This window comes from Pseudomonas sp. MDT1-17 (assembly GCF_054898105.1).
This window is the reverse complement of the sequence record NZ_JBUBVM010000001.1, coordinates 5,891,200-5,948,870: the sequence shown is the minus strand read 5'-3', so window position 1 is coordinate 5,948,870 and position 57,671 is coordinate 5,891,200. Positions and strand designations below refer to the sequence as shown.

48 protein-coding genes and 4 pseudogenes (2 of these 52 only partly in view) are annotated in these 57,671 nt (G+C 59.7%); 29 read left to right on the top strand and 23 right to left on the bottom strand.

Annotated features, from left to right (window positions below):
- Positions 1–525: the beginning of a glycine-betaine demethylase subunit GbcA gene (gene gbcA / locus ACYZTX_RS27480; protein ID WP_462036647.1), read on the bottom strand. It extends 771 nt beyond the left edge of the window; only the first 525 of its 1,296 coding nucleotides appear in the window; it begins with the start codon at positions 523–525; its stop codon lies beyond the left edge, outside the window.
- A 281-nt stretch (positions 526–806) separates the two neighbouring features.
- Between gbcA and gbcB the strand changes: the two genes are divergently transcribed.
- Complete coding sequence (gbcB, locus tag ACYZTX_RS27475; RefSeq protein ID WP_462036646.1) at positions 807–1,907, top strand: glycine-betaine demethylase subunit GbcB; 1,101 nt, start codon at positions 807–809, stop codon at positions 1,905–1,907.
- Between the two features lie 127 nt (positions 1,908–2,034).
- Here the strand turns inward: gbcB and ACYZTX_RS27470 are convergent.
- Together ACYZTX_RS27470 and ACYZTX_RS27465 are read right to left on the bottom strand one after the other, a co-directional pair.
- Positions 2,035–2,858: pseudogene (locus tag ACYZTX_RS27470) on the bottom strand (SDR family oxidoreductase).
- A 31-nt stretch (positions 2,859–2,889) separates the two neighbouring features.
- A complete protein-coding gene (locus tag ACYZTX_RS27465) occupies positions 2,890–3,930 on the bottom strand; it encodes a threonine aldolase family protein (RefSeq protein ID WP_462036645.1) in 1,041 nt (346 codons plus the stop codon).
- 132 nt (positions 3,931–4,062) lie between these two features.
- Here ACYZTX_RS27465 and ACYZTX_RS27460 point away from each other — a divergent pair, with 132 nt between their 5' ends.
- The 8 genes from ACYZTX_RS27460 (at position 4,063) to fdhA (ending at position 14,137) form a co-directional block, all read left to right on the top strand.
- A complete protein-coding gene (locus ACYZTX_RS27460) occupies positions 4,063–4,782 on the top strand; it encodes a TraX family protein (RefSeq protein WP_462036644.1) in 720 nt (239 codons plus the stop codon).
- Positions 4,783–5,065: 283 nt separating this feature from the next.
- The gene (gene glyA / locus ACYZTX_RS27455) at positions 5,066–6,319 is read left to right on the top strand and encodes a serine hydroxymethyltransferase (RefSeq protein ID WP_461966772.1); all 1,254 of its coding nucleotides are present in this window, start codon (positions 5,066–5,068) and stop codon (positions 6,317–6,319) included.
- Positions 6,320–6,342: 23 nt separating this feature from the next.
- Positions 6,343–7,593: a sarcosine oxidase subunit beta gene (locus ACYZTX_RS27450; protein ID WP_038981138.1), complete on the top strand. Its 1,251-nt coding sequence runs from the start codon at positions 6,343–6,345 to the stop codon at positions 7,591–7,593.
- 14 nt (positions 7,594–7,607) lie between these two features.
- A complete protein-coding gene (locus ACYZTX_RS27445; RefSeq protein WP_131060659.1) occupies positions 7,608–7,937 on the top strand; it encodes a sarcosine oxidase subunit delta in 330 nt (109 codons plus the stop codon).
- Entirely contained in the window at positions 7,934–10,951 is a 3,018-nt protein-coding gene (locus tag ACYZTX_RS27440; RefSeq protein WP_462036643.1) for a sarcosine oxidase subunit alpha, read from the top strand. Before ACYZTX_RS27445 ends, ACYZTX_RS27440 begins: the two co-directional genes overlap by 4 nt.
- 95 nt (positions 10,952–11,046) lie before the next feature.
- Entirely contained in the window at positions 11,047–11,679 is a 633-nt protein-coding gene (locus tag ACYZTX_RS27435; protein WP_462036642.1) for a sarcosine oxidase subunit gamma, read from the top strand.
- A gap of 191 nt (positions 11,680–11,870) precedes the next feature.
- Positions 11,871–12,728, top strand: coding sequence for a formyltetrahydrofolate deformylase (gene purU / locus ACYZTX_RS27430; protein WP_462031119.1), 858 nt, complete (start codon positions 11,871–11,873; stop codon positions 12,726–12,728).
- A gap of 209 nt (positions 12,729–12,937) precedes the next feature.
- On the top strand, positions 12,938–14,137 hold the full coding sequence (gene fdhA / locus ACYZTX_RS27425) for a formaldehyde dehydrogenase, glutathione-independent (protein ID WP_282380524.1): 1,200 nt from the start codon (positions 12,938–12,940) through the stop codon (positions 14,135–14,137).
- Between the two features lie 55 nt (positions 14,138–14,192).
- On the opposite strand, the gene ACYZTX_RS27420 is transcribed toward fdhA, so the two are convergent.
- The 3 genes from ACYZTX_RS27420 to ACYZTX_RS27410 are packed head-to-tail and all read right to left on the bottom strand — an operon-like array spanning position 14,193 to position 16,143.
- Positions 14,193–14,867, bottom strand: a complete 675-nt coding sequence (locus ACYZTX_RS27420; protein ID WP_462036641.1) for an anti-sigma factor — start codon at positions 14,865–14,867, stop codon at positions 14,193–14,195.
- Positions 14,864–15,499, bottom strand: a complete 636-nt coding sequence (locus ACYZTX_RS27415; RefSeq protein ID WP_462036640.1) for a sigma-70 family RNA polymerase sigma factor — start codon at positions 15,497–15,499, stop codon at positions 14,864–14,866. The genes ACYZTX_RS27420 and ACYZTX_RS27415 overlap by 4 nt, the downstream gene beginning before the upstream one ends.
- 53 nt (positions 15,500–15,552) lie before the next feature.
- Positions 15,553–16,143, bottom strand: coding sequence for a fasciclin domain-containing protein (locus ACYZTX_RS27410; protein WP_462036639.1), 591 nt, complete (start codon positions 16,141–16,143; stop codon positions 15,553–15,555).
- Positions 16,144–16,358: 215 nt separating this feature from the next.
- Between ACYZTX_RS27410 and ACYZTX_RS27405 the strand changes: the two genes are divergently transcribed.
- The 5 genes from ACYZTX_RS27405 (at position 16,359) to creD (ending at position 21,129) form a co-directional block, all read left to right on the top strand.
- Entirely contained in the window at positions 16,359–16,907 is a 549-nt protein-coding gene (locus tag ACYZTX_RS27405; protein ID WP_462036638.1) for a DUF2780 domain-containing protein, read from the top strand.
- A 98-nt stretch (positions 16,908–17,005) separates the two neighbouring features.
- Positions 17,006–17,512, top strand: coding sequence for a retropepsin-like aspartic peptidase RloA2 (rloA2, locus tag ACYZTX_RS27400; RefSeq protein WP_462036637.1), 507 nt, complete (start codon positions 17,006–17,008; stop codon positions 17,510–17,512).
- Between the two features lie 59 nt (positions 17,513–17,571).
- Positions 17,572–18,252, top strand: a complete 681-nt coding sequence (gene creB, locus ACYZTX_RS27395; protein WP_462036636.1) for a two-component system response regulator CreB — start codon at positions 17,572–17,574, stop codon at positions 18,250–18,252.
- Entirely contained in the window at positions 18,252–19,670 is a 1,419-nt protein-coding gene (gene creC, locus ACYZTX_RS27390; RefSeq protein WP_462036635.1) for a two-component system sensor histidine kinase CreC, read from the top strand. The genes creB and creC overlap by 1 nt, the downstream gene beginning before the upstream one ends.
- 88 nt (positions 19,671–19,758) lie before the next feature.
- A complete protein-coding gene (gene creD / locus ACYZTX_RS27385; protein ID WP_462036634.1) occupies positions 19,759–21,129 on the top strand; it encodes a cell envelope integrity protein CreD in 1,371 nt (456 codons plus the stop codon).
- Between the two features lie 210 nt (positions 21,130–21,339).
- Here creD and ACYZTX_RS27380 read toward each other — a convergent pair whose 3' ends face one another.
- The 8 genes and pseudogenes from ACYZTX_RS27380 to ACYZTX_RS27345 form a co-directional block, all read right to left on the bottom strand.
- Positions 21,340–21,969 carry a glutathione S-transferase gene (locus ACYZTX_RS27380; protein ID WP_462036633.1) on the bottom strand — a complete coding sequence of 210 codons (630 nt, stop codon included), beginning with the start codon at positions 21,967–21,969 and terminating at the stop codon, positions 21,340–21,342.
- 57 nt (positions 21,970–22,026) lie between these two features.
- Positions 22,027–22,206 (bottom strand): hypothetical protein, encoded by a 180-nt coding sequence (locus ACYZTX_RS27375; RefSeq protein WP_462036632.1) that lies wholly within the window; start codon positions 22,204–22,206, stop codon positions 22,027–22,029.
- Entirely contained in the window at positions 22,203–23,333 is a 1,131-nt protein-coding gene (locus ACYZTX_RS27370; RefSeq protein WP_462036631.1) for a PepSY-associated TM helix domain-containing protein, read from the bottom strand. Before ACYZTX_RS27370 ends, ACYZTX_RS27375 begins: the two co-directional genes overlap by 4 nt.
- Positions 23,334–23,405: 72 nt before the next feature.
- Positions 23,406–25,834: pseudogene (locus ACYZTX_RS27365) on the bottom strand (TonB-dependent siderophore receptor).
- A 200-nt stretch (positions 25,835–26,034) separates the two neighbouring features.
- On the bottom strand, positions 26,035–27,006 hold the full coding sequence (locus ACYZTX_RS27360) for a FecR domain-containing protein (RefSeq protein ID WP_462036630.1): 972 nt from the start codon (positions 27,004–27,006) through the stop codon (positions 26,035–26,037).
- The gene (locus tag ACYZTX_RS27355) at positions 27,003–27,521 is read right to left on the bottom strand and encodes an RNA polymerase sigma factor (RefSeq protein ID WP_462036629.1); all 519 of its coding nucleotides are present in this window, start codon (positions 27,519–27,521) and stop codon (positions 27,003–27,005) included. Before ACYZTX_RS27355 ends, ACYZTX_RS27360 begins: the two co-directional genes overlap by 4 nt.
- A gap of 219 nt (positions 27,522–27,740) precedes the next feature.
- On the bottom strand, positions 27,741–28,448 hold the full coding sequence (locus tag ACYZTX_RS27350; RefSeq protein WP_462036628.1) for a 3'-5' exonuclease: 708 nt from the start codon (positions 28,446–28,448) through the stop codon (positions 27,741–27,743).
- Entirely contained in the window at positions 28,445–30,379 is a 1,935-nt protein-coding gene (locus ACYZTX_RS27345) for a putative nucleotidyltransferase substrate binding domain-containing protein (protein WP_462036626.1), read from the bottom strand. Before ACYZTX_RS27345 ends, ACYZTX_RS27350 begins: the two co-directional genes overlap by 4 nt.
- A gap of 254 nt (positions 30,380–30,633) precedes the next feature.
- On the opposite strand from ACYZTX_RS27345, the gene ACYZTX_RS27340 reads away from it, so the two are divergent.
- The gene (locus ACYZTX_RS27340; protein ID WP_462036625.1) at positions 30,634–31,080 is read left to right on the top strand and encodes a response regulator; all 447 of its coding nucleotides are present in this window, start codon (positions 30,634–30,636) and stop codon (positions 31,078–31,080) included.
- Between the two features lie 69 nt (positions 31,081–31,149).
- Here the strand turns inward: ACYZTX_RS27340 and ACYZTX_RS27335 are convergent, their stop codons facing one another.
- Positions 31,150–33,327, bottom strand: coding sequence for a malate synthase G (locus ACYZTX_RS27335; RefSeq protein ID WP_462036623.1), 2,178 nt, complete (start codon positions 33,325–33,327; stop codon positions 31,150–31,152).
- 479 nt (positions 33,328–33,806) lie between these two features.
- Between ACYZTX_RS27335 and ACYZTX_RS27330 the strand changes: the two genes are divergently transcribed.
- Complete coding sequence (locus ACYZTX_RS27330) at positions 33,807–34,325, top strand: glycine cleavage system transcriptional repressor (RefSeq protein ID WP_462036622.1); 519 nt, start codon at positions 33,807–33,809, stop codon at positions 34,323–34,325.
- 215 nt (positions 34,326–34,540) lie between these two features.
- Here the strand turns inward: ACYZTX_RS27330 and rarD are convergent, their stop codons facing one another.
- The 5 genes from rarD to ACYZTX_RS27305 all read right to left on the bottom strand — a co-directional run bounded on the left by rarD (position 34,541) and on the right by ACYZTX_RS27305 (position 40,304).
- Positions 34,541–35,428 (bottom strand): EamA family transporter RarD, encoded by an 888-nt coding sequence (rarD, locus tag ACYZTX_RS27325; RefSeq protein WP_462036621.1) that lies wholly within the window; start codon positions 35,426–35,428, stop codon positions 34,541–34,543.
- Positions 35,429–35,591: 163 nt separating this feature from the next.
- The gene (locus tag ACYZTX_RS27320) at positions 35,592–36,566 is read right to left on the bottom strand and encodes a serine/threonine protein kinase (protein WP_462036620.1); all 975 of its coding nucleotides are present in this window, start codon (positions 36,564–36,566) and stop codon (positions 35,592–35,594) included.
- A gap of 209 nt (positions 36,567–36,775) precedes the next feature.
- Entirely contained in the window at positions 36,776–38,677 is a 1,902-nt protein-coding gene (locus tag ACYZTX_RS27315) for a PhoX family protein (protein ID WP_462036619.1), read from the bottom strand.
- Positions 38,678–38,735: 58 nt separating this feature from the next.
- Complete coding sequence (locus ACYZTX_RS27310; RefSeq protein WP_462036618.1) at positions 38,736–39,500, bottom strand: TOBE domain-containing protein; 765 nt, start codon at positions 39,498–39,500, stop codon at positions 38,736–38,738.
- 63 nt (positions 39,501–39,563) lie between these two features.
- The gene (locus tag ACYZTX_RS27305) at positions 39,564–40,304 is read right to left on the bottom strand and encodes a ComF family protein (RefSeq protein ID WP_462036617.1); all 741 of its coding nucleotides are present in this window, start codon (positions 40,302–40,304) and stop codon (positions 39,564–39,566) included.
- 91 nt (positions 40,305–40,395) lie between these two features.
- Between ACYZTX_RS27305 and bioB the strand changes: the two genes are divergently transcribed.
- The 7 genes from bioB (at position 40,396) to ACYZTX_RS27270 (ending at position 47,456) form a co-directional block, all read left to right on the top strand.
- Positions 40,396–41,451: a biotin synthase BioB gene (gene bioB / locus ACYZTX_RS27300; protein ID WP_462036616.1), complete on the top strand. Its 1,056-nt coding sequence runs from the start codon at positions 40,396–40,398 to the stop codon at positions 41,449–41,451.
- Between the two features lie 133 nt (positions 41,452–41,584).
- A complete protein-coding gene (bioF, locus tag ACYZTX_RS27295; RefSeq protein WP_462036615.1) occupies positions 41,585–42,763 on the top strand; it encodes an 8-amino-7-oxononanoate synthase in 1,179 nt (392 codons plus the stop codon).
- Entirely contained in the window at positions 42,756–43,487 is a 732-nt protein-coding gene (locus ACYZTX_RS27290; RefSeq protein WP_462036614.1) for an alpha/beta fold hydrolase, read from the top strand. Before bioF ends, ACYZTX_RS27290 begins: the two co-directional genes overlap by 8 nt.
- Positions 43,480–44,289 (top strand): malonyl-ACP O-methyltransferase BioC, encoded by an 810-nt coding sequence (bioC, locus tag ACYZTX_RS27285; RefSeq protein WP_462036613.1) that lies wholly within the window; start codon positions 43,480–43,482, stop codon positions 44,287–44,289. The genes ACYZTX_RS27290 and bioC overlap by 8 nt, the downstream gene beginning before the upstream one ends.
- Positions 44,289–44,969 carry a dethiobiotin synthase gene (bioD, locus tag ACYZTX_RS27280; protein WP_462036612.1) on the top strand — a complete coding sequence of 227 codons (681 nt, stop codon included), beginning with the start codon at positions 44,289–44,291 and terminating at the stop codon, positions 44,967–44,969. Before bioC ends, bioD begins: the two co-directional genes overlap by 1 nt.
- A 107-nt stretch (positions 44,970–45,076) precedes the next feature.
- Positions 45,077–45,373 (top strand): pyrroloquinoline quinone biosynthesis protein PqqE, encoded by a 297-nt coding sequence (locus tag ACYZTX_RS27275; protein ID WP_462036611.1) that lies wholly within the window; start codon positions 45,077–45,079, stop codon positions 45,371–45,373.
- 277 nt (positions 45,374–45,650) lie between these two features.
- On the top strand, positions 45,651–47,456 hold the full coding sequence (locus ACYZTX_RS27270; protein WP_462036610.1) for a phenylacyl-CoA dehydrogenase: 1,806 nt from the start codon (positions 45,651–45,653) through the stop codon (positions 47,454–47,456).
- 88 nt (positions 47,457–47,544) lie between these two features.
- Here ACYZTX_RS27270 and ACYZTX_RS27265 read toward each other — a convergent pair whose 3' ends face one another.
- On the bottom strand, positions 47,545–49,131 hold the full coding sequence (locus tag ACYZTX_RS27265) for a hypothetical protein (RefSeq protein ID WP_462036609.1): 1,587 nt from the start codon (positions 49,129–49,131) through the stop codon (positions 47,545–47,547).
- Between the two features lie 347 nt (positions 49,132–49,478).
- Here ACYZTX_RS27265 and ACYZTX_RS27260 point away from each other — a divergent pair, with 347 nt between their 5' ends.
- The 3 genes from ACYZTX_RS27260 (at position 49,479) to ACYZTX_RS27250 (ending at position 54,621) form a co-directional block, all read left to right on the top strand.
- The gene (locus ACYZTX_RS27260; protein ID WP_462036608.1) at positions 49,479–50,768 is read left to right on the top strand and encodes a GGDEF domain-containing protein; all 1,290 of its coding nucleotides are present in this window, start codon (positions 49,479–49,481) and stop codon (positions 50,766–50,768) included.
- Between the two features lie 90 nt (positions 50,769–50,858).
- Positions 50,859–52,655 (top strand): acyl-CoA dehydrogenase C-terminal domain-containing protein, encoded by a 1,797-nt coding sequence (locus ACYZTX_RS27255; RefSeq protein ID WP_462036607.1) that lies wholly within the window; start codon positions 50,859–50,861, stop codon positions 52,653–52,655.
- Positions 52,656–52,842: 187 nt separating this feature from the next.
- The gene (locus ACYZTX_RS27250; protein WP_462036606.1) at positions 52,843–54,621 is read left to right on the top strand and encodes an acyl-CoA dehydrogenase C-terminal domain-containing protein; all 1,779 of its coding nucleotides are present in this window, start codon (positions 52,843–52,845) and stop codon (positions 54,619–54,621) included.
- Positions 54,622–54,847: 226 nt separating this feature from the next.
- Here ACYZTX_RS27250 and ACYZTX_RS27245 read toward each other — a convergent pair.
- Positions 54,848–55,002 (bottom strand): annotated as a pseudogene (locus ACYZTX_RS27245) (LysR family transcriptional regulator); the annotation flags it as partial.
- A gap of 275 nt (positions 55,003–55,277) precedes the next feature.
- Here ACYZTX_RS27245 and ACYZTX_RS27240 point away from each other — a divergent pair.
- From ACYZTX_RS27240 to ACYZTX_RS27230, 3 genes and pseudogenes are all read left to right on the top strand, one after another.
- Positions 55,278–55,634, top strand: a pseudogene (locus ACYZTX_RS27240) (type II toxin-antitoxin system RelE/ParE family toxin).
- Positions 55,627–55,947: a helix-turn-helix domain-containing protein gene (locus ACYZTX_RS27235; protein ID WP_461966706.1), complete on the top strand. Its 321-nt coding sequence runs from the start codon at positions 55,627–55,629 to the stop codon at positions 55,945–55,947. The pseudogene ACYZTX_RS27240 and the gene ACYZTX_RS27235 overlap by 8 nt, the downstream one beginning before the upstream one ends.
- 83 nt (positions 55,948–56,030) lie before the next feature.
- On the top strand, positions 56,031–56,189 hold the full coding sequence (locus tag ACYZTX_RS27230; protein WP_007904205.1) for a YqaE/Pmp3 family membrane protein: 159 nt from the start codon (positions 56,031–56,033) through the stop codon (positions 56,187–56,189).
- Between the two features lie 65 nt (positions 56,190–56,254).
- On the opposite strand, the gene ACYZTX_RS27225 is transcribed toward ACYZTX_RS27230, so the two are convergent.
- Positions 56,255–57,671 carry the 3' portion of a S9 family peptidase gene (locus tag ACYZTX_RS27225; protein ID WP_462036605.1) on the bottom strand. The gene runs 410 nt beyond the window's last position, so the window shows 1,417 of its 1,827 coding nt (coding positions 411–1,827); its start codon lies beyond the right edge, outside the window; the stop codon is at positions 56,255–56,257.

The following is a 57,671-nucleotide window of genomic DNA, read 5'->3' as shown; positions in this document are numbered from 1 at the left end:
GAAGTCATCAATGGCCGGCGGATTCTCCGACAGGCTGATGAAGATGTAACCGCCGGCAGTCTTCACGTTGACCGGCTTGAGGCCGTACTGGTTCATGTCGAAGTCGGCGCCCATCTCGGTGCCGGCGAACAGCAGGCGACCATCCAGTTCGTAGGTCCACTGGTGGTAGTGGCAAACCAGCTTGGCGACCTTGCCTTTTTCGCTGGTGCACAGCCGCGAACCACGGTGGCGGCAGACGTTGTGGAACGCGTGCACCACGCCTTCGGCGCCGCGAATCACGATGATCGGGTTCTTGCCGACTTGCAGGGTCAGGTAGTTGCCCTTGGTCGGGATCTCGCAGGTCATGCCGGCGATCAACCACTCTTTCGAGAAGATTTCCTGCATGTCGATATCAAACAGCCGCTCGTCAGAGTAAAACGGCTGCGGCAGCGAGAAAGTGCGTTCGCGCTCTTGAAGCATCTGCGCGGTGGCCTTGCGTGCGGGTTCCAGCGGATCGCCCAGGCTGATTTTTGTGGTGACGTCCATCGTGTGTTTCCTCAAGGCCATCTGCGTGGCCGCGAAAGTGGCTGATCAGGGTTGCTACGCAAGGTGTAAAGATTGTGTCTTGGTATGGAGCGAGTGTGGGGCCGCTGTTGCTCGGAACCTTATCCATGGGCGACATGGCCCAATCTGTTCCCGACGCGCAACCCCCGGTAGTTAAGGGCTGGTCGCGATAAGTATGTGAATGTCGCAGATAGGTAAATGGGTGGTTCGCGCTATACGCAGAATCGCCAACATAAGGCCGAGCATCGGCGGTGGAGAACAGCATGTCCAACAGCTTCCTGAATCCGGTAACCACCCAGACCTGGGCCAATGGTCGACACATCGTCCGTTGCGTCAAAGTCATCCAGGAAACCTGGGATGTGCGCACCTTCTGCTTTATGGCTGACCAGCCGATTTTGTTCTTCTTCAAACCGGGGCAGTTTGTCACCCTGGAGCTGGAAATCGAAGGCGTGCCGATCATGCGCTCCTACACCATTTCCAGCTCGCCATCGGTGCCGTACAGCTTTTCGGTGACGATCAAGCGCGTACCGGGCGGCAAGGTTTCGAACTGGCTGCACGACACCCTGCATGAAGGCCAGGAGCTGGCCGTGCACGGGCCGGTCGGGTTGTTCAACGCCATGGACTTCACTGCGCCGAAGGTGCTGTACCTCAGCGGTGGCGTCGGTATCACGCCGGTCATGTCGATGGCTCGCTGGTTCTACGACACCAACGGCAACGTCGACATGGTGTTTATCCACAGCGCCCGCTCGCCGAAAGACATCATTTACCACCGCGAGCTGGAACACATGGCGTCGCGGATCGATAACTTCAGCTTGCACCTGATCTGCGAGAAGCATGGTCTGGGCGAGCCGTGGGCCGGGTATCGCGGTTACCTGAACCACAAGATGCTCGAATTGATGGCGCCGGACTTCCTTGAGCGCGAAGTTTTCTGCTGCGGCCCGACGCCGTACATGACCGCGGTCAAGCGCATGCTGGAATCGGTCGGCTTCGACATGTCGCGTTATCACGAGGAATCCTTCGGTGCTACGCCACCGGAAGCCCGTGCCGATGCGGTGGAACAAGCCGAAATCGCAGCAGACGCACCGGACATCGATGTGGCGGACCTGCATCAGGTGGAATTCACTGCGTCCGGCAAGAGCATTCGCGTTGCACCGGGTGAAACCGTGCATGCAGCAGCGGCCAAGCTGGGGCTGTTGATTCCGAAGGCTTGCGGGATGGGGATTTGCGGGACGTGCAAGGTGATGAAGCTGGGTGGCGAGGTCGAAATGGATCACAACGGCGGGATCACCGAAGAAGATGAGGCCGAGGGGTTTATTCTTTCGTGCTGCAGCGTGCCGAAGGGTGATGTGCGGATTGAGTTTTAATGGTCGCACATTGACCCTGTAGGAGCTGTCGAGTGAAACGAGGCTGCGATCTTTTGACTTCAAAGTTCAAGGTCAAAAGATCGCAGCCTCGTTTCACTCGACAGCTGCTACAAAGGTTGTGGATATCTCAATCGATAAACAGGTCCGGCATCAGCTTGTCGCTGCTGTCGGGCTCGAAGCGGTAATGATCGAATTCAGTCACGCCATGCTCCCGCAGAATCTCTTCATCAATCAGCAACCGCCCGGTAATGCTGCGTCCGCTGCTGTCCAGAATGACATGGGCGGCATCCGCCATGATCGCAGGCGTGCGCGCATGCTTGAAGGACTCGCGTGAACCCAGCTGAAACTCGATGGCGGCGGTGGCAATCATCGTCTGCGGCCACAATGAGTTGACGCTGATGCCGTAATTCTTGAATTCCTCACTCATACCCAGTGTCAGCATGCTCATGCCGTATTTGGTCACGGTGTAGAGCTGTATTGCGCGAACCATTTGCTTGCCAGGTTCAGCGGCGGCGACAGGTTGAGGATGTGGCCGCTGGTTTTTTTCAGGTAGGGCAGGGCGGCCTGACTGCACAGCAGCACGGCGCGGGTGTTGATCTGGTGCATCAGGTCGAAGCGCTTGAGTTCGATGTGCTGGACCCCGGTCAACTTGATCGCCCCGGCGTTGTTGATCAGTGCATCAATGGCGCCAAAATGTTCATGGGCCTTGGCCAGTGCCTCACGCACCGCGCCTTCATCACGCACATCCACCTGCAAGGCCAGCGCTTGGCCGCCGACCGCTTCAACTTCCTTCGCCACGCTGAAAATCGTGCCCGGCAGTTTGGGATGAGGCTCGGCGCTTTTGGCGGCAATCACAATGTTGGCCCCATCGCACGCGGCTCGCAGTGCGATCTCGCGACCAATTCCGCGGCTGGCGCCGGTGATGAACAGGGTTTTGCCTTGTAAGGACATGCGTGCGCTCCTGATCAGTGGCTGGCGGGGGTTAGCGGGACATGACCTCGCGAATATCCGCCGCCAATTCCCGTACACGTTCTTCTTCGGTGTCCCACGAGCACATGAAGCGTGCGCCGCCGTTGCCGATGAAGGTGTAGAAGCGCCAGCCCTTGGCCGTCAATGCAGCGATGGCCGGTTCCGACAGTTGCAGGAACACGCCGTTGGCCTGCACCGGGAACATCAGTTCCACGCCTGGAATATCGCTCACCAGCTCAGCCAGCAACTGCGCACAACGGTTGGCGTGTTTGGCGTATTTGAGCCAGGCGTCGTTTTCCAGAATTCCGACCCAGGGTGCCGAGAGGAAGCGCATCTTTGACGCAAGCTGTCCGGCCTGTTTGCAGCGGTAATCGAAGTCTTCGGCCAGTTTGTGGTTGAAGAACAGAATCGCCTCCCCGACGGCCATGCCGTTTTTGGTGCCGCCGAAGCACAACACGTCGACGCCGGCCTTCCACGTCAGATCTGCCGGTGAGCAGCCGAGGAACGCACACGCATTGGAAAACCGCGCGCCGTCCATGTGCAGGTTCAGGCCCAGCTCTTTGCAGGTGGCGCTGATGGCGCGGATTTCTTCCGGGGTGTAGACGCTGCCGACTTCGGTGGCTTGGGTCAGGGTCACGACGCGCGGTTTCGGGTAGTGGATGTCCTGGCGCTTGAGCGCGATTTCGCGGATCGATTCCGGGGTCAGCTTGCCGTTTTCAGTGCGGGCCACGAGCAGCTTGGAACCGTTGGAAAAAAATTCCGGTGCGCCGCATTCGTCGGTTTCGACGTGGGCGGTTTCCGAGCAGATCACGCTGTGGTAACTCTGGCACAGCGACGACAGGGCCAGGGAGTTGGCGGCGGTGCCGTTGAAGGCGAAGAATACTTCGCAGTCGGTTTCGAACAGTTTGCGGAAATCGTCGGACGCGCGTGCGGTCCACTCGTCGTCGCCATAGGCGCGTTGGTGGCCGTGGTTGGCCTGTTCCATGGCAGCCCAGGCTTCAGGGCAGATACCGGAGTAGTTGTCGCTGGCGAATTGTTGGCTCTTGTCGGTCATGGCCGGCTTCCGTGTTCGGGGGCTCTTATGGTGAAGAGTTCCGTGGTCAATGATGGTGCGCACTTTACCGAAGATCGTCCGGGGAGCACACGCGATGATGCTGTCAGAAAAATACAAAGGCGCCGGGCAATTATGCACATGACGCAAAGGGATGGGGCACTGGATCTGCTCAAGTGGCTGGCACTGTTGAGCATGGTGCTTGATCACCTGCGATATGTCGGTTATTCCGTCGATATTCTTTATGTTCCGGGCAGGCTGGCCTTTCCGTGGTTCTGTCTGGCGATGGCCGCAAACCTGGCGCGGGCATGCGCCGTGACGACCGACGGCCAGTGGCGGTATCTGGGCTGGTTGCTGCTGTTTAGTGCCATCAGCGAAATTCCCTACCGGATGTACATTTCTGATCCCAACACCTTGAACGTGCTGCCCACGTTGGTTCTGGGGCTATTGGTAGCGCGTGGTTGGCAGCAGGAAGCGCTGCAATCGCGACTGCTCGCGGTCGGCGCCCTAACGCTGGCGGCGCTGTTCCCGGAGCGACTGATGTTCGGTTTCTTCGGCGTATTGTTGCCGCTGGTGATGTTGCTGGTGATCAAGCGGCCCTGGTACTTCAGTCTGCTGCCCGGACTGGTCTGTCTGGCCGCCAACCAATGGGAGGTGCTGTATGACTCCGCCCGGTTTGGTAACCGTGCGGCCATCTTCGGCATTGCCACTTGTCTGATTGCGCCAATGGTTGGCTTGCTGCTGTTGCGACATGCCGGCCGACTGAAACCGCCACCACCGATGCGTCGCTGGGCGTACGCGCTCTATCCCGCGCATTTCCTGCTGCTGCTGGCCTTGCGCGAAGTTCTCGCATAACCCTGTGGGAGCGGGCTTGCTCGCGAATGCAGTGTGTCATTCAGCATTGTTGTCGACTGGCACACTGCATTCGCGAGCAAGCCCGCTCCCACAGGGTTCTTCGCTGATTAGAGGGCTGTGTCTGAACAGCCATTTCAGCCCATGTCGTAAACGCACCTTTGCGTGGCGTCCATAGGCATTTGACCTGTCTGCGCCGGTCATACCATCGCATTCAAAGGGCACTGCCGAAAGGTATGTGCCTCACCGAGACGAATGGCGCACCGCCGCCGCTGGGAGAGACGCGATGTTCAGCAAGCAAGACCAGATCCAGGGTTACGACGATGCACTGCTGGCGGCGATGAATGCCGAGGAGCAACGCCAGGAAGATCACATCGAGCTGATCGCGTCCGAGAACTACACCAGCAAACGCGTCATGGAAGCGCAAGGCAGCGGCCTGACCAACAAATACGCCGAAGGCTATCCGGGCAAGCGCTACTACGGCGGCTGCGAGCACGTCGACAAGGTTGAAGCGCTGGCCATCGAACGCGCCAAGCAGCTGTTCGGTGCCGACTACGCCAACGTGCAGCCGCACTCCGGCAGCCAGGCCAACGCCGCCGTATTCCTTGCGCTGCTGCAGGCGGGCGACACCGTGCTGGGCATGAGCCTGGCCCACGGCGGTCACCTGACCCACGGCGCCAAAGTCAGCTTCTCCGGCAAGCTCTATAACGCTGTGCAGTACGGCATCGACACCGCCACCGGCCTGATCGATTACGACGAAGTCGAGCGCATGGCGGTCGAGCACAAGCCGAAAATGATCATCGCCGGGTTCTCCGCTTACTCCAAGACCCTGGACTTCCCGCGCTTCCGTCAGATCGCTGACAAAGTCGGCGCTTATCTCTTTGTTGATATGGCTCACGTTGCGGGGCTGGTCGCTGCCGGCCTGTACCCGAACCCGCTGCCGTACGCTGATGTGGTCACCACCACCACCCACAAAACCCTGCGCGGTCCTCGCGGCGGTCTGATCCTGGCCAAGGCCAACGAAGAACTGGAAAAGAAATTCAACGCTGCCGTGTTCCCCGGTGGTCAGGGCGGCCCGCTGATGCACGTGATCGCCGGTAAGGCGGTGTGCTTCAAGGAAGCGTTGGAGCCAGGTTTCAAGGCTTACCAACAACAAGTGATCGACAACGCCCAGGCCATGGCCAGCATCTTTATCAAACGCGGCTACGATGTAGTGTCCGGCGGCACCGATAACCACCTGTTCCTGGTCAGCCTGATCCGTCAGGGCCTCACCGGCAAAGAGGCAGATGCAGCACTCGGTCGCGCCCACATCACCGTGAACAAGAACGCTGTCCCGAACGATCCACAGTCGCCGTTCGTCACCTCCGGCCTGCGCATCGGCACCCCGGCGGTGACCACGCGCGGCTTCAAGGTGACCCAGTGCGTCACGCTGGCCGGCTGGATCTGCGACATCCTCGACAACCTCGGCGACGCCGATGTCGAGGCCAATGTCGCCCAGCAAGTTTCGGCCCTGTGCGCGGACTTCCCGGTTTATCGCTGAGCGCGGTTTTGGAGTAAATGACTATGCAACGCTACTCGGGCTTCGGCCTCTTCAAACACTCCCTCAGCCATCACGAAAACTGGCAGAAAATGTGGCGCACGCCGACCCCTAAAAAGGTCTATGACGTGGTCATCGTCGGCGGTGGCGGGCATGGTCTGGCGACCGCCTATTACCTGGCCAAGGAACACGGCATCACCAACGTGGCCGTGGTCGAGAAAGGCTGGCTGGGCGGCGGTAACACCGCGCGCAACACCACCATCGTCCGCTCTAACTACCTGTGGGACGAGTCGGCGCACCTGTACGAACACGCGATGAAATTGTGGGAAGGCCTGTCCCAGGACCTGAACTACAACGTGATGTTCTCCCAGCGCGGCGTTTACAACCTTTGCCACACCCTGCAGGACATTCGTGATTCCGAGCGTCGGGTCAGCGCCAACCGCCTCAACGGCGTGGACGGCGAACTGCTCGATGCCAAACAAGTGGCCGACGAGATTCCGTACCTCGACTGCTCAAAGAACACCCGCTACCCGGTGATGGGCGCAACCGTCCAGCGTCGCGGCGGCGTGGCCCGTCACGATGCCGTGGCCTGGGGCTTTGCCCGTGCTGCCGACGCCTTGGGCGTGGACTTGATCCAGCAGACCGAAGTGATCGGTTTCCGCAAGGAAAACGGCGTGTGCATCGGCGTTGAAACCAACAAAGGCTTCATCGGCGCCAAACGCGTCGGTGTAGTGACCGCCGGTAACTCCGGGCACATGGCCAAACTTGCCGGTTTCCGTCTGCCGATCGAATCCCATCCGCTGCAAGCGCTGGTGTCCGAGCCGATCAAACCGATTATCGACAGCGTAATAATGTCCAACGCCGTACACGGTTACATCAGCCAGTCCGACAAGGGCGACCTGGTGATCGGTGCCGGCATCGACGGCTACAACGGCTACGGCCAGCGTGGTTCGTACCCGGTGATCGAGCACACCGTCCAGGCCATCGTCGAGATGTTCCCGGTCTTGTCCCGCGTACGCATGAACCGTCAGTGGGGCGGCATCGTCGACACCACGCCGGATGCGTGCCCGATCATTTCGAAAACACCTGTGCCGAACATGTTCTTCAACTGCGGTTGGGGCACCGGTGGCTTCAAGGCAACACCTGGCTCGGGCAACGTGTTTGCCGCGAGTCTGGCCAAGGGTGAAATGCACCCATTGGCTGCACCTTTCTCCATCGACCGTTTCCACAACGGTGCGTTGATCGACGAACACGGCGCTGCTGCGGTTGCCCACTAACAGGAGAAATCCCCATGTTGCATATCTTCTGTCCTCACTGCGGCGAGCTGCGCTCCGAAGAGGAATTCCATGCATCCGGCCAGGCGCACATCCCGCGCCCACTGGACCCGACGACCTGCACCGACGAGGAGTGGGGCGACTACATGTTCTTCCGCGATAACCCTCGCGGTCTGCACCACGAATTGTGGGATCACGTCGCCGGTTGCCGTCAGTACTTCAACGCCACCCGTGACACCGTGACCTACGAGATTCTCGAAACCTACAAGATCGGCGCCAAGCCGCAGTTCACCGACAAGACCGATAGCCCGAAAGCGGCCACGACGGCTCTGGGAGAGAAGGTATGAGCCAGATCAATCGCCTGTCCAACGGCGGACGGATCGACCGCAACAAAGTGCTGAGCTTCACCTTCAACGGCCAGACCTACAAAGGCTTTGAAGGCGATTCGCTGGCCGCCGCCTTGCTGGCCAACGGTGTCGACATCATCGGCCGCAGCTTCAAGTACTCCCGTCCGCGCGGCATCTATGCCGCCGGTGCTGAAGAGCCGAACGCCGTGCTGCAAATCGGCGCGACCGAAGCCACGCAGATCCCGAACGTACGCGCCACACAACAAGCGCTGTATCAAGGTTTGGTCGCCACCAGCACCAACGGCTGGCCGAGCGTGAACAACGACATGATGGGGATTCTCGGCAAGGTCGGCGGCAAGCTGATGCCGCCGGGCTTCTACTACAAAACCTTCATGTACCCGCAATCGTTCTGGATGACTTACGAGAAGTACATTCGTAAGGCAGCAGGTCTTGGCCGTTCGCCGACCGAGAACGATCCGGACACCTACGACTACATGAACCAGCACTGTGACGTGCTGATCGTCGGCGGTGGCCCGGCTGGCCTGGCCGCCGCACTGGCAGCAGCGCGCAGCGGTGCCCGCGTCATCCTCGCCGATGAACAGGAAGAGTTCGGCGGCAGCCTGCTCGATTCCCGCGAAAGCCTCGACGGCAAGCCTGCAACCGAGTGGGTTGCCAGCGTCATCGCCGAACTCAAAGACACCCCGGACGTGCTGCTGTTGCCGCGCGCCACGGTCAACGGTTACCACGACCATAACTTCCTGACCATTCACGAGCGCCTCACCGATCACCTCGGTGACCGCGCACCGATTGGCCAGGTGCGTCAGCGCATCCACCGTGTTCGCGCCAAGCGTGTGGTGCTGGCGACCGGCGCTCACGAGCGTCCACTGGTTTACGGCAACAACGACGTGCCGGGCAACATGCTCGCCGGCGCGGTGTCGACTTACGTGCGTCGTTATGGCGTGGCACCGGGCAAAAAACTCGTGCTGTCGACCAACAACGACCACGCTTACCGCGTTGCTCTGGATTGGCTCGACGCCAGCCTGCAAGTCGTGGCCATCGCCGATGCCCGCAGCAATCCGCGCGGTGCGCTGGTTGAAGAAGCGCGCGCCAAAGGTATCCGCATCCTGACCGGTAGCGCCGTAATCGAAACCCGCGGCAGCAAGCACGTGACCGCTGCTCGCGTTGCCGCGATCGATGTCAAAGCGCACGCCGTGACCAGTCCTGGTGAGTGGCTTGATTGCGACCTGATTGCCAGTTCCGGCGGTTACAGCCCGGTGGTTCACCTGGCGTCGCACTTGGGCGGCAAGCCGATCTGGCGTGAAGACATCCTCGGTTTCGTACCGGGCGAAGCACCGCAGAAGCGCGTGTGCGTCGGTGGCATCAACGGCGTCTACGGGCTCGGTGATTCCCTGGCCGATGGCTTTGAAGGCGGCGCTCGCGCAGCCAGCGAAGCCGGTTTCAGCATGGTCGAAGGCACCTTGCCGAAAGCCCTGAGCCGTCTGGAAGAACCTACTTTGGCGCTGTTCCAGGTGCCGCACGAAAAAGGCACGACACGCGGACCGAAGCAATTCGTCGATCTGCAGAACGACGTCACTGCGGCCGGCATCGAATTGGCGACCCGCGAAGGCTTCGAGTCGGTCGAACACGTCAAACGCTACACCGCACTGGGCTTCGGCACTGACCAGGGCAAGCTCGGCAACGTCAACGGTCTGGCCATCGCTGCCCGTTCGCTGAACGTGACCATCCCGCAGATGGGCACCACCATGTTCCGTCCGAACTACACGCCGGTGACCTTCGGCGCCGTGGCCGGCCGTCACTGTGGGCACATCTTCGAGCCGGTTCGTTTCACCGCGCTGCATCACTGGCACGTGAAAAATGGCGCCGAGTTTGAAGACGTCGGTCAGTGGAAACGTCCTTGGTACTTCCCGAAAAACGGTGAAGACCTGCATACCGCCGTGAAACGTGAATGCAAAGCTGTGCGCGACAGCGTCGGCCTGCTGGACGCTTCGACCCTGGGCAAGATCGACATTCAGGGCCCGGATGCGCGTGAGTTCCTCAACCGCATCTACACCAACGCGTGGACCAAGCTCGACGTGGGCAAGGCGCGTTATGGCCTGATGTGCAAAGAAGACGGCATGGTCTTCGACGACGGCGTAACCGCCTGCCTCGCCGACAACCACTTCGTGATGACCACCACCACGGGCGGCGCGGCACGGGTGCTGCAATGGCTGGAAATCTACTCCCAGACCGAATGGCCAGAGCTGAAGGTGTACTTCACTTCCGTGACGGATCACTGGGCAACCATGACCTTGTCCGGGCCGAACAGCCGCAAGCTGCTCAGCGCAGTCACCGACATCGACCTGACCAACGAAGCGTTCCCGTTCATGACCTGGAAAGAAGGCCTGGTCGGCGGTGTGCCGGCGCGGGTGTTCCGGATTTCGTTTACCGGTGAGCTGTCGTACGAAGTGAACGTGCAAGCCGACTATGCGATGGGCGTGCTGGAAAAAATTGTTGATGCTGGCAAGCAGTACAACCTGACGCCATATGGCACTGAAACCATGCACGTTCTGCGGGCCGAGAAGGGCTTCATCATCGTCGGGCAGGACACTGACAGCTCGATGACTCCGGACGACCTGAACATGGGATGGTGCGTCGGTCGCACTAAACCTTTCTCATGGATCGGCCAGCGTGGCATGAACCGTGAAGACTGCGTGCGTGATCAGCGCAAACAGTTGGTCGGCCTGAAGCCGATCGATCCGACCAAATGGCTGCCGGAAGGCGCGCAACTGGTGTTCAACACCAAGCAAGCGATTCCGATGACGATGGTTGGCCACGTGACGTCCAGCTACCTGCACAACTCCCTCGGCTATTCGTTTGCCATGGGTGTGGTGAAGGGCGGTTTGAAGCGCATCGGTGAGCGCGTGTTCGCACCACTGGCGGATGGCAGCGTGATCGAGGCGGAAATCGTTTCTTCGGTGTTCTTCGATCCGAAAGGCGATCGCCAGAACATCTGACACAGCGATCCCCTGTGGGAGCGAGCCTGCTTGCGAAGGCGGCAGCGCGGCCACCACAGGGGGCCGGAACCAACAGAATTCAGGACAGGTGCTTTATGACCACAGCCAATGTTTACCAACAACGCCCAACCACTGGGGCCAAGGCCGAGTCGTCGCTGCATCACGCGGGCCTGCCAAGCCTGGTGGGCAAGGGTCGCAAAAGCGCCGGCGTGATCGTGCGTGAGAAAAAACTCCTCGGCCACCTGACCATTCGTGGTGATGGCCACGATGCCGCCTTCGCCGCTGGCGTGCACAAGGCTCTCGGCATCGAATTGCCGGGTGCGCTGACCGTCGTCGTCAAAGGCGAAACCAGCCTGCAATGGATGGGGCCGGATGAATGGCTGCTGATCGTGCCGACCGGTGAAGAATTCGCCGCCGAGCAAAAGCTGCGCGAAGCGCTGGGTGACCTGCACATCGCGATCACCAACGTCAGCGGCGGCCAGCAGATCCTCGAACTGAGCGGCCCGAACGTGCGCCAGGTGCTGATGAAGTCCACCAGCTACGACGTGCACCCCAACAGCTTCCCGGTGGGCAAAGCTGTGGGCACCGTGTTTGCCAAGTCGCAACTGGTGATCCGCCATACCGCCGAAGACACCTGGGAACTGCTGATTCGTCGCAGCTTCTCGGATTACTGGTGGTTGTGGTTGCAGGATGCTTCTGCCGAGTACGGGCTTAGCGTCCAGGCTTGATGAGCAGTCGAGAACCCTGTAGCAGCTGCCGTAGGCTGCGTTCGGCGACGAAGTCGTCGTGAAACCTGCGGTAGCGTCCGATCAGGTTGACACGGGATTCAGATTTTACGACGGCTGCGCCGCCGAACGCAGCCTTCGGCAGCTGCTACAAAAGCGGCGTTGCTGCACTTTCGAACAGGAGTCACCGCACTATGAGCCGCGCCCCAGACACATGGATTCTGACCGCCGACTGCCCAAGCGTTCTCGGCACCGTGGACGCGGTGACCCGCTTTTTGTTCGAGCAGGGCTGCTACGTCACCGAGCACCATTCCTTCGACGACCGGCTCTCGGGCCGTTTCTTCATTCGTGTGGAATTCCGCCAGCCTGACGGTTTCGACGAACAAGCCTTCCGCGCAGGCCTGGGAGAGCGTGGCCAAGCCTTCGGCATGATCTTCGAACTGACTGCGCCGAACTACCGGCCAAAAGTGGTGATCATGGTTTCCAAAGCCGATCACTGCCTCAACGATTTGCTCTACCGCCAGCGCATCGGCCAGTTGTCCATGGATGTGGCCGCCGTGGTGTCCAACCACCCGGACCTCAAACCGTTGGCGGATTGGCATCAGATTCCGTACTACCACTTCCCGCTGGACCCGAACGACAAACCGTCGCAGGAGCGTCAGGTCTGGCAGGTGATTGAAGAGTCCGGCGCCGAACTGGTGATCCTTGCCCGTTACATGCAAGTCCTGTCGCCAGAGCTGTGCCGCAAACTCGACGGCAAGGCGATCAACATCCATCACTCCCTGCTGCCGGGTTTCAAGGGCGCCAAGCCTTATCACCAGGCCTACAACAAGGGCGTGAAACTGGTCGGCGCGACGGCGCATTACATCAACAACGACCTGGACGAAGGCCCGATCATCGCCCAGGGCGTAGAGGCCGTGGATCACAGTCATTACCCCGAAGACCTGATCGCCAAGGGGCGGGATATCGAAGGGCTGACCCTGGCCCGGGCAGTTGGTTATCACATTGAGCGACGGGTGTTTTTGAACGCCAATCGCACCGTCGTTCTTTAGATCGCTTTCGCGAGCAGGCTCGCTCCCACAAGGATTTGTGTCTGCCCACAGATCTCAGTTACACCAAAAATCAACTGTGGGAGCGAGCCTGCTCGCGAAGAGGCCCTGACAAACAACGCAAAAAGACACAAGCAATAACCCGAGCAATCAACGCGCCGCCGATCCATGGCGACGCGACCGCTACATAAAAACAACAGCGAGGTGAAAGCATGTCTGGTAATCGTGGTGTCGTGTATCTCGGCAATGGCCAGGTCGAAGTACAGAAAATCGACTATCCCAAAATGCAGGACCCGCGCGGCAGGAAGATCGAACACGCTGTCATCCTGCGCGTAGTTTCTACCAACATCTGTGGTTCGGATCAGCACATGGTGCGCGGTCGTACCACCGCCCAGACCGGCCTGGTACTGGGCCACGAGATCACGGGTGAAGTGATCGAGAAAGGCCGCGACGTCGAAAACCTGCAGATCGGCGACCTGGTATCAGTACCGTTCAACGTCGCTTGCGGGCGCTGCCGTTCCTGCAAAGAAATGCACACCGGTGTATGCCTGAGCGTTAACCCGGCGCGTCCCGGCGGTGCCTACGGTTATGTCGACATGGGCGACTGGACCGGTGGCCAGGCTGAATACGCCTTGGTGCCGTATGCCGACTTCAACCTGCTGAAACTCCCTGACCGTGATAAGGCCATGGAAAAAATCCGTGACCTGACCTGCCTCTCCGACATCCTGCCGACCGGTTACCACGGTGCAGTGACGGCCGGCGTGGGTCCAGGCAGCACCGTGTACATCGCCGGTGCCGGCCCAGTTGGTCTGGCGGCTGCCGCTTCCGCTCGCCTGCTGGGCGCGGCAGTGGTGGTCATCGGTGACGTCAACCCGGTCCGCCTGGCGCACGCCAAGGCTCAGGGTTTCGAAATCGCTGACTTGTCCCTGGACACCCCGTTGCATGAGCAGATTGCTGCGCTGCTGGGCGAGCCTGAAGTGGATTGCGCCGTCGACGCCGTAGGCTTCGAAGCGCGTGGACACGGCCATGACGGCGTGAAACACGAGGCTCCGGCTACCGTGCTCAACTCGCTGATGGGCGTGGTTCGGGTGGCCGGCAAGATCGGTATCCCGGGCCTGTACGTGACTGAAGATCCAGGTGCAGTCGATGCAGCCGCAAAAATGGGTAGCCTGAGCATCCGCTTCGGTCTGGGCTGGGCCAAATCCCACAGCTTCCACACCGGCCAGACGCCAGTGATGAAGTACAACCGCCAGCTGATGCAGGCGATCATGTGGGACCGCATCCATATTGCCGACATCGTCGGTGTGGAAGTCATCAGCCTGGATGACGCGCCACGCGGTTATGGCGAGTTCGATGCGGGCGTACCGAAGAAGTTTGTGATTGATCCGCACAAGTTGTTCAGTGCTGCGTAAGGCTTCAGGCAAAACAAAACGGCGACCTTCGGGTCGCCGTTTTTTTGTTCGGTCATTAAAGGGCTGCCAACGCTCCTTGATATAGAACCGGCCCAGTCGGTTGCCCAGTCGGCGACCCCCCCTTCGGCTCAAGACTCACCGCCAACGCAATCGGTTTGCCGATCAGCCCCTTCTGCGCATCGCTCAGCTCTACGCGACCCTTACCGCCCGCCGGAATCACTCCAAGTGAAATCGGCTTGCCGTCCGTCGGAATCGCCCACAACTCCAGACTGCGCCCTGGATCAACCGCTGCCAGCGTCAACGGCTCGACCTTCAAATAATCCTCATGCGCTTCAACCTTCAGCGCAGGCTGTGCGTTGGCAGTCAGCAGCGTGGCGCTGTAACGCGCACTGTCGCGGTTGTAGAGCATGCCCAAGGTGACGGCGATCACCAGCGAGCAAACCGCCGCCGTCACTCGCATCCAGCTCCAGAACGGACGTTTCTGCGGCATATGCAACACTTGCGGCTCAATCCGCGCCGTAATTCCCTGCCACACCCGATCCGGCACCGGCAACTCTGGCAGGGCTTCGGTCATGCTCGCGAGGCTTTCCTGCCACTGCGCCAGTTCCGCGCGAAGCGCTGCGTCTTCCAGCAACAACTGTTCAAAACGCCGACGAGCGGCAGACGGCATCAAGCCGATGGCGTAATCGGCGGCGAGGGCGCGGCGCAGGGTCGGGGTTTGATAGTTCATGATTCAAGGCACCTGCGCAGGCGCTCCATACCGCGTCGGATCCAGGATTTCACCGAGCCCAGTGGCGCGGCCAGATGTTCGGCCAGTTCGGAACACGACAACCCCTGAAAGTAAGCCACGGTGATCGATTGACGCTGCATGCCTTCAAGGCTTTCCAGGCACCGGTTCAAGGCGCTGGCCTCACGGGCACTGCTGAGCTGTTCGTGGGCCGAGGGACTTTCATCCTCCAGCGCCTGTTCTTCAATGTCGGTCAACGGACGGTCGCGGTGTTTGCGCAACTGATCGATCGCCTGATGACGGGTGATGTTGATCATCCAGGTCAGCGGTGCCGACAGATGCGCCTCATAGCGCGAAGCATTGTTCCAAATGCGCACGAAGCTTTCCTGCAGCACTTCTTCAGCCAGGTCCGGCCGCCCCATGAAACGCAGCGCTACGCCATGCAGCCGAGGGCCGACGGTGCGGTAAAGCGTCTCGAAAGCGCGGCGGTCGCCCAGTGAACACTGGGCTAAAAGCTGCCTGAGCTGATCGGCATCGACGGTGGGAATAGCAGTTCTCCAGGCAATCGAGTTGGGCTGCGTGAGGTGCCGGTTGCAGGCAGAGGTTAGTTCACGGTGCGCGGTTGTTCCATTCACGGGTGGCCACCTCGAAATCCGCCGACCCCGATGGACAGGGTCGGCAGCACACCTCAGCTTTTAGGCATCAGTACTTTGTCGATGACCTGAATCACGCCGTTGGACTGGAACACGTCATAGGTCGTGATGTCGGCGACGTCACCTTTTTCATCCTTGATCGTGATGTTGTGCGGGCCGTTCATCATCACCCACAGCTTGCCGCCCGCGACAGTGGTCAGTTCGGCCTTGCCGCCACCGACCTTGATCTTCTCGGCCAGGGTCATCATGTCGAGTTTCCCGGCGACGACGTGGTAGGTGAGGACGTTAGTCAGGGTCGCCTTGTTGGCGGGTTTGAGCAAGGTGTCGACAGTGCCGGCGGGCAGGGCGGCGAAGGCCGAATTGACCGGGGCGAACACGGTGAACGGGCCTTTGCCCTTGAGGGTATCCACCAGGCCTGCGGCTTTCACGGCGGCGACCAAAGTGGTGTGGTCGGCGGAGTTCACCGCGTTATCGATGATGTCTTTGCTCGGCAGCATGCTCTGGCCGCCGACGATGACAGCATGATTCGTATCTGCCGCTTGCACGGTGTTCAGGGCGAACCCGCCGCCCAAGGCCAGGGTCAATAGGCTGGCAATCAATGGCGTTTTGATCGAAGTGCGTTTCATGGTGATGATCCTCGTGCAGGGAATCGGCCAGGAGTGTCTGTCCGTGCTTGATATACGCAGGCGGGACCCGACTGGATGCAGCGCCGGTCAATTCTTTTTTGACTGTTCGTCTGGGCCTCGCCAATGCTGGGAACAATCCCCTGGGATGCCAGTCCAACACACAGTTTTTCGCCGCCCATTGCCGGGCGGTTTTCATGGTACATGAGGATGTCTGAATGAAGATTTCACGCGGTTTTGCACTGGCTTCGCTGATGTGTCTGGCGGCCAGCCCGGTCTTCGCTCAATTCAGCCTGAACGATGCGGCCAATGCCATCTCCGGCATGCAGGGCGATAACGCCGCCGCCGCGCCGACCTCGCAGACGGCCGGTCTGCTGAGTGCGCTCAGCCAATTGAACGTGACGCCACAACAAGCCGTTGGCGGTGCCGGGGCGATGCTCGGTCTGGCGAAGAATCAATTGAGTTCGACCGATTACTCTGCGTTGGCCAGAAGCGTACCGGGAATCGACAAACTGTCCGGCGGTGTTGAGCTCGGCGCCCTCAGCGCCTTGCTCGGCTCGTCCGGTCAAGCGGCAGGTCTGGACAACGCCTTGGGCAACGTGAAGAACGCCAGCGACCTGAACAACGCGTTCAGCGCATTGGGCATGGACAGCGGCATGATCGGCCAGTTTGCCCCGGTGCTGCTGCAATACCTCGGTCAACAGGGCGTCGGCGGTTCATTGCTGGAAAACCTGGGCGGGATCTGGGGCGCCGGCACCGGTAGTTGACGACGAATGTTTCACCTTGGGATCGTTAACCTTGTGGGAACGAACAACTCAACCACGGTCTAAAATCCCGTTGTCCACTTCTCAAGGAAGCCCAATACGTGAAATCCCTCCTTGCACTGATTTCCCTCGTGGCCCTTCCGGTCCTGGCCGCTGAGCCGACCCTGTACGGGCGCTACGAATACATCGCGCTGCCGCAAATCGGCGGCGAAGTCCTCAAGGCCAAAATGGACACCGGTGCCCTGACGGCGTCGCTGTCGGCCAAAGACATCGAAACCTTCACCCGCGATGGCGACGAGTGGGTGCGCTTCCGCCTCGGCACCAAAGACGCGAGCAATAAGGTCTACGAACACAAGGTCGCGCGGATCAGCAAGATCAAGACCCGCTCCGAAGAAGACGAGGATGAGAAGGACGAGAGCGCACCCACCAAACGTCCGGTAGTCGATCTGGAATTGTGCCTGGGCAACGTTAAGCGCACGGTGGAGGTCAACCTCACCGACCGCAGCAGCTTCAACTATCCGTTGCTGATCGGTGCCAAGGCCTTGCGTGAATTCGGCGCGGCGGTAAACCCGGCGCGGCGCTTTACGGCGGACAAACCTGACTGCTGATTGACGGCGAATCAGCCTTGGGGCACCGTTCGCCCACTTAACTAGTGGGCTCGGACGCCATGCCTCATATCCTGATTGTCGAAGACGAAGCGGCGATTGCCGATACCCTGATTTTCGCCTTGCAGGGCGAGGGCTTCACCACCACCTGGTTGAGCCTTGGCGCAGCGGCGCTTGAACATCAGCGCGCCACGCCGGCCGACCTGATCATCCTCGATATCGGCCTGCCAGACATCAGCGGCTTAGAGACCTGCAAGCAATTGCGGCGTTTTAGCGAGGTGCCGGTGATTTTTCTCAGCGCCCGTGACGCAGAGATCGACCGCGTGGTCGGTCTGGAGATTGGTGCCGACGATTACGTGGTCAAACCGTTCAGCCCCCGGGAAGTGGCGGCGCGGGTCCGGGCGATTCTCAAGCGCATGGCGCCACGACCGGTGGCGGAGGCGGCGTCCGCGCTGTTTCGCATCGACAACGAACGGGTGCAGATTAGTTATCGCAGTCAGCCCCTGAGCCTGACTCGCCATGAGTTTCGTTTGCTGCAATGCCTGCTGGACCAACCCGAACGCGTCTTCAGCCGCGAGCAATTGCTCGATGCGCTGGGTGTCGCCGCTGATGCCGGTTACGAACGCAGTGTCGACAGCCACATCAAGAGCGTGCGCGCCAAACTGCGCCTGGTGAAGGCCGACGCGGAACCCATCCAGACCCATCGCGGCCTCGGTTATAGCTACAGCCCGGGGCGTAGCTGATGCCGCTGGGGATCCGGATTTTTCTGGTCTACGTGCTGTTTATCGGCCTGACCGGCTACTTTGTGCTGAACACCGTGATGGAAGAAATCCGTCCAGGTGTGCGCCAGTCCACCGAAGAAACGCTGGTCGATACCGCCAACCTGATGGCCGAAATCCTGCGCGACGATTTCAAGGCCGGCACCCTGAATCAGAACCGCTGGCCCGAACTGCTCAAGGCTTATGGCGAACGGCAACCGAAGGCGAGCATCTGGGGGTTGCCGAAGAACCAGGTCAACCACCGCATCTACGTCACCGATGCCAAGGGCGTCGTGGTGCTGGACTCCAGTGGCGTCGCGGTGGGCCAGGACTACTCGCGCTGGAACGACGTTTTACTGACCCTGCGTGGCGAATATGGCGCTCGTTCCAGTCGCAGTGATCCGAACGATCCGAACTCCTCGGTGATGCACGTCGGCGCCCCGATTCGCGACAACGGCCAGATCATCGGCGTGGTCACCGTTGCCAAACCCAACAGCTCGTTGCAGCCTTACGTTGATCGCACTGAGCGGCGATTGCTTGCCTGGGGTGCGGGTCTGATCGGCCTCGGTCTGCTGTTCGGCGCGTTGTTGTCCTGGTGGTTGAGCGCTGCGTTACGGCGGTTGACGGTGTACGCCGAAGCGGTGAGTGAGGGCCGCAGGGTCGAGGTTCCGCACTATCGTGGCGGCGAACTGGAACAACTGGCGACGGCGGTGGAGCAGATGCGTACGCAACTCGAAGGCAAAGCCTACGTCGAGCGTTACGTGCATACATTGACCCACGAACTGAAAAGCCCGCTGGCGGCGATTCGCGGCGCGGCGGAGTTGCTGCAAGGCGAGATGCCGCTGGCTCAGCAACAGCGTTTTGTCAGCAACATCGACAGCGAAAGTGTGCGGATGCAGCAGTTGATCGAGCGGCTGTTGAACCTGGCTCAAGTTGAACAGCGCCAAGGGCTGGAGGAGCGGGTGGCGGTGCCACTGGCGAAGTTGGTAGATGAATTGCTGAACGCTCAGGCGGCGCGCATCAAAAGCAAGCAGTTGCGCGTGGAACAACGGATTGCGGCGGATTTGAACCTGCTCGGCGAACCGTTTCTGTTGCGTCAGGCACTGGGGAATCTGTTGGAGAATGCTTTGGATTTCACCCCAGCTCAGGGCTTGCTGAGATTCAGCGCCGAGCGTATGGGAGAGCAGATTGAGTTCAGACTGTTTAACCAGGCCGAGGCGATTCCCGACTATGCGTTGCCGAGGTTGAGTGAGCGTTTTTATTCCCTGCCTCGACCGGACAGCGGGCGCAAGAGCACGGGGTTGGGGCTTAACTTTGTTGAGGAAGTGGTGCAGCTGCATGGTGGGGCGATGAGCATCGGTAACGCCGAGGGTGGTGTAGAGGTCCTGTTGCACCTGCCTTAGCGTCAGTCGCCACACACTCTCCACAGTTCTCCCATAAATTCCCCACACAGCCATCCCAGACTCTCCCCATCCAAACAAGGAGAGTCCCATGAACCGCAGCCTGACCCTTAAACTCGGGGCAATTGCCCTTCTGATTCTGCTATTGCTCATCCCGTTGCTAATGATCAACGGCATCATCCAGGACCGCCAGCAACTGCGCGACGGTGTCCTGGAAGACATCGCCCGCAGCTCCAGCTACAGCCAGCAACTGAGCGGACCGTTGATGGTGGTGCCGTATCGCAAAGTGGTGCGCACCTGGAAGCTCAAAGGGGCAACCAACGAGCGTTACCAGGAAGTAGGTGAAGAACGCGGCCGTTTGTATTTCCTCCCGGAGCGCTTCGAACTCGACGGCGACGTCCAGACCGAACTGCGTTCTCGTGGCATTTATGAGGCGCGTCTGTTTCATGCGGACAACCGCATCAGCGGGCATTTTTCGCTCCCGGCTCAATTGGGTATCAAGGAAGACTTCGTTGATTACCAGTTCGATCAGCCGTTTTTGGCGGTCGGGATCAGCGATATTCGCGGCATCGAAAACGCCCTGAAACTCGAGCTCAATGGCCAGAAACTGGACTTCGTCCCCGGTAGCCAGGTGGGCTGGTTGGGGGAGGGCGTGCATGTGACCTTGCCGGCACTCGACGCAAAACAAGCCACGGAACTGACCTTCGGTTTTGACCTGCGTCTGCAAGGCACTGGTCAGCTACAGATCCTGCCGGTGGGCAAGACCAGCAAGGTTTCGCTGGCTGCCAATTGGCCGCATCCGAGTTTCATTGGCAATTACCTGCCGGCCCAGCGTGATGTCAGCGATCAGGGGTTCACCGCCCATTGGCAGACCTCGTTTTTCTCGACCAACCTGCAAGAGGCCTTGAGCAGCTGCGTGTCCAGCGGCGGTTGCGAAGCCTTCACCGGCCGTAGTTTCGGCGTGAGCTTCATCGACCCGGTGGATCAGTACCTGAAAAGCGATCGGGCAATCAAATATGCATTGCTGTTTATCGTCCTGACCTTCGCCGGTTTCTTCCTCTTCGAAGTGCTGAAAAGCCTGGCGGTGCACCCCGTGCAATACGCTCTGGTGGGCGTAGCCCTGGCGTTTTTCTATCTGCTGTTGCTGTCGCTGTCCGAGCACATCGGCTTTGCCCTGGCGTACCTGTTGTCGGCGAGCGGCTGCGTATTGTTGATCGGTTTTTATGTCTGCCATGTACTGCGCAGCGTGCGTCACGGCTTGAGTTTTTCGGCGGGATTGGCTGCGTTGTATGGCTTGCTCTATGGCTTGCTGAGTGCAGAGGATTACGCGTTGTTGATGGGTTCGCTGCTGTTGTTCGGTTTGCTGGGCGTGTTCATGGTGCTGACCCGCAAGCTGGACTGGTATGGGATTGGGCAGAAGTCGGCCAAGCCGCTGGCGTTTGATATTGGAGCGGTGGAATGAGCCGGTCGTTGGGGTTGCGCGAGGATCAGCGGGAAGGCGAAGAGTTGGCGACGCGGATTGCGGTGTTGTTTTCGTTAGATCCCGTGTGGTGCATTCGCGAGCAGGCTCGCTCCCACACGGGATCTCCAGTGAACACTAAGTTTGTGCACACCACAGACCAAATGTGGGAGCGGGCTTGCTCGCGAAGAGGCCAGCCCAGTCAATGAAGATCTAAACCTTAGGCATCGTCGCCAGCATCGAAGCCCGCTGGCTCACCTCGAAAAACCACTCGGCCAGCTTCGGATTCGCCGTGCGCCATTCCAGATCCGGATGGCGTAAATCCAGGTAGCCCAACGCACACGCCACACTGATCGCTGCCACATCGAAGTGGCTGGCCAATTCGGCAATCGCGTCGGCTTCCAGCGCTGTCAGGCCGCGACGAATCTTTTCACGCTGGCCATCAAGCCACTCGTCCCAGTGTTTTTCCGGGGCACGCAGGGCGACTTCATAACGAATCAGCACGGCAGCGTCCATGATCCCGTCGGCCAGGGAGGCCAGGGTCAGGCGCCGCCAGCGGGCCGAGCCGTCGCGCGGTATCAGCGGGTTGCCGACGTGCTGTTGATCGAGGTAATCGAGGATCACCCGGCTGTCGTGGATGACGTTGCCATCGGCCAGGCGCAGGGCCGGGATTTTACCCAGCGGGTTGTCTTCGTTGAGCGTCGGGTCCGGGCTGACCGGCGTGAGCACGCTGGTTTGCAGCGCCACGCGGTCCTGTTGACCGGTTTCGTGCAACAGCACCATGACTTTGCGAACGAAGGGCGACAAAGGGTTGTGGAACAGGGTCATGCTGGGGGCGGACATGGCAGCGTCTCGATCAGTGGCAGTGTCGGCAGCATAGCGCGTTGATCCGCTGCTCAGTCAGCGGCGTTGTAGCAACCCGCGCTGGGCGAGGACTACGGGAACGCCCAAGCCCAGCCAGCTCAAGGCATCCCACACGCCATCCCCCAGCAGTGCGGAAAACAGCCCCGCAGCGCTGAGCAGGGCGATAACGGTCGGCGTGGCAAAGACCTTCCAGAAGTTTGACTGCCTCGGCCTCATGCTTGAGCCTCCGCTTGTTCAAGCACAGGTTTCGCAGCCTTGCGCCGCACCACCCACAGGTAAACTCCGCTGCCGAGCACGATGATGGTCAGCCCATCCAGGGTCGCCCAGAGAATCTTCATCGGCATGCCGCCGTAATCACCGAAGTGCAGCGGTTGTGACATGCCCATGGCGCCCATGTACCACGGCCGTTCGGCCACGGCGGTGACTTTCAGGGTGCTGGCGTCGATCAGCACCGGTGTCAGCAGGTGCGAGGTCAGGTGAGTGCTGCCTTTCATGAACACCGAGTAATGGTGTTCGCTGGAGAATCGTGTGCCGGGAAAGGCGATAAAGTCCGGCTGCATCCCCGGTGCGACTTCTTTGGCGATGTCGAGCAAACGGGTCGCGGGCGCCAGTTGTGTCAGGGGCGGCGCGTCGCGGTACGGCGCGATCATCGCGCTCAGACTGTCGTTGCGCCACGCAGCGATCAACAGGTCGGCGCACGCGCTGATAACGCCGGTGACGCCGACCACCAAGGCCCAGGTCAAGGTCACCACGCCGATCAGGTTGTGCAGGTCGAGCCAGCGCAGGCGGGTGGATTTGTTCTGGCGCACGGTGGCGAAATTCAAACGGCGCATGAACGGCAGGTACAGCACCGTCCCGGACACAATCGCCACCACGAACAGAATGCCCATGAACGCCAGCAGCAACTTGCCCGGCAGACCGGCGAACATGTCCACGTGCAGGCGCAGCATGACCATCATGAAGCCGCCATTGGCCGATGGCATCTCCAGCGCTTCACCGGTGCGGGCGTCGAGCATGAAGGTGTGAGACGAATTTGGTTCAGTGCCGGCGGTGGCCGCCATGATCGCAATCGCGGCGTTGGGCTCTTCTTCTTCAAAGCCGAAATACTGCATGACTTCGCCGGGACGGTGTTTTTCAGCCGCCTGCACCAACTGCTGCAAATTCAGCAGCGGGGTGTCCGCCGGCATTACCTTCAATTCAGCGGCATCGCCCAGCAGGTGGTCGATCTCGTGGTGGAAGATCAGCGGCAAGCCAGTCAGCGCCAGCATCAGCAGAAAGACCGTGCAAATCAGGCTGGTCCAGGTGTGGACGAAGGACCAGCGGCGAATTGTTTTACTTTTCATTTCTTGGCCTTTAGAACAACCAAAGCCGTCCACTAAGGACGGCTTGGTTATTGGGCGTGTCAGGTCAGGCAATTACCACTTGTAAGTTGCACTGGCGACGACGCTGCGTTGGTCACCGTAGTAGCAATAAAAGCTGTCACAGGTGGAGATGTAGTCCTTGTCGAACAGGTTGGTGGCGTTCAGCGCCAGGGAGGCGCCTTTCAGGCTGTTGTCCAGACGGCCCAGGTCGTAATGAACCGCGGCGTCGAACACGGTGTAGGCGTCAGCCTTGCCGAGCGAGGTATTGCCCTGGTCTCCGTAAGTATTGCCGGTGTAGCGAGCACCGGCGCCGACGCCGAAACCATCCAGCACGCCGTTGTGCCAGGTGTAATCGGCCCACAGCGAAGCCTGCTGGTTAGGCATCAGTTGCAGACGATTGCCTTTGAAATCGCCTTTCTGTACTTCGGATTTGGCCAGGGTGTAAGCGGCGATGACCTTGAGGTTCTCGGTCACGTCGGAGACGGCTTCCAGTTCCAGGCCTTTGACTTTGACTTCACCGGTCTGGCTGGTGATTGAAACGTTGTCTGAGTTGGTCGTGGTGACGGAGACGTTTTTCTGGGTCAGGTCGTAGACCGCAGCGGTCAGCAGGGTGCTGCTGCCAGGCGGTTGGTACTTGATGCCCAGTTCCCATTGCTTGCCTTCAGTCGGCTTGAACGAATCGGTCGGCGATGCCGTGGCGTTGCTGGTCGGCTGGAACGACTCGGCGTAGGACAAGTAGGGTACGAAGCCCGAGTCGAACACGTAGCTGATCGCCGCGTTGCCGCTGAAGTTCTTGTCCCGTTCGGTGTTGGTGGCGTCACCCTTGTTGAAGAACTTTGTGCTGGTGTGAACCCAGTCTTCACGACCCCCCAACGTCAGACGCCATTGGTCGAGGGCCATCTGGTCCTGGACGTACAGACCGGTCTGGTAGGTCTTCTGGTCGTAGTCGTAGAACGCCGCCGAGCGTGGCGGACGAACGATGGGCTGGCCATAGATCGGGTTGTTGACGTTGGTGGTCAGACCGTCGCCGAAGATCGACGTGTAGTTGGTGTTGGTGCGCTGGTGATCGAGGCCGATCAACAAAGTGTGATGGATGTCGCCGGTCGCGAAGTCGCCCTGGAAGTTGTTGTCCACGGCGAATTGGCTGATGTCCTCATCGACACTGGTGCTCGAACGGCCCACGTTGCCCTCGGCATCGACCTGGGTGAACGGATAGGCACCGGGGGTGAGGGCCTGGAAGGACAGGTCCGATTTGGTGTAACGCAGGTTCTGCTTGAACTGCCAGACATCGTTCAAGCGATGTTCAAAGGCGTAGCCCAGCGCGTAGTAGGTGCGGTCGTAGAATTCCCAGTCCGGGTCGCCCAGGTTTTTGTGATGGGAGATCTTGCCGAGCGGCGAATGGATCTTGGTGCCCTGCACCGGCAAGAACTGGCTGGTGATGCCGGTATCGTCACGGGTGAACTGGGTGAGCAGGGTGAAGCGGGTGTCTTCGTCGATGTTCCAGGTCAGGCTCGGCGCAATGTTGTAGCGCTTGTTGTCGACGTGGTCGATCTGCGTGCCGCTGTCGCGCACCACACCGCTCAGGCCGTAGAGGAACTGGCCTTCGTCGTCGATCTTGCCGGTGCTGGTGAAGTTGATCTGACGATGGTTGTCACTGCCGGATTGCACCTGTATTTCGTTGCTCGACTCGGCGCTGGGGCGACGGCTGACCATGTCGAGCAAGCCACCTGGCGGGGTCTGGCCGTAAACCGACGAAGCCGGGCCGCGCAGCAGGGCGAGGCGGTCGAGGTTCCAGGTTTCCTGTTTCGGATTGGCGTACACGCCTTTTGGTAGCGGCAGGCCATCGAGGAATTGCGTCGGTTCGAAACCCCGCACGCGCAACCAATCGGCGCGGGTGTCGCTGCCGTAGCTGCTGGCGGTGATGCCGGGCATGTAGCGCACCGCGTCATCGAGGCTATCACGTTGCGGTCGTCCATTTGCTCGCGGGTGGCGACCGAAATCGAGCGCGGCACTTCGACCAGCGCGGTATCGGTCTTGGTACCGGCGGCGGTGCGGGTGGCCAAATAACCTTGCACCGGACCCCAGGCACTTTCGGTGTTTTCCACGCCAATGACGGCGGTTTCCGGCAGGGCCATCACGCCTTCGGGCACGACCACCAGGCTGTACGTGCCAGCGCTGCTCTGTTCCAGTTGCAGACCGGTGCCGCGCAAGGCTTCACGCAGAGCGCCGGTTGCGTCGAACTGGCCTTTGACCGGTGCCGCGATCTTGCCCGCCGCCAGCGATGGATTCAACGACAGCGCCAGGCCCGCCTGGCTGGCGATCTGGTTCAAGGTGCTGGCCAATGGCGCGGCCGGCAGGTTGTAGGTGCGAACGCTGGACGCCTGTTCAGCGGCGATTAGCTGACTGCTGGCCAGAGGGGAGCAAAGGGCAATGGCGATTGCCAGCAAACTGGGGCGCAACAAGGTGTCTAGCGAACGGGACATACGGCGGCTCCTGAATGGAAATATTTCTCAATTGCCTAGGTGCCGAGCGAGAATTCAAAAGTGATAGGGCTGATTGAAAATAATTTAGATTCAGTGTGGTGAAGCTGATGGCCCCTTCGCGAGCAGGCTCGCTCCCACATTTGACGGCAATTCCCTGTGGGAGCGAGCCTGCTCGCGAAGGCGTCTTGCCTGGCTCAACATCACTTGGCGTCTGTCTTCGCCGCGACCGTCACCCACCACGGTGTGTGCTGTTCGATCTGCACCGGCAGGGTCGGCAACAGCGCGCTCAGCGCCTTGTCGGTGTCATGCAGCGGGAAGCTGCCGGTGATTCGCAGGTCGGCAATCTCGGCTGCAACACCCAAATACCCGCGGCGATAGCGACCGAGTTCATGGACCAGGTCTTCCAGCCGCGTGTTGTCCACCACTAGCATGCCGCGGGTCCAGGCATCGGCGCCGAGGTTGAGCGCGACGATCGGCCCGAGGCCATTGCTGCGCATCAGGACTTGCTGGCCTTCATGCAGAATCTGTTCTTCAGGACTCGACTCGGGATGGACCGCCACCGCCGATTTCAGCACGCTCAGGCGCGTACCTTGTTCTTCGCGCTTGACCAGGAACCGTGTCCCCAGTGCGCGCATGTTGCCTTCACGGGTTTCGACGATAAACGGCCGGGCGTCACCGTGGCCGGTTTCGACGAGGATTTCCCCTTCCTGGAGGATGATCAATCGCTGCGTTTCATCGAACCGCACGTCCACGGCACTGTGGGTATTGAGATTGATCAGCGTGCCGTCGGCCAGGTGCAAGGTGCGTTGCTCCCCGGTGGCGGTGCGCTGGTCGGCCAGCCAATAGTCGATCGGCAGATAACGCTCGCCGGCGAACAGCGCCAACCCGATCACCGCGACGATGCTGGCCACGCCGCTGCCGAGTTTGCGCACGCGCCGGCGGATACTCTCCCGCGATTGCAGTAACGCAGTGCGTGCCGGGCCGCTGGCAACGCTGAAGCGCTGGTCGAGCATGCCCAGTTGGCGCCATGCACGCGCATGTTCTTCGTGGGCGGCGTGCCATTTGGCGAACTCTTCGCGCTCCACCGGGTTGCCGGAGTCCAGGGACAATTGCCAGGCGATCGCGGCATCCAGCACCTGCGCCGAGACGGGTTTGGAACTGACCGGACTCATACCGGCTCACCGTACAACGCGATGTAGCACTGACGAATACCCTGGGCCAGGTACTGACGAACTCGCGGCACTGACACACCCAGACGCTCGGCGATTTCGGCGTGGCCGAGGCCGTCGAGACGGTTATGGAGAAACGCCGCCCGGGCCTTGCTTGAGAGCTTGCCGAGCAGACGGTCGATGGCTTTGAGGTCTTCGAGGATCATGTGCTGTTCCTCCACCGACGGTTGTTCACCTTCAGGGATCAGCATCACTTCCGTGAGGTAGGCCTGCTCCAGCGCGGCGCGGCGGAAATAATCGAACAGCAGACCCTTGGCGATCGCCACCAGAAACGCGCGTGGCTCGCGCGGCGCCTTCAGCTCTTCACGACCCAGCAAGCGCACGAATGTGTCCTGACTCAGGTCTTCGGCCCGTTGCGGACAGGCCACGTTGCGCCGCAGCCAAGCCAATAGCCAACCGCGATGGTCGCGATACAACGCACCAACGAGCTCACTTTGAGGGCTTTGGACTGACGACACGCAGCATCACCGATTGGGAAGTGTTAACTAACGAGAATTGTTCGCGATTGTGGCAGAGGCGGGGGAGGTAAGCAATTGGCGCTGGTCGGGTGACCGACAACGTCTTTGAGTTGGCGCTGAAGCCTGTAGGAGCTGCCGAAGGCTGCGATCTTTTGACTTTGATTTTTCAAGATCAAAAGATCGCAGCCTTCGGCAGCTCCTACAAGCGAGTGATGGCTGTCAGAAAGAAGGCGCTCGCTGTCGCCGCTTCCACTGATTCATCCGCTGCTGCAGATTCAACGGGCTATGAATCTGCAACTGCCGCGCCCGGCTGAACAAAATCAACGCCAGCTCAGCGGTGGCCAATGCATCGGCACTGGCATTGTGGCGCTCGAACACTTCCAGTTTGAACCAGTCGATCCACTCATCCAGCCCGGCATCGCGAATGTGCGCCTGAGGGCAAATCAGCGGCGCGATGTCTGCCACATCCAGAAACGGATGCTGCAACTTATAGCCCAGATGGTCTTTCAGGGCGCGCCCGAGCATGTGCTGATCGAACGGTGCATGAAACGCCAGCACCGGGCTGTCGCCGACGAACTCCATGAATTCGACCAGGGCCTGAGCCGGATCGCTGCCAGCGGCAATCGCGCTCGGCCCCAGGCCATGGATCAACACGCTGGGTGCCAACTTCATGTCGGCGCACTGCAACGTGCGTTCGAACTGTTGGCTGAAATCGATCGCGCCGTCCTCGATCACTACCGCGCCGATGGACAACACTCGATCCTTGTTCAGGTTCAACCCGGTGGTTTCCAAGTCGAGTACCACCCAGCGCTGTTCGCGCAGGCTGCATTCGCCGAGCTCTGCCGCCAAGGGCAGGTGTTGCAGGCGTTGTTGAAGTTCGCCGGGAAGGCTCGGGCCTGCCGGGCGCAGCCATGAAAACAGGCTCATAGCTGATACCGCAGGGCCAGGCTGCTTTGCAGGCGTTGTGCCTGGCGCAGGGATTCACGCAGGATCCGTCGATCCAGATGATTGAGGCTGTCCGGATCGACCCGGTTGGAGTAGGGCAAGTTCTCCCGGGTCTGTAGCTGATGTTGCTGCATGCGGGCTTGCTGGATGAAGTGATAAGCCTCTTCGTACGCCGCACCGTCCAGCCGTTCGATCACTTCTTTTTCCACCAATTGGCGAAAGCGCTCCAGTGTGTTGTTCGCCTCGATCCCATAGGCCAACGCGAGTAGCCGGGCACCGTCGACAAAAGGGGTCAACCCTTGGACTTTCAAGTCCAGGGTGGCTTTCTCGCCATTCTTGCGAGCCAGTACGAACTCACGGAAACGTCCTACGGGCGGACGGTTGCGCAGGGCGTTCTCGGCCATCATCCGTTGGAACAGCCGGTTGTCATTCACCTGATCGAGAATGCCCAGACGCAGCAGCTCGCAGCCTTGCTCGTCGCCCCAGACCACCCGCAAGTCGAAATAAATGCTCGAACCCAGCAGGTTCTCCGGCGTTGCCTCGCGGATAAACGCCGCAAAACGTCGCGACCATTCGGCCCGAGACAAACACAGTTCGGGGTTGCCGGCCATGATGTTGCCCTTGCACAGGGTGAAACCGCAGAGCGCCAGGCTCTGGTTGATCTGCTGGGCAATGGGCAGCAATTTGCCGCGAATCTCGGCGGCATGGGCCGCGTCCCGGGCTTCGAACAGAATGCCGTTGTCCTGATCGGTGTGCAGTGTCTGTTCGCGGCGACCTTCGCTGCCGAAGCACAGCCAACTGAACGGAATGCCGGGGTCGCCTTTCTCGGCGAGGGTCAGTTCGATCACCCGGCACACGGTGTGGTCGTTAAGCAGGGTGATGATGTGGGTGATCTGGGTCGACGACGCGCCATGGGCCAGCATGCGCTCCACCAGTTGACCGATTTCGCCGCGCATCGCCACCAGGTTTTCTACGCGCTGGGCGCTGCGGATGGTCCGCGCCAGATGCACCAGATCGACCCGTTGCAGGGAAAACAGGTCACGTTCCGAGACCACGCCGCACAGACGATGATCCTTCACCAGGCAGACGTGGGCGATGTGCCGCTCGGTCATGGCAATCGCCGCATCGAAGGCACTGTGGTCCGGCGACAGGAAAAACGGCGCCTGGGTCATGTGCCGTTCGATGGCTTCGTTGAAGTCGTTAGTACCGTCGGCCACCACATGGCGCAGGTCGCGCAGGGTGAAAATCCCCAGCGGCGCTTTATGTTCGTCGACCACCACAATGCTCCCGACCTGCTGCTCGTGCATCAAGGTCACGGCTTCACGCAACGGCGTGGCCGGGCTGCAGGTCACCGGGTGGCGCATGGCCAATTCGCCCAGTCGGGTATTGAGTGAGTACTGGGTGCCGAGGGTTTCCACGGCTTTTTGCTGGACTTGTTGGTTGACCTGATCCAGCAGGCTGCTCACGCCGCGTAGGGAAAAGTCGCGGAACGCGTTGGAAAGTGCGAACAGTTTGATGAACGCCAGCTTGTTTAACTGTAGGCAAAAGGTGTCTTCGGCTGCGAGGTGTTCGGTGCGGGTTGCACGCTCCCCCAGTAGCGCTGCTAGGGGGAAACACTCGCCGGTGGTGATTTCGAAGGTGGTTTCGGTGCCGCCCTTGGCCGTGTGAGGACGTTCACCCACGACCCGGCCTTGTTTGACGATGTAGAAATGTTCAACCGGGCCGTCGGCGGGTTTTATGATGCACTCGCCGGGAGCATAAAAACGCATCTGACACTGCTCGACCAGGTACGCCAGGTGGGTGTGTTCCATTTGATTGAAGGGCGGGAAGCGCTGAAGGAATTGCAAAGTGCCCTGGATGTTTTGCAACACCGCGGTTTTCCCTGCCTGTGTGAAGGCGTCCGCTTTACTCATAACTATTACCGCAGTCTTTTGAATTGTTGTTGGATGACTTACTCATGGTCGGCCCCTGCGTGCAGGGTGCCCATTGGACGTAAGTCTAGGTAGGTAGTGAAGCTGTCGGTATTTGGGAAATGTCTGACGCAACTGTGAGAAAACTCTCTTACATTGGCTATAGGAAAACTTTCCGACGAAGTGCACCCTGAAGGTCTGCAGGGTGATGTCAGACGACAGTAATAGGGAATTGAATTGAAAACGCAGAGAAGGCCATGTCCGACCACGATATTTTGAGCGACGCCGAGCGCGAGGCGCTGAGTGCCGTCATGCAGGAACCTGACCTGCCGCCGCAGCGGGTGCTGATCGTCGATGACGATAAAGACGCGCGTGAGCTGCTGTCGGAGATTCTTGCGCTGGACGGAGTGCGCTGCATGACCGCCGCCAGTGGTGAAACTGCACTCAAGATGCTGGAGACGACGCCATCGATCGGCCTGGTCATTACGGATTTGCGGATGAGGAATGTCGATGGCCTGGACCTGATCCGCCAAGTGCGTGAGTCGGTTCGGGCGGCATTGCCGATCATCATTGTTTCCGGCGATGCCGACTTGGAAGATGCGATCGCTGCGATGCATTTGAGCGTGGTGGACTTCCTGCTCAAGCCCGTCGATACAGGCAAACTGTTGGCGCTGGTCAAGCATGAGTTGGGAATGGATGCGTAGTAATCGAATTGAAACAAAAAAGCCCTGATCTTTCGATCAGGGCTTTTTTTGTCCGGTGTCAGCGCTCAGTTACAGGCCATTGGCAGCCTTGAACTCGCGGCGACGACGGTGCAGGACCGGCTCGGTGTAGCCGTTCGGCTGCTTCGTGCCTTCGACCACCAGTTCGACCGCCGCCTGGAAGGCGATGTTGCTGTCGAAATTCGGTGCCAGCGAGCGGTACAGCGGGTCATTGGCGTTCTGACGGTCAACCACTGGCGCCATGCGCTTGAGGCTTTCCATGACCTGATCTTTGGTGACGATGCCGTGACGCAGCCAGTTGGCGATGTGCTGGCTGGAAATCCGCAGCGTCGCACGGTCTTCCATCAGACCGACGTCGTTGATATCCGGCACTTTCGAGCAACCGACGCCCTGGTCGATCCAGCGCACCACGTAACCGAGAATGCCCTGAGCGTTGTTGTCCAGTTCGTTCTTGATCTGCTCTGCAGTCCAGTCTGGATTGACGGCCAACGGGATGGTCAGGATGTCATCCACCGAAGCACGCGCACGTTTGGCCAGTTCGGCCTGACGGGCGAACACGTCGACCTTGTGGTAATGCAGCGCGTGCAGCGCAGCAGCGGTCGGCGATGGAACCCAAGCGGTGTTGGCACCGGCCATCGGGTGAGCGATTTTCTGTTCGAGCATCGCTGCCATCAGGTCCGGCATCGCCCACATGCCTTTACCGATCTGGGCGCGGCCTTGCAGACCGGTACTCAAACCGATATCGACGTTCCAGTTCTCGTAGGCGCCGATCCACTTCTCAGCCTTCATGTCCGCCTTGCGCACCATCGGGCCGGCTTCCATGGAGGTGTGGATTTCATCGCCGGTACGGTCGAGGAAACCGGTGTTGATGAACACTACACGCTCGCTGGCGGCCTTGATGCAGGCCTTGAGGTTGATCGTGGTACGGCGCTCCTCGTCCATGATCCCGACTTTCAGCGTGTTGCGCGGCAGGTCGAGGACTTCTTCGATGCGACCGAACAGCTCGTTGGTGAACGCCGCTTCTTCCGGGCCGTGCATCTTCGGCTTCACGATATAGACCGAGCCCGTACGGCTGTTCTTACGCGAGTTATTGCCGTTGAGGCTGTGGATCGCTGCCAGGCTGGTGATCAGGCCGTCGAGAATGCCTTCCGGCACTTCATTGCCATCCTTGTCGAGGATTGCGTCGATGGTCATCAGGTGACCGACGTTGCGCACGAACAACAGCGAACGACCGTGCAGGCTCAGTTCTTTACCGTCGACGCCGGTGTAAGTGCGATCGGCGTTCATGGTGCGGGTAAAGGTCTGACCGCCCTTGGAGACTTCTTCTGACAGATCGCCCTTCATCAGGCCGAGCCAGTTGCGGTAAATCACCACTTTGTCATCGGCATCGACGGCGGCGACGGAATCTTCGCAGTCCATGATGGTGGTCAGCGCGGCTTCCATCAGGATGTCTTTGAGGCCGGCAGCATCGGTCTGGCCGACCGGGGTGCTGGCGTCGACCTGGATTTCGAAGTGCAGGCCGTTGTTTTTCAGCAGGATCGCGGTCGGTGCGGCTGCATCGCCGTGGAAACCGATCAGTTGTGCATCGTCGCGCAGGCCGGTGTTGCTGCCGCCTTTAAGGGCGACCACCAGTTTGCCGTCAACGATCTTGTAGGCGGTGGAATCGACGTGAGTGCCGGCAGCCAATGGCGCCGCTTCATCGAGGAAGGCGCGGGCGAAGGCGATAACTTTGTCGCCGCGAACCTTGTTGTAGCCTTTGCCTTTTTCCGCGCCGTCAGCCTCGCTGATGGCGTCGGTGCCGTAGAGCGCGTCATACAACGAGCCCCAGCGGGCATTCGAAGCATTGAGCGCGAAGCGGGCGTTCATCACCGGAACCACGAGTTGTGGACCGGCCATGCGGGCGATTTCGTCATCGACGTTTTGCGTCGTTGCCTGGAAATCAGCCGCTTCTGGCAGCAGATAACCGATGTCTTGCAAGAAGGCTTTATAGGCCACGGCGTCGTGTGTTTGACCGGCACGGGATTGGTGCCAGCCATCGATACGAGCCTGGATATCATCGCGTTTGGCGAGTAGGGCTTTGTTCTTCGGCGCCAGGTCATGAATGACCTTGTCGGCACCGGCCCAGAACTTATCGGCGGTGAGGCCGGTACCGGGAATGGCTTCGTTGTTCACGAAGTCGAACAGGACTTTGGCGACCTGCAGGCCCCCGACTTGAACGTGTTCAGTCATTGCTTGCCTCACTCTGCTCAGCTATTTCGCTTTTCAGCTCTTCAATTTTGACAATGAAGCCTCTGGCCATTTAAACCACAAACCCGTCTGCCAGTACATGCCCGTTCGGGCGGCTGGGTTCGGTCCAATCAACGGCTTGGATGCCTTGCTGACGGGGCTTTCAGGGTTGCGACTGTGCCTGTGGCAGACATCGATCCAACGTTATGTAGTGCGCGCTGCGGCATACTACATGATGAGTTGCGGTTGTGAAAATTAGACTAATTACGTCGTACTGCGACCCCGTGACGCATTGCGGTCACGTCGGGGAGCGGGATGTTCTCAAAAAACTAATGGATTGTTCCAGTTAAATATAAAAAGTTGTACACATAATCTTCGGTTCACTGCTATGGAGCTTTGGTTTTCCGAGGCACCGAGCCGATTCCCGCCCCTTGCCTATACTTGCTTTTCTATAACAAAAGTCATGACTAGAGGGCTGCGCCATGGACCACCTCGTACTCACTGTTTTCGCTCAGGACAAGCCAGGGCAGGTCGAGCGCATTGCCCAATGCATTGCCGAGCACGGCGGCAACTGGCTGGAAAGTCGCATGTCACGCATGGCCGGGCAGTTCGCCGGGATTCTTCGTGTGGGCGTACCGGCCGAGGCCTACGACGAACTGGTGGATGCCCTACAGGCGCTGTCGTCCCACGGCATTCGTGTGCTGATTGCCGAAAGCGGCATCGAGCAATCCTGCACCTGGAAACCGATTGCCATGGAATTGGTGGGCAATGACCGCCCGGGGATCGTACGCGACATTACGCGTCTGCTGAGTGAGCAGGGGGTGAACCTGGAGCGTCTGGTGACCGAAGTACGGCCGGCGCCGATGAGCAGCGAGCCGTTGTTCCACGCTGAAGCAATTCTCGCCGTGCCGCTGACGCTGTCCCTGGACGTGCTGCAATCGCGACTGGAAACCCTGGCGGACGATTTGATGGTCGAACTGGTGCTGCGCAGCGAACCCTGAAAAGGTTATCCAAGTTATACGTGCACCTGCCTGTGGATAACCTGTAGAAACAGCCCGCCAGGCCACGTCGGCCGGGGCTCTTCAGAATCTGATCAAAAAACCAGCAGTTTCAACAAGTTGCGCACAAACGGCGGGGATCACGCTGTGGATAACCTTGGGAAGGATCGATGCAGGCCACATAGAACGTGGCCTGTGGAGGTTTGTACGTTTTTTGATCAGCGGCGGCGACGCAAACTTATCACTGCATCGACGCTGTAAACCGCCAGGCCAGCCCAGATAAAGATGAACGCCACGAGGGTGCTGGACGACAAGTGTTCATCAAACAGGAGAACGGCTTGCAGCAAAACCAGCGTCGGCGCCAGGTACTGGAGGAATCCCAACGTCGTGTAGGGCAAATGCCGTGCTGCGGCGTTGAAACACACCAGTGGCACCAACGTCACAGGCCCGGCGGCCACCAGCCACCAGGCTTCGGACGTGGTCCAGAATTCGGCTTGAGCGCTGCTCGCGGTGGGGTTGAACAGCAACCACGCGACGGCAATCGGCACCAGCATCCAGGTTTCCACCACCAGTCCAGGTAACGCTTTGACCGGTGCCTGCTTGCGGATCAGTCCGTAAAAACCGAAGGTCAGCGCCAGCACCAGGGACACCCACGGCAGGCTACCGACTTGCCAGACCTGTTGTGCGACGCCGACGGCGGCGAGCGCCACCGCCAGCCATTGCATGCGCCGCAGCCGTTCGCCAAGGATCAGCATGCCCAAGAGCACGTTCACCAGCGGGTTGATGTAGTAACCGAGGCTGGCTTCGAGCATGCGGCCGTTGTTCACCGACCAGACGTAGGTCAGCCAGTTGGCCGCGATCAGCGTGCCGCTCAGGGCCAGGATCGCCAGGCGTTTCGGGTTGTCACGCAACTCGCGCCACCAGCCCGGATGTTTCCACACCATCAGCAGCAAGGCGCCGAACAGCGCGGACCAGAGCACGCGGTGGATGATGATCTCCACGGCAGGCACGCTGGCGATGGCTTTGAAGTAGAGCGGGAAAAGTCCCCAGATGATGTAGGCACTCAGGCCCAGGATGTACCCGCGACGCGGGTTGGCGGTCTGCATGCAGAATCCTTGCTTAGGCAGCTAACAAAGAGGGGATTGTAGGGCGGTTGTATAGATGTGTCGCTTCTGAAAAGCAAAAGATCGCAGCCTTCGGCAGCTCCTACAGAGTGATTGCGTACACCGTGTAGGAGCTGCCGAAGGCTGCGATCTTTTGATCTCGAACTTAAAAAAGCTTCAGCGGCTCTTCGTTGAGTGCAGCCAGTTGTTCGCGCAACGCCAACACCTGATCACCCCAATACCGCTCCGTACCGAACCACGGAAAACTGTGTGGGAACGCCGGGTCGTCCCAGCGGCGGGCGAGCCAGGCGCTGTAGTGCATCAGGCGCAAGGCGCGCAGCGGTTCGATCAACGCCAGTTCGCGCGGATCGAAGTCGTGGAACTCACTGTAGCCGTCCATCAATTCCGACAACTGGCCGAGACATTCCTGACGATCACCGGCGAGCATCATCCAGATGTCCTGCACCGCCGGCCCCATGCGACAGTCGTCCAGGTCGACGATGTGGAACATTTCGTCGCGGCACATCATGTTGCCGGGATGGCAGTCGCCGTGCATGCGGATGTTCTTGTGCGGCGTTGCCTTGTAGACCTCTTCCACACGCTTGAGCAGGTCGCGGGCCACCGACTCGTAGGCTGGCAGCAAACTGCGCGGTATGAAATTGCCTTCGAGCAATGTCGTCAGCGAGTCATGACCGAAGTTGTTTACCCCCAGCGCTTCGCGGTGTTCGAACGGCTTTGTAGCGCCGACGGCGTGCAGGCGACCCAGCAGTTGCCCCAGGCGATACAGCTGATCGAGATTGCCGGGCTCTGGCGCACGGCCGCCGCGACGAGGAAACAGGGTGAAACGGAAACCGGCGTGTTCGTGCAGGCTGGCACCGTTGTGAATCATCGGCGCGACCACCGGCACGTCGCACTCGGCGAGTTCGAAGGTGAATTGGTGCTCTTCGAGAATCGCTTCGTTGGTCCAGCGCTGTGGGCGGTAGAACTTGGCGATCAGCGGCTCGGAGTCTTCGATGCCAACCTGATAGACACGGTTCTCGTAGCTGTTGAGCGCCAGAATGCGCGCGTCGCTGAGAAAGCCGATGCTTTCGACGGCATCGAGCACGAGGTCTGGGGTGAGGGTTGCAAACGGGTGGGCCATGCTGACTCCTGCGCGCAGCAGGCTGCCGCGTCCGGCCAAACATGGTAGCGCAGACGGGGCTTCTATAGTGGTTGGGCTTCAGATGAGTGTTGTCTGGACTGACGCTTTCGCGAGCAAGCCCGCTCCCACATTGAATCTTGAGTGTGCACACGTTCTGCGACACACAGGAGATCCCTTGTGGGAGCGGGCTTGCTCGCGAAGAGGCCGTATCAGGCGCCGACGATCCCGCCATCTTCCCGGGAAATCGCCATCACCGAAGACCGCGGCTTGCCATTCGGCAGATGCTCAGGGAACGTCGACCCACCGTTCTCCCCGGGATGCTGAATCCCGACAAACAGAGTCTTCTGGTCTGGCGAGAAGCTGATCCCCGTCACCTCACAGCCCACCGGCCCGACCATGAAGCGCCGAATCTCCCCGGTGACCGGGTCAGCGCAGAGCATTTGATTGTTACCCATTCCCGCGAAATCACCGGCATTGCTCGAGTCGCCATCGGTTTGAATCCACAACCGTCCGGCATCATCGAAAGCCAACCCATCCGGGCTGTTGAACATGTTCTGTGACGTGATGTTCGACGAACCGCCCTTCGGTGTGCCGGCGTGGACGCCCGGGTTGCCGGCGACCACAAACAGGTCCCAGGCAAAGCTTTTGGCGCCGTGATCGTCACGGTCGGTGCGCCAGCGCAGAATCTGCCCATAGACGTTTTTCTCGCGCGGGTTGGGTCCGCCCACCGGCTGGCCATCCTCGCCACGCTTGGCGTTGTTGGTCAGCGTGCAATACACCTGGCCATCCTTGGGGCTGACGACGATCCACTCCGGACGGTCCATGCGCGTTGCTTTCACCACCGTGGCCGCGAGGCGCGCGTGAATCAGCACTTCGGCCTGATCGGCAAAGCCGCTGCTGGCGTCGAGGCCGTTTTTGCCGTGGGTCAGTTCGATCCATTCACCCTGGCCTTTTGGGTGATCGGCATTACCGTCGCCCGCGTCGAAACGCGCCACGTACAAGGTGCCGTGGTCCAGCAGGTCGCGGTTGGCCTTGGGGTCTTTGTGGTTGATCTTGTCGCGGCTGACGAATTTGTAGATGAACTCGCCGCGCTCATCGTCGCCCATGTACACCACGGCGTGACCGTCATTGGTTTCGGCCAGGGCAGCGTTTTCATGTTTGAAACGACCCAGCGCGGTACGTTTGACTGGCGTCGATTGCGGGTCGAACGGGTCAATTTCCACCACCCAGCCGTGACGGTTGAGTTCGTTGGGGTTTTTGGCCAGGTCAAAGCGCTCGTCGTGCGGGTGCCAGTTGATGTCTTTGCTGGCCGCCACCGCGCCGTAGCGTTTCTGCGCGGCGTCGAACTTTTGCTCGGCATTGCTGCTGCCAAAGCAGTCGGTGAAGTTCTCTTCGCAGGTCAGGTACGTGCCCCACGGCGTCTTGCCGTTGGCGCAGTTCTGGAAGGTGCCAAGGACGTTCTTGCCGTGTGGGTCGGCACTGGTTTTCAGCAACGCGTGGCCGGCGGCGGGGCCACTCAGACTGATTGGCGCATTGCCGTGAATGCGCCGGTTGTAGCGCGAACCCTGGACGAAATGCCACTGGCCGTTTTTGCGCTGCACTTCGATCACCGACACGCCTTCACAGGCCAACGCCTTGCGCACGTCTGCAGCCGACTGCGGCATGCCGCCGTGAGCGTAGAGGTAGCGATAGTTGGTGTATTCGTTGTTGATCGCCATCAGCGCCCGGTTGTTGTCACCGGGGAATTCGAACAGGCTCATGCCGTCGTTGTTGTCGCCAAACTGGATTTCCTGATGCTCGGCCGTGCCGTTGCCACTCGGGTCGAACGCCGGGCCGTTCTTCTGCAGGGGCTGCCCCCAGCTGATCAACACCGAAGATTTGTAGCCTGGCGGCAGGCTGATGGCGTCGCTGGTGGCGGCGGGAATACTGTCAAAACCCAGCAGTTTGCTGGAGCCGGCGCTGACGCTGGCGGCCAGCACGCTGCGGCTCAGCAGGTTGCCACCCAGGAACATCGCTGCACCACAAAGGGCGCCAGCGCTGATGAAGCCACGACGGCTGAGGCCGACCATTTTCTCGAGGTCGGTGGATTGGTTGTCTTCTAATAGGCTCACATCAAGCTCCCTGCGGGTTTTTGCAGTCACCTTAGTGAGGATTAATGACGCTTGTGTTTCAGAGCGGTGTACCGAGCAAGATGTTGGACGGCGCGAACTGCACCCGCACTGGTTTATCGGCGGCGAGGCCGAGGGTTTTCAAGTGCTGCGGTTCGGCCAGCGCGCACAACGTCTGGCCATTGGGCAGGCCGATGCGCACTTCGCTGGGGCCGTCCTCGGCGTCGAGAATTTCCTCGATGATGCCATTCAGGCAATTATTGCCGGGTGTTGCCACTTGATCGTTGCCCAGCAACTCAAGCCAACCGGCCTTGATGAGTGCGACCACTTCGGTGCCGGTTTCGAGTTCCAGGCGCAAGGTGCTGTCGTGAGTGATCTGCGCATCGATGCTCAAGCCTTCGGCCAATTCAAGACGAATCCGGTCGTTGTGCCCTTGGTTATCGATCGCCACGACCTTGCCATGCAATTGATTGCGCGCGCTGGTTCTGAGCATGAGCCGACCGAGCAGGTCCAGATCGCTGGCCTCTTCGGCGGCTTCCAGCACCTGAGCCTGCAAGGCTTGCAGCTTTTGATACAGGCGCAATACGCGCTCGCCCTCGCTTGAAAGCTTGGCGCCACCGCCGCCCTTGCCGCCGACACTGCGCTCCACCAACGGCTTTTGCGCGAGGTTGTTCAACTCATCGATGGCGTCCCAGGCCGCTTTGTAACTCAGGCCCGCGCTTTTGGCGGCGCGGGTGATCGAGCCCTGTTCGGCGATGTGCTGCAGTAACGCGATGCGCTGCGGCCGACGGACAATGTGCTGGGACAACAACGTAGGCAAGGACATGGCAAAACGCTTTGGGCAATGGCGATGGGAAGGACGTTGGCGGCTCGGGGCTCGGGAGTCAAGTCAGGGCGCATCGCCGGGTTTGGGTGTGCGGGCCAGGCAATAGACGTCCACCCGCGCGGCACCCGCATCCATCAACAGCCGAGCGAGGGCCTGGGCTGTGGCGCCGGTGGTGAGCACGTCGTCGATCACTGCCAAGTGTCGACCCTTGATCGACGTATCTGGCGCAAGAGTGAAGGCATTGCGCAGGTTTTTTTTGCGGGCATCGGCATTCAGGTCCTGTTGCGCGCGGGTGTCCTGAATCCTCAACAGCAGTGTTTCATCACAAGGAATGTCGAGACTGGCGCTGAGCCAGCGGGCCAGCATCGCGGCCTGATTGAAACCCCGTTGACGCAGGCGTTTGGCGGCCAGCGGCACCGGGACCAGAGCGTCGGGCCGCTCTAAATCCTCATCGAAGCGATTTTGCAGGAATTGCGCGAGAAGTTCGGCGAGCAGGTGGCCAAACGGCCACTTGGCAGAATGTTTGAAGCGCATGATCAACGAGTCCACCGGAAAGCCGTAGATCCATGGCGCGGCAACTCGCTCGAAGGCAGGCGGTTGTTTCAGGCATTGGCCGCACGTCAGGCCAGCGGTGGGCAGCGGCAGAGCGCAGGTTTGGCATTGATCGCCAAGCCAGGGCAGGTCGGTTTCGCACGCCATGCAGATGGGCGTGGGTCCTTCGGTTGTTTCACTGCAGAGTAAACAGTGTTGATCATTGTTTAACCAGATGTAAACCGGTCCTACGTATGGTGGTTGACAGCGCATCACTCTTCCTTAAATATGCCGAACATCCGTGTCGCGTCTGTGGGTATTCCATCCCCCAGTCGCTTGCCAGCATAAAACAAAGGAAACGCCCATGAGCGCCAGCACCACTGCAACCCTGCGTCATGACTGGTCTTTGGCCGAAGTCAAAGCACTCTTCGTTCAGCCATTCAACGACCTGTTGTTCCAGGCGCAAACGGTGCACCGCGCGCATTTCGACGCTAACCGGGTCCAGGTGTCGACACTGTTGTCGATCAAAACCGGTGCCTGTCCGGAAGATTGCAAATATTGTCCGCAGTCCGGTCACTACAACACCGGCCTGGAAAAAGAAAAACTGATGGAAGTGCAGAAGGTCCTCGAAGAGGCCGCTCGCGCCAAGTCCATCGGTTCGACCCGCTTCTGCATGGGCGCGGCGTGGAAGCACCCGTCGGCCAAAGACATGCCGTATGTGCTGGAAATGGTCAAAGGCGTAAAAGCCATGGGCCTGGAGACCTGCATGACCCTCGGTCGCCTGGATCAGGACCAGACCGAAGCACTGGCCAACGCTGGCCTCGACTACTACAACCACAACCTCGATACCTCGCCGGAATTCTACGGCAGCATCATCACCACCCGTACTTACAGCGAGCGCCTGCAAACCCTGGCCTACGTGCGTGATTCGGGGATGAAGATCTGCTCCGGCGGGATCCTCGGCATGGGCGAGTCGCTGGATGATCGCGCCAATCTGCTGATCCAGCTGGCCAACCTGCCAGAGCATCCAGAGTCGGTGCCGATCAACATGCTGGTGAAAGTCGCCGGCACGCCGCTGGAAAACGCCGACGATATCGACCCGTTCGACTTCATCCGCATGCTCGCTGTCGCACGCATTCTGATGCCTCAATCCCACGTGCGCCTGTCCGCCGGCCGCGAAGCGATGAACGAGCAGATGCAGGCCTTGGCGTTCTTCGCCGGTGCCAACTCGATTTTCTACGGCGATAAATTGCTGACCACCGCCAACCCGCAGGCCGACAAGGACATGCAACTGTTCTCGCGTCTGGGCATCCTGCCGGAAGCGCGCGAAGAGCACGCTGACGAAGTCCATCAAGCCGCGATCGAACAAGCGCTGGTTGAGCAAAAGAGCAGCGAGCAGTTCTATAACGCTGCTGTTTAAGCTCTTTTTGTAGGAGCTGCCGAAGGCTGCGATCTTTTCAGGGGCGCCGCTGATAATGGGGCAAGATCAAAAGATCGCAGCCTGCGGCAGCTCCTACAGATGTTCGTCTCCTTTTCCCACTCGCGAGGTCCGCATGTCTTTCGATCTCAGCGCGCGCCTTGCTGCCCGTCGTGCCGAAAATCTTTATCGTCAACGCCCATTGCTCGAAAGCCCTCAAGGCCCGGAAGTGGTGGTCGATGGTCAGCCGTTGCTGGGGTTCTGTAACAACGACTACCTGGGCTTGGCCAATCACCCGCAAGTGATCGAAGCCTGGCGCGCCGGAGCAACCCGTTGGGGCGTCGGCGGCGGGGCGTCGCACTTGGTCATCGGCCACAGCAGCCCGCATCACGCGCTGGAAGAGGCCTTGGCCGATTTCACCGGTCGCCCACGCGCGTTGCTATTCACCACGGGTTACATGGCCAACCTCGGCGCAGTCACTGCGTTGGTGGGGCAGGGCGATACGGTGCTGGAAGACCGGCTCAATCACGCGTCACTGCTGGATGCGGGGCTGTTGTCCGGTGCGCGCTTCAATCGCTACCTGCACAACGACGCGGCGAGTCTGGCCACGCGTCTAGAGAAGGCCACCGGTAACACCCTGGTCGTCACCGACGGCGTGTTCAGCATGGACGGCGACATCGCCGACCTGCCGGCGCTGGCTCGGGAGGCAAAAGCCAACGGTGCATGGTTGATGGTCGATGACGCTCACGGGTTTGGTCCGCTGGGTGCCAATGGCGGCGGGATCGTCGAGCATTTCGGCCTGAGTCAGGAGGACGTGCCGGTACTGGTCGGCACCCTCGGCAAGGCGTTCGGTACGGCCGGGGCTTTTGTCGCCGGCAGCGAAGAGCTGATCGAGAGCCTGATCCAGTTCGCCCGTCCCTACATCTACACCACGAGCCAGCCGCCAGCGCTGGCCTGCGCAACGCTGAAAAGCCTTGAGCTGCTGCGTAGCGAACACTGGCGACGTGAACATCTGAAAACGCTGATCCGCCAATTCCGCCACGGTGCCGAGCAGATCGGCCTGGAGTTGATGGACAGCTTCACGCCGATCCAGCCGATCATGATCGGCGATGCCGGGCGTGCGGTTCGCTTGTCACAGATGCTGCGCGAACGCGGTCTGATGGTGACGGCGATTCGTCCACCGACCGTGCCTGCCGGCAGCGCCCGACTGCGTGTGACCCTGACCGCCGCGCACAGCGAGGCGCAGGTGCAGCTATTGTTAAATGGACTGGCCGATTGTTTTCAACAACTGGGACCGGAGCCAAGCCATGCGTAATCGTTTGATTCTGCTGCCCGGCTGGGGCCTCGGCATTTCGCCGCTGGAACCTTTGGCCGCCGCGTTACAGGGGCTGGATGAACACCTGCAGGTCGAGATCGAACCATTGCCGGAACTGGAATCAAGCGATCTTGAGGAGTGGCTCGATGAGTTGGATTCGACGGTGCCTCAGGATGTCTGGCTCGGCGGCTGGTCGCTCGGCGGCATGCTCGCTTCCGAGTTGGCGGCCCGGCGCGGCGATCGTTGCTGCGGCTTGCTGACGCTGGCGAGCAATCCAAGCTTCGTGGCTTGGGCTGGCTGGACCAATGCCATGCACGAAGAGGATTTCTCTGCGTTCCTTAACGCCTGTCGTCTTGACCCAGGCGCGACCTTGAAACGCTTCAGCCTGCTTTGCTCCCAAGGATCTACTGACCCGCGGTCGCTTGCTCGGCTTTTATTAGCGGCAGCCCCCAAAACTAAGGCACCTGTGCTGCTCAGTGGCTTGGAACTGTTGGGTGGGTTGGGCACGCGTCAGGCCTTACTGGACTTTCAAGGGCCGCAACTGCATTTGTTCGCCGGCCTCGACGGGCTAGTCCCGGCAGAAGCTGTCGGGGAGCTTTTGGCGTTGCTGCCGGATGTCGAAATCGGTCTGATTGAGCAGGCCAGTCACGCGTTTCTTCTGGAAGACCCCCACGGTGTGGCGGGCGCGATCCAAGCCTTTTTGCATGAGTTCGGTGATGACTGATTTATCCCTTCCCAACCTGCCCGGCGGCTTGCCCGACAAACGCCAGGTGGCGGCATCCTTTTCCCGCGCGGCGGCGAGCTATGACAGCGTGGCCGAATTGCAGCGTGATGTTGGCAGCCAATTGTTGAGCCGGTTGCCGGAGGGGTTTCCCCCGGTTCGCTGGTTGGATCTGGGCTGTGGCACCGGACATTTCAGCCGAGCAATGGCACAGAAATTCCCTTCGGGAAACGGGGTCGCGCTCGACATCGCCGAAGGCATGCTCAATCACGCCCGGCCATTGGGGGGTGCAACGCATTTCATCGCAGGCGATGCCGAGCGGTTGCCGTTGCAGGATGCGACCTGCGATTTGATCTTCTCCAGCCTGGCGGTGCAGTGGTGTTCGGACTTCGCCTCGGTGCTCAGTGAGGCGCATCGGGTACTGAAACCGGGCGGAATTTTCGCGTTTGCTAGTCTGTGTGTGGGCACGTTGTACGAACTGCGTGATAGCTGGCGCCAAGTGGATGGCATGGTGCACGTTAATCGCTTCCGTGAGTTCGGGGTGTATCAACAGCTGTGCGCAGACAGCGGCTTGACGGTCGTGAGTCTGGAGAACCGTCCGCATGTGCTGCATTACCCGGATGTGCGCAGCCTGACCCATGAACTCAAGGCACTGGGTGCGCACAACCTGAACCCCGGTCGGCCGGGTGGTTTGACCGGCAGGGCGCGGATCCTCGGCTTGATCGAGGCCTATGAACAATTTCGTCAGGCCGAAGGTCTGCCGGCGACTTATCAAGTGGTGTACGCCGTTTTGGAGAAACCCTAATGAGCGCAGCGTATTTCATCACCGGTACGGACACCGATGTTGGCAAGACCACGGTTGCCGCAGGCTTGCTGCATGCCGCGCGGTTGGCGGGATTGAGTACGGCGGCGGGCAAACCGGTCGCCTCCGGTTGCGATGTGACGCCCAAGGGCTTGCGCAACGCCGATGCATTGGCGTTGCTGGCGGAGTGCTCGGTGCCTTTGACGTATGCCCAGGTCAACCCTGTAGCGTTCGAACCCGCCATCGCTCCGCATCTGGCGGCACGGGAGGCCGGTGTGACATTGACGGTGCAATCGTTGTTGGCGCCCATGCGCGAGATCCTCGATATGCAGGCGGATTTCACCCTGATCGAAGGTGCTGGAGGCTGGCGGGTGCCTTTGGCGGATCAGGACAATCTGTCGGACCTGGCGATGGCCCTGGATCTGCCGGTGATTCTGGTGGTGGGGGTGCGCCTGGGTTGCATCAACCATGCGCTGCTGACGGCCGAGGCCATTGCTCAGGACGGTTTGCAGTTGGCGGGGTGGGTGGCCAATATCATTGATGCGAAGACTGCGCGTCTGGAGGAAAACCTTGCGACACTCGCTGAGCGGATCCCGGCACCGTGCCTGGGTCGGGTGCCGAAACTCAAGTTGGTAACCGCTGAGGCGGTGGCCGAGCATCTTCAACTGGATTTGCTGGACTAGACTTTCGCTATGACAAGGCACTGTGCCATTAGTGTTTTTGTCGGGCCTTTTGCCGGTGGGTCTGGTTCAATGGCCGCTATTGATCCTTTGCAAGGACGAGTTCTCCCATGGAAATCTCAGGAAACACCGCTTTTTATGCCGGTCTGAGCACTATTCAGACAGGGCAGAACCGTGTCGATCAAGCCTCTGGCCAGATCGCCAACACGACGATCGAGCGTTCGGTGACCAGCCAGTCTTCCGAGGCTCAGGTTGATCGTCTGCGTTCGGTTGATCGCAGTCAGCAATCGGACCTGGCCACTAACATGGTCGAGATGTCCCAAGGCAAATTTCAGGTTGAGCTGGGTGCCAAAGTCGCCAAGGCATCCGACGAAGTGCTCGGCACGCTGATTGATACCTTCGCCTGATCCCTCGCTCAATCCGCTTCTTCGACGCCGCGACTTTTCGCGGCGTTTTTCTGCGTAAGTCTTTCTCGCTCAACTAATCTTTCCTGCACCGCGTGTTGCTCAGTCAACGGTGTTGCCCTGCGTTGTGCCCGGTATTTCCATGGCGTGATGACGAATGGCAAAAGATCGGCGCTTGACAAGATTTAGGCGTAAACGTATGTTTCAAACAACTGTTTGACCGCCAGAACAAATAAATGCGGTCGTTCATTCCCGGTTACATCAGCAGAGGTTTATCGCTATGCCTGACTACAAGGCCCCCTTGCGTGATATTCGCTTCGTTCGTGACGAACTGCTCGGCTACGAAGCGCACTATCAGAGCCTTCCGGCTTGTGCAGACGCAACTCCAGACATGGTTGACGCCATTCTCGAAGAAGGCGCCAAGTTTTGTGAGCAGGTGCTGGCTCCGCTGAACCGCGTGGGTGACACCGAAGGCTGCACCTGGAGCGAGTCCGGCGTTAAAACCCCGACTGGCTTCAAAGAAGCCTACAAACAATTCGTCGAAGGCGGCTGGCCGAGCCTGGCCCACGACGTAGAGCACGGTGGCCAGGGCCTGCCGGAGTCTCTGGGTCTGGCGGTCAGCGAAATGGTTGGCGAAGCCAACTGGTCGTGGGGCATGTACCCAGGCCTGTCACATGGCGCGATGAACACCATTTCCGAGCACGGCACGCCTGAGCAGCAAGAGGCTTACCTGACCAAACTGGTTTCCGGCGAGTGGACCGGCACCATGTGCCTGACCGAACCGCACTGCGGCACCGACCTGGGCATGTTGCGCACCAAGGCCGAACCTCAGGCCGACGGTTCCTACAAAGTGTCCGGCACCAAGATCTTCATCTCTGCCGGCGAACACGACATGGCCGACAACATCGTCCACATCGTGCTGGCACGCCTGCCGGATGCACCGGCTGGCACCAAAGGCATTTCGCTGTTCATCGTTCCGAAGTTCATGCCGAACGCAGACGGTTCGATCGGCGCACGCAACGCCGTGACCTGTGGTTCCCTGGAACACAAAATGGGCATCCACGGTAACGCCACGTGCGTGATGAACTTCGACGCGGCCACCGGTTTCCTCATCGGCCCGGCGAACAAAGGCCTGAACTGCATGTTCACCTTCATGAACACCGCACGCCTGGGTACTGCGCTGCAAGGTCTGGCTCATGCCGAGATCGGCTTCCAGGGCGGCCTGAAATACGCTCGCGATCGCCTGCAAATGCGCTCGCTGACCGGCCCCAAAGCGCCAGAAAAAGCCGCTGACCCGATCATCGTTCACCCTGATGTACGTCGTATGCTGTTGACCATGAAGGCCTTCGCCGAAGGCAACCGTGCGATGGTTTACTTCACCGCCAAGCAAGTCGACATCGTTAAATACGGCGTAGACGAAGAAGAGAAGAAGAAAGCCGACGCGTTGCTGGCGTTCATGACGCCAATCGCCAAAGCCTTCATGACTGAAGTCGGCTTCGAGTCCGCCAACCACGGCGTACAAATCTATGGCGGCCACGGCTTCATCGCCGAGTGGGGCATGGAGCAGAACGTTCGCGACAGCCGCATTTCGATGCTGTACGAAGGCACCACCGGTATCCAGGCACTCGACCTGCTGGGCCGTAAAGTGCTGATGACTCAAGGTGAGGCTCTGAAAGGTTTCACCAAGATCGTCCACAAGTTCTGCCAGACCAACGAAGGCAACGAAGCGGTCAAAGAGTTCGTCGAGCCATTGGCTGCGCTGAACAAAGAGTGGGGCGAGCTGACCATGAAGGTTGGTATGGCTGCCATGAAAGACCGCGAAGAAGTCGGCGCGGCGTCGGTGGACTACCTGATGTACTCCGGTTATGCCTGTCTGGCCTATTTCTGGGCTGACATGGCGCGTCTGGCTGCCGAGAAACTGGCTGCCGGTACCACCGAAGAGGCGTTCTACACCGCCAAGCTGCAGACTGCGCGCTTCTACTTCCAGCGCATCCTGCCGCGTACTCGCACTCATGTTGTCACCATGCTGTCGGGCGCCAACAACCTGATGGACATGAAAGAAGAGAACTTCGCGCTGGGCTACTAAGCCTCACGCCACTCTTCAATAAACCGCCGCTTCTTTTGGGAGCGGCGGTTTTTTTATGGGCGCCAGACGCGCAACGCTGCAGCATCCATCAAGGCGTCGGGATAAAAGGCGTGCCGTCGCAATAGAAGTTCCCCGGTAAAACACCCCTGACCGGTACGGCCACCGGGGCTGACCGAATCGTTTGCCCGGCCGCATTGAGCGTCGTATAGAAGACGTACATTACCCCTCTGCCGATCAGGCCCATGGTCAATGGATACGGCACGTTCAAGGTCTGACCCAGCGTCGCAGCGTCGGCTGACAGCAAGGCTGAGACGGTGACTGGCGGATTGATCAGCGTCGAGCCATCGTCCTGTCGACTGAGTGCACAGTTCACAGTAACGGTCGCATTGGCCCGCAAGAGCACCGAGGGAGGGATATACACCTCAATGAAACGGTTGGAATAGGGCAGGTTGCCGGGTTGTGGGGAGTTGCAGGTGAGATTGCCGTTGTTCAGGTTTCTCACTTCTGGCGGCAGCAACTGCATGAAGGTCGACAGATTGAAGATCAGATTCCTGGCGACCAGCCCGTCGAAGTTTACCCCGCCACTGGTGATCCTGAACCTGACGGAGGCCGGCGTATCATTGACGGTGGCTCCCGGAACAGCGGCTTGCACGCGTGCCGCAGGGACCAACAACCGCATCGGTAACGACTGCCCGGCATACACAACAACCACTGCCGCCAGCGTACCGACGAGCACCGTGATGGAGTCGCCAATCTGCAAACCGTCAACACTGTCCAGCCACACCTCCATCCCGGCCAGCTCACTTTGGTTGATATCCCCCAGAGTCACTGTGTTGTCGGGCGCAATCGCCAGAGGCACCCGGGGTATGGCGATGTTCGTAGGGGTGATTCGCACGGCTACCTTGACCTCAAGTATCTGCGAGTCCCGCGCACGGTTACCCGCCCGGTCAATGAGGCGGTAGGTCAGTTGCTGCGTGCCGTTGCCACGGTTACGAATAGTGGCCGCCGACACGGGAATAAGGCGATCAGCCGGCAAGTCAGGCAGGGTAATCGGTGGGGTATACGGCACCTGCATGTGGACGTCGGTGTGTCCGTAGTAGAACACGCCGCGCAACGCTGTCTGGTTGTTGATCTCTGCATGCTCAGGAATCCGAAACAAGACAGGGTCATTGTTGGCCAGGTATTCATCGGTAATCAGTGGCGTCGCCAGATTCGCCGGCAGCAGTGGGCGCGGTGGTGTGATGGACAGGTAGCCAAAAGGTGAAGTCTTCTGAATCAGCAACCGGGTGCTGGCGGTGGCGCTCAGTAGGTTGTCGCCGTCATCCAGAACGTACGTGAGCCGATACTCGCCTTCACTGCCTACCTTACGGCGCGGTACAAGCACCTCGAAATCCCCGGCTGGATACGCCGCCATCTGATGGTGGGCAAGGATTTCATACTCACCTGGAGACGGTAACTCTGCGTATATCCGGATAATGGGGCGCGACCCAGCGGGACCGGGCTGTGGTAATGCCGGGATGCCAATACGCAGGTCACGCGCCGCAGCCGTCAGGGGAATCAAGTTACCAGAATTGGGTATGGCTTCCGCCACGCTCAGCGGTAGCAGCCTGGGTATCGCATCACGAATCAGAGCAAGTGAAGTGGTGCTGACTGCCTCGATAATTAGGTCTTCCATACGTGTCACTCCTGTCAGGTTCGGACGACACTCTCCTATCCCGAAAGCGGTGGTCGGGCTCCGGTGAGTGGTACAGGGAATTAAACGCCGTTAAAACACCGACCGATACTGTCAGAAATGACAGTTGTAAATGGCGCGCATGTTGCATGATGCGTGGTGTTGCCAAGCGCCAAGCTAATGGCTATCAGCCACTTTTTTTGCTGAAATACCTGGTAAATCGCTCAGAAAAACCGAATTCCTGCCGTTATAGAGGGTGCGGTGTGATGCAGATCACATTGCGTGTGCTTAACTGCGCCAAGCGAAGGCACAATGCCATCTTTGATTTGCCCGGGTCGGAGCTCAACCCCTTGCCGCGTTCTTCTGCTGTTCATATCAACCATTTCCTGCCGTCGCTGGTCCTGTTACTGGCGGGGCTTGCCGCGGCCTACGTCAAAGATCTCAACGTATTCTTCACGTCATTGTTCAACGTCCTGCCGACCTTGGTCCTGCTGCTTGGCGGGTCGTATTGTGCGGTTTATCGGCGACAGCGCGAGCTGTTCCTCATGGTCACGGTGTACATCGCCTACTTTTTGCTTGATACCCAGACCGACTTTTACCGCGATAACGGCAAGGTCCGCGAAGACGCAGCCGTGGTGTTCCATTTGTGTTGCCTGCTGTTGCCGCTGCTGTTCGGCATCTTCGCCGCGTGGCAGGAACGCACTCATTTGTTTCAAGACATGGTGGCGCGGTTCGCTGTGTTGCTGGCGTTCGGTAGCGTCGCGCTGGGTCTCAAACAAAGTTATCCACAAGCGCTGTTGATGTGGCTCTCGGAAATTCGCTGGCCGGCACTGCATGGTGCGTGGATGAGCCTGATCCAGCTGTCGTATCCGGTGTTCATCGCCTCTTTCGTGCTGCTCGCCTGGCAGTACTGGCGCAACCCGCGACCGCTGCATGCGGCGCAGTTGGTCGGTTTGCTCGGCTTGTTCTGGATGTTGCCGAAAACCTTCATCCTGCCGTTTACCCTGAACATCATGTGCAGCCAGGTCATGTTGATGATCGCGGCCGCCGTGGCGCACGAGGCATATCAGATGGCGTTCCGCGACGAACTCACTGGTTTGCCGGGACGTCGTGCGCTGAACGAACGTATGCAGCGGCTCGGCCGCAATTACGTGCTGGCGATGAGCGACGTCGATCACTTCAAGAAATTCAATGACACCCATGGCCACGATGTCGGCGACCAGGTGCTGCGACTGGTCGCCAGCAAACTGTCGAAAATAGGTGGTGGCGGTAGGGCATATCGCTACGGCGGTGAGGAATTCGCCCTGGTGTTCGCGGGCAAGACCCTTGAAGAGTGCATGCCGCACCTGGAAGTCATCCGCGAGTCCATCGCCACCTACAACATTCAGCTGCGCAATCAGGACAGCCGCCCCCAGGACGACCAGCAAGGTCGCCAGCGCCGGGCAGGTTCGGGCGCCTCAAGTGTGTCGGTCACCGTCAGTATTGGTGTCGCCGAACGACTGGAGCAGCGTACTCCCGAAAAAGTGCTCAAGTCCGCTGACGAGGCGCTCTACAGCGCCAAGGGTGCGGGGCGAAACTGCGTGGTGGCGTTCGGTCAGAACCGTCGCGGCGCGGTGCGCATGGACGCCGCTAGTGATTGAGTGATGATGACGCATTCAGCGTCTGGACTGTGATTGTGAGGGCGGGGGCGCGGCAGTAGGTTTGGGGAATCTGCTGCCGGAGAAATGACCATGCCTGAGTACAAAGCCCCCCTGCGCGACATGCGCTTTTTGATCGACCACGTCTTCGATTTTCACAGCAACTACGCCGCGCTGGGCGCCACCGATGCCAGCCCGGACATGGTCAATGCGATCCTCGAAGAAGGTGCCAAATTCTGTGAGAACGTTCTCGCACCGCTGAACCGCAGCGGTGACGAAGAAGGCTGCCATTTCGACAATGGCGTGGTCACGACGCCTACAGGCTTCAAGCAGGCGTTCGCACAATACGTTGAAGGCGGCTGGCATGGCCTGGCGTCTGATCCGGCTTACGGTGGCCAGGGTTTGCCGAGTTCACTGGGGCTGGTCATCAGTGAAATGGTCGGTTCCAGCAACACCTCCTGGGGCATGTACCCAGGCCTGACCCACGGCGCGATGTCGGCCATCCACGCCCACGGCACTGAGGAGCAAAAACAGACGTACCTGAGCAAACTCACCGCCGGCCAATGGACCGGCACCATGTGCCTGACCGAAGCCCATTGCGGCACCGACCTGGGCATCATCAAAACCCGCGCGGTGCCTGAGGCCGATGGCAGTTACGCGATCTCCGGCAGCAAGATTTTCATTTCCGCCGGCGAGCACGACATGAGCGACAACATCATTCACCTGGTGCTGGCGAAACTGCCGGACGCTCCGGCCGGCACCAAGGGCATTTCGCTGTTTATCGTTCCTAAATTCCTACCCAATGACGAGGGTGACGCTGGCGAGCGCAACGGCGTTTCCTGCGGCTCGATCGAACACAAAATGGGCATCAAGGCCTCGGCCACCTGCGTGCTGAACTTTGATGGTGCCAAGGGCTTCTTGATCGGTGAGCCGAACAAGGGCCTGAACTGCATGTTCACCATGATGAACCATGCACGTCTGGGCACCGGCATGCAGGGTTTGTGTCTGGGGGAGGCGAGCTTTCAGGGTGCGATCAAGTACGCCAACGACCGCCTTCAGATGCGCTCGCTGACCGGCCCGAAAGCGCCGGAAAAAGCCGCCGATCCGATCATTGTTCATCCTGACGTGCGCAGGATGTTGCTGACCATGAAGGCCTTTAACGAAGGCAACCGTGCGCTGACGTATTTCACCGCGCAGTTGCTGGACATGGCGCATCTGAGCCCGGATGCAACGGCGCGTCAGGAGGCCGAAGACCTGCTGGCGTTCCTCACGCCGATCTGCAAAGCCTTCATGACCGATACCGGACTGGAAGTGACCAACCACGGCATGCAGGTGTTTGGTGGTCACGGATTCATCCGCGAGTGGGGCATGGAGCAGTTGGTGCGTGACTGTAGGATCGCACCCATCTATGAAGGCACCAATGGTATTCAGGCGCTGGACTTGCTGGGAAGAAAAGTCCTTGGCAGCCAAGGGAAATTGCTGCGCGGCTTCACCAAAATCGTCCACACGTTCTGTGCGGAAAACGCCGGGCATCCGCAACTCGCCAGCTATGTGGCGCAGCTCAACGACCTGAATCGGCAGTGGGGAGAGGTGACCACCCAGGTCGGCATGGCCGCGATGAAAAATCCGGATGAAGTCGGCGCGGCTTCGGTGGATTACCTGATGTACAGCGGTTACATCATCCTCGGCTATCTGTGGCTGCGCATGGCGCTGGTCGCTCAGGCACAGCTTGATTCGGGCAGTGGCGATGCCGATTTCTGCCAGGCAAAACTGGCGACCAGCGAGTTTTATTTCAAGCGTTTGCTGCCACGCACGGCGGCTCATCGCGCGGCCATCGAGGCAGGCAGCGATTGCCTGATGAAGTTGCCTGCGGAGTTGTTCGCGCTATAGTTTTTCAAATCGTCGGAAAAGAGCCCGCCTAGCTGCGGGCTTCTTTAATGGTCGGATTTCCAGTGACTAAAAATAACAAAACGGTCATGTGCTGACCCTATGTGTCGTAAAAGTTGTTGGGTTACACTCGAACCCAACGAAAGTACCACTCCTACGAATCACCTGTTTAGATCCTGCGAGGTTTGCCATGGCTGACTACAAAGCGCCCCTGCGCGATATGCGCTTCGTCCTCAATGAAGTTTTCGAGGTCGCCAAACTCTGGGCCGAACTGCCTGCGCTCGCCGAGACTGTCGATGCTGAAACGGTTGAAGCCATTCTTGAAGAAGCCGGCAAGGTCACCAGCAAAAGCATCGCGCCCCTGAGCCGTGCGGCTGATGAAGAAGGTTGTCACTGGGCGGACGGTGCCGTCACCACGCCGGCAGGTTTCCCACAGGCTTACCAGACTTACGCTGAAGGCGGTTGGGTCGGTGTCGGTGGCGATCCGGCCTACGGCGGCATGGGCATGCCCAAGGCTGTTTCGGCTCAGGTCGAAGAAATGGTCAACTCCGCCAGCCTGTCTTTTGGTCTGTATCCGATGCTGACCGCGGGCGCCTGCCTGTCGATCAACGCCCACGCCAGCGAAGCGCTGAAAGCCGCGTACCTGCCGAACATGTACGCCGGCGTCTGGGCCGGCTCCATGTGCCTGACCGAGCCACACGCCGGGACGGACCTGGGGATCATCCGCACCAAGGCCGAGCCTCAGGCCGACGGCTCCTACAAAGTCAGTGGCACCAAGATCTTCATCACCGGTGGTGAACACGATCTGACCGAAAACATCATCCATTTGGTGCTGGCCAAACTGCCAGATGCACCGGCGGGGCCTAAAGGCATCTCGCTGTTCCTGGTGCCGAAGTTCATGGTCAATGCCGATGGCAGCCTGGGCGCGCGTAACCCGGCTAACTGCGGTTCGATCGAGCACAAGATGGGCATCCAGGCGTCCGCAACCTGCGTGATGAACTTCGACGAAGCGGTCGGTTACCTGGTCGGTGAGCCAAACAAAGGCTTGGCGGCGATGTTCACCATGATGAACTACGAGCGTCTTGGGGTTGGTATCCAGGGTCTGGCATGTGGCGAGCGTTCTTATCAGAGCGCCGTCGAATACGCCCGCGATCGTCTGCAAAGCCGTTCGCCTACCGGCGCGCAAAACAAGGATAAAGTGGCAGACCCGATCATCGTCCACCCGGACGTGCGTCGCATGCTGCTGACCATGAAAGCCTCGAACGAAGGCGGTCGTGCCTTCTCGACGTACGTGGCCATGCAACTGGACACCGCCAAGTTCAGCGAAGACGCCACGACCCGCAAGCGCGCAGAAGACCTGGTGGCGCTGCTGACCCCGGTGGCCAAGGCGTTCCTGACTGACCTGGGTCTGGAAACCACGATCCACGGCCAGCAGGTGTTCGGCGGCCACGGTTACATCCGCGAGTGGGGCCAGGAGCAACTGGTTCGTGACGTGCGTATCACCCAGATCTACGAAGGCACCAACGGCATTCAGGCGCTGGATCTGGTCGGGCGCAAGATCGTCGGCACTGGCGGGGCGTTCTACAACCTGTTCGCTGACGAGATCCGTCATTTCACCGCAACCGCCAGCGCAGACCTGGCCGAGTTCACCAAACCGCTGAACGATGCGGTGACCACGCTCGACGAACTGACCGCCTGGTTGCTGGACCGTGCGAAAAACAACCCAAATGAAATCGGTGCGGCGTCGGTCGAGTACCTGCAAGCCTTCGGTTATGTGGCCTACGCCTACATGTGGGCACTCATGGCCAAGGCCGCTTTTGGAAAAGAAGCGCAGGACGATTTCTACGCGAGCAAGTTGGGCACCGCGCGGTTCTATTTCGCACGTCTGCTGCCGCGTATTCACTCATTGAGCGCGTCCGTGAAGGCTGGGAGCGAGTCGTTGTTCCTGCTGGACGCAGGACAGTTCTGACAATGTAACGTCATGTAAGCATTCTCTTACATGACGTGCTGCTCTTCTCCCATAGATGCAGATTGGATCCACAGCTAATCTACTTCACATGGACGTCGCGCAGGAAGCGCAAAGCAACAACACGGACACGTAGGATTCTGCCAGGACGGTGGAGTGAAATGGATGTCAGGGAAACAGTCTGCAAAGCCCCGCTTCGGCGGGGTTTTCTTTTACCTGCAGAAAGTGCTCAGCTCATTTCATCTAGCGTTGCCGGGCTGTTCAAACGCCCTCTGAGCCATTCATCACTTCTTCCAGCAGCGTACGCCATAAGGCCAGCGAGGCTTGTTGTCGCTGCACATCCCGACACACCAATCCGACTTTCAGCGGCACCCTCGGCTCGGCAGTGTCGCAAAGGGATTCCCGTCTGATCAGACCCGCCCTACACGAATTCCCGAACCGTCTCGCGGTACAACGCATCGTCATGCCTGATTCTTTTGGCGTGGGGCGTTTTTTTGTCTCTGCGTTTTGCCAAACGCATTTCAGTGCTTGAGCGGTAGCGGGATCAATGGTTTTTTAAAAGGACCGGCAAGGAATGCCGGTGCCGGTGAAACAACATTGTTGTGGAACTGGCTTTGAGTTCTATACCACTGAGTGGTATGTTTCTGGAAGGGATGCCGATGCCACCAAGGTTATTCAAGACAAAGCGTTTTGCGATGCAGGCCGGAAAGGCCTGGGTCGGTGATGATGAGCTTCGGGAGGCATTCACCGAAATGCTCAATGGCCAGGCGGACAATCTCGGCGGTGGGGTCTGGAAGAAGCGCTTGAATGCCAATCGCCATCGATCGATTGTTCTGGCAAGGGGTGGGCATTACTGGATTTATCAGTAGCTGTTTGCAAAGAAGGATCGGAGCAATATCAATTTTGCGGAGCTTACAGAATTGCGCGGTTTAGCCAAGGTCTATGGCGCATTGACCGAGATGCAAGTCCAGCACTTGCTGGACGCTAAGGAGTTTGTGGAGATATCCCATGAGTAAAAAATTCAAAAGTGAAGTATTTGAATCGATACACGAATCGGCCAGTGCCTTGTTTGCCATCGGTGCAATCAGCAAGGCAACCATGCGTGAATTCGATGATTCGTGCCTTGCAACGGTTCCAGACGCGATCCCCGCTGAGCAGATCAAAGCGCTACGCGAGCGCAACAATGTCAGCCAACCGGTGTTCGCGCGTTATCTGAACACCAGCGCCTCGACGATTAAGCAATGGGAAGCGGGAGACAAGCACCCCAGTGGCATGGCGCTGAAGTTGCTGAGCATCGTTCAGAAACACGGTCTTGAGATACTGGCCTGAAGAACTGCACTGAACCCTGACGAACGGTACAGGTCGATTAGCTGTAGGCTCACACGAGCCAACTTTAAATCAGGAGCTACCCGATGGACTTTATTCGCATCATCATCGCCATTCTATTGCCGCCACTGGGTGTGTTTCTGCAAGTCGGTTTCGCCGGCGCGTTCTGGCTGAATATTCTGCTGACGTTGTGCGGTTACATCCCCGGGATCGTGCATGCGGTTTACATCATCGCCAAGCGCTGAGTTTCGCGGCGTCAGATAGATTCCATTCGCGGGCAAGGCTTGCCCGCGAATGGAGCGCTGTGATCTCAGTCCGCCAGCGCCATCACCCTTCGATAAAACAACCACTCCTGCTCCAGCGCATGGGCCTGATTCCCTGCCTTGCGAAAGCCATGGCGTTCGTCAGCGTAGTAATGCGCTTCAACCAGAATGCCGTTGTCCTGTAACGCCGTGACCATGTCGCGGGTCTGTTGCGGCACCACCACAGCGTCCAGTTCACCCTGAAAGAAAATCACCGGCACACTGATGTTGCCCGCATGCAGCAGCGGTGTTCGTGCCGCGTAGCGTTCGGCATCCTGCGCCGGGTCGCCGATCAGCCAATCCAGATAATCGCCTTCGAACTTGTGGGTTGTCCGGCCCAGTGCCACCGGATCACTCACGCCATACAAGCTGGCGCCGGCGCGGAAGACTGTGTGAAAGGCCAGCGCGCACAGTGTGGTGTAGCCGCCAGCACTGCCACCGCGAATAAACGCCTTGTTGCCGTCGATCAGTCCGCGTCCGGCAAGATGAGCGACCACTGCGCAGGCATCCTCCACATCCACTTCGCCCCAGCTCAAGTGCAGCGCTTGTCGATAAGCCCGGCCATAGCCACTGCTGCCGCGGTAGTTGAGGTCGGCCACGGCGAAGCCGCGTTGCGCCCAATACTGGATGCGTGGATCGAGCATGGGGTAGCAGGCCGAGGTCGGGCCACCGTGGATAAACACCACCAGCGGCGGTTTTGCTTCACCGGTCATCGCTGGATAGAAAAAGCCGTGCGCCTCGCCCGAACTGCTCGGGTAGCGCAGGGTTTGCGGGACGCTGATCTGTTCGGCGGGCAACGGTGCAACTCCGCCAGCCAATGTGTTGACCCGCCGGGTTTGGCGGTCGATGGCAATGACTGCCGACGAACTGACTGGCGAAGCGGCGATGCAGTAAATGAACCGCTCATCCAGTGCGAGATGGCGGAACCGGCTGTAATCGCCGGTGAAATCTTCAGGGGAGTCACCGCAAAGACCCAATCTGCCAAACCCGTCTTCGGTCCAGCTTGCCAGATAGCTGCCTGCGCTCAGCGGCAACCAGGTGCTGCCACCCAGCTGCCATGGCGCTGGACCATGATCGGCAGCGGCACTCGGCAGTGGGTTCAGACCGTCTGCCGATTCCGCCCAAGGCTGCCAGTAGCCGCCGCGATCAGTCAGGCAAAACAGTCGGCCGCTTGCATCGAACCTCGGTTGTTGCAGCGACTCCTCAGCGTTTTCGCCAGCCACGCAACGCGGCGAAGCAAAGCTGCCATCGTTCTGGCGTTCGGCAACCATCAGGCGAGTCGCGGTCCAGGGTTGATCCGGACGACTCCACTCGATCCACGCCAGTCGTTGCGCATCGGGACTCAACGTCGGCGCGGCATAGAAGTCGGCGCCTTCGGCCAGCAGATAACGTACGCCGTCAGCCACATCGATAGCCACCAGACGA

Excerpts from the sequence above, each read along its gene's own strand:
- gbcB (WP_462036646.1), top strand. The coding sequence starts at position 807 with ATGTCCAACAGCTTCCTGAATCCGGTAACCACCCAGACCTGGGCCAAT.
- ACYZTX_RS27465 (WP_462036645.1), bottom strand. The coding sequence starts at position 3,930 with ATGACCGACAAGAGCCAACAATTCGCCAGCGACAACTACTCCGGTATC.
- ACYZTX_RS27460 (WP_462036644.1), top strand. The coding sequence starts at position 4,063 with ATGCACATGACGCAAAGGGATGGGGCACTGGATCTGCTCAAGTGGCTG.
- glyA (WP_461966772.1), top strand. The coding sequence starts at position 5,066 with ATGTTCAGCAAGCAAGACCAGATCCAGGGTTACGACGATGCACTGCTG.
- ACYZTX_RS27450 (WP_038981138.1), top strand. The coding sequence starts at position 6,343 with ATGCAACGCTACTCGGGCTTCGGCCTCTTCAAACACTCCCTCAGCCAT.
- ACYZTX_RS27445 (WP_131060659.1), top strand. The coding sequence starts at position 7,608 with ATGTTGCATATCTTCTGTCCTCACTGCGGCGAGCTGCGCTCCGAAGAG.
- ACYZTX_RS27440 (WP_462036643.1), top strand. The coding sequence starts at position 7,934 with ATGAGCCAGATCAATCGCCTGTCCAACGGCGGACGGATCGACCGCAAC.
- ACYZTX_RS27435 (WP_462036642.1), top strand. The coding sequence starts at position 11,047 with ATGACCACAGCCAATGTTTACCAACAACGCCCAACCACTGGGGCCAAG.
- purU (WP_462031119.1), top strand. The coding sequence starts at position 11,871 with ATGAGCCGCGCCCCAGACACATGGATTCTGACCGCCGACTGCCCAAGC.
- fdhA (WP_282380524.1), top strand. The coding sequence starts at position 12,938 with ATGTCTGGTAATCGTGGTGTCGTGTATCTCGGCAATGGCCAGGTCGAA.
- ACYZTX_RS27420 (WP_462036641.1), bottom strand. The coding sequence starts at position 14,867 with ATGAACTATCAAACCCCGACCCTGCGCCGCGCCCTCGCCGCCGATTAC.
- ACYZTX_RS27410 (WP_462036639.1), bottom strand. The coding sequence starts at position 16,143 with ATGAAACGCACTTCGATCAAAACGCCATTGATTGCCAGCCTATTGACC.
- ACYZTX_RS27405 (WP_462036638.1), top strand. The coding sequence starts at position 16,359 with ATGAAGATTTCACGCGGTTTTGCACTGGCTTCGCTGATGTGTCTGGCG.
- creB (WP_462036636.1), top strand. The coding sequence starts at position 17,572 with ATGCCTCATATCCTGATTGTCGAAGACGAAGCGGCGATTGCCGATACC.
- creC (WP_462036635.1), top strand. The coding sequence starts at position 18,252 with ATGCCGCTGGGGATCCGGATTTTTCTGGTCTACGTGCTGTTTATCGGC.
- creD (WP_462036634.1), top strand. The coding sequence starts at position 19,759 with ATGAACCGCAGCCTGACCCTTAAACTCGGGGCAATTGCCCTTCTGATT.
- ACYZTX_RS27380 (WP_462036633.1), bottom strand. The coding sequence starts at position 21,969 with ATGTCCGCCCCCAGCATGACCCTGTTCCACAACCCTTTGTCGCCCTTC.
- ACYZTX_RS27375 (WP_462036632.1), bottom strand. The coding sequence starts at position 22,206 with ATGAGGCCGAGGCAGTCAAACTTCTGGAAGGTCTTTGCCACGCCGACC.
- ACYZTX_RS27370 (WP_462036631.1), bottom strand. The coding sequence starts at position 23,333 with ATGAAAAGTAAAACAATTCGCCGCTGGTCCTTCGTCCACACCTGGACC.
- ACYZTX_RS27360 (WP_462036630.1), bottom strand. The coding sequence starts at position 27,006 with ATGAGTCCGGTCAGTTCCAAACCCGTCTCGGCGCAGGTGCTGGATGCC.
- ACYZTX_RS27350 (WP_462036628.1), bottom strand. The coding sequence starts at position 28,448 with ATGAGCCTGTTTTCATGGCTGCGCCCGGCAGGCCCGAGCCTTCCCGGC.
- ACYZTX_RS27345 (WP_462036626.1), bottom strand. The coding sequence starts at position 30,379 with ATGAGTAAAGCGGACGCCTTCACACAGGCAGGGAAAACCGCGGTGTTG.
- ACYZTX_RS27340 (WP_462036625.1), top strand. The coding sequence starts at position 30,634 with ATGTCCGACCACGATATTTTGAGCGACGCCGAGCGCGAGGCGCTGAGT.
- ACYZTX_RS27335 (WP_462036623.1), bottom strand. The coding sequence starts at position 33,327 with ATGACTGAACACGTTCAAGTCGGGGGCCTGCAGGTCGCCAAAGTCCTG.
- ACYZTX_RS27330 (WP_462036622.1), top strand. The coding sequence starts at position 33,807 with ATGGACCACCTCGTACTCACTGTTTTCGCTCAGGACAAGCCAGGGCAG.
- rarD (WP_462036621.1), bottom strand. The coding sequence starts at position 35,428 with ATGCAGACCGCCAACCCGCGTCGCGGGTACATCCTGGGCCTGAGTGCC.
- ACYZTX_RS27320 (WP_462036620.1), bottom strand. The coding sequence starts at position 36,566 with ATGGCCCACCCGTTTGCAACCCTCACCCCAGACCTCGTGCTCGATGCC.
- ACYZTX_RS27310 (WP_462036618.1), bottom strand. The coding sequence starts at position 39,500 with ATGTCCTTGCCTACGTTGTTGTCCCAGCACATTGTCCGTCGGCCGCAG.
- ACYZTX_RS27305 (WP_462036617.1), bottom strand. The coding sequence starts at position 40,304 with ATGCGCTGTCAACCACCATACGTAGGACCGGTTTACATCTGGTTAAAC.
- bioB (WP_462036616.1), top strand. The coding sequence starts at position 40,396 with ATGAGCGCCAGCACCACTGCAACCCTGCGTCATGACTGGTCTTTGGCC.
- bioF (WP_462036615.1), top strand. The coding sequence starts at position 41,585 with ATGTCTTTCGATCTCAGCGCGCGCCTTGCTGCCCGTCGTGCCGAAAAT.
- ACYZTX_RS27290 (WP_462036614.1), top strand. The coding sequence starts at position 42,756 with ATGCGTAATCGTTTGATTCTGCTGCCCGGCTGGGGCCTCGGCATTTCG.
- bioC (WP_462036613.1), top strand. The coding sequence starts at position 43,480 with ATGACTGATTTATCCCTTCCCAACCTGCCCGGCGGCTTGCCCGACAAA.
- bioD (WP_462036612.1), top strand. The coding sequence starts at position 44,289 with ATGAGCGCAGCGTATTTCATCACCGGTACGGACACCGATGTTGGCAAG.
- ACYZTX_RS27275 (WP_462036611.1), top strand. The coding sequence starts at position 45,077 with ATGGAAATCTCAGGAAACACCGCTTTTTATGCCGGTCTGAGCACTATT.
- ACYZTX_RS27270 (WP_462036610.1), top strand. The coding sequence starts at position 45,651 with ATGCCTGACTACAAGGCCCCCTTGCGTGATATTCGCTTCGTTCGTGAC.
- ACYZTX_RS27265 (WP_462036609.1), bottom strand. The coding sequence starts at position 49,131 with ATGGAAGACCTAATTATCGAGGCAGTCAGCACCACTTCACTTGCTCTG.
- ACYZTX_RS27255 (WP_462036607.1), top strand. The coding sequence starts at position 50,859 with ATGCCTGAGTACAAAGCCCCCCTGCGCGACATGCGCTTTTTGATCGAC.
- ACYZTX_RS27250 (WP_462036606.1), top strand. The coding sequence starts at position 52,843 with ATGGCTGACTACAAAGCGCCCCTGCGCGATATGCGCTTCGTCCTCAAT.
- ACYZTX_RS27235 (WP_461966706.1), top strand. The coding sequence starts at position 55,627 with ATGAGTAAAAAATTCAAAAGTGAAGTATTTGAATCGATACACGAATCG.
- ACYZTX_RS27230 (WP_007904205.1), top strand. The coding sequence starts at position 56,031 with ATGGACTTTATTCGCATCATCATCGCCATTCTATTGCCGCCACTGGGT.